This window comes from Sediminibacterium sp. FW305-C-61 (genome assembly GCF_058231065.1).
On sequence record NZ_JBIQXR010000003.1, the window covers coordinates 288,358 to 346,028 of the forward strand.

General features: G+C 40.0%; 56 protein-coding genes, 2 tRNA genes, 1 pseudogene and 1 riboswitch (2 of these 60 only partly in view). Of the genes and pseudogenes, 43 read left to right on the plus strand and 16 right to left on the minus strand.

Translation table 11 applies throughout. The features are described 5' to 3' along the window. Nucleotides 1-1,118 carry the 3' portion of an alkaline phosphatase family protein gene (locus ACH30E_RS10195; RefSeq protein ID WP_490824737.1) on the plus strand. Its footprint begins 397 nt before the window's first position, so only the last 1,118 of its 1,515 coding nucleotides appear in the window; its start codon lies off the left edge, out of view; it ends in the stop codon at nt 1,116-1,118. Between the two features lie 69 nt (nt 1,119-1,187). Here ACH30E_RS10195 and ACH30E_RS10200 read toward each other — a convergent pair whose 3' ends face one another. Beyond that, entirely contained in the window at nt 1,188-2,234 is a 1,047-nt protein-coding gene (locus ACH30E_RS10200; protein WP_294995558.1) for an NAD(P)-dependent alcohol dehydrogenase, read from the minus strand. Between the two features lie 374 nt (nt 2,235-2,608). Further along, on the minus strand, nt 2,609-3,466 hold the full coding sequence (locus ACH30E_RS10205; protein ID WP_490824738.1) for a dienelactone hydrolase family protein: 858 nt from the start codon (nt 3,464-3,466) through the stop codon (nt 2,609-2,611). A gap of 11 nt (nt 3,467-3,477) precedes the next feature. Between ACH30E_RS10205 and ACH30E_RS10210 the strand changes: the two genes are divergently transcribed. Next, nucleotides 3,478-3,687 carry a hypothetical protein gene (locus ACH30E_RS10210; RefSeq protein WP_490847339.1) on the plus strand — a complete coding sequence of 70 codons (210 nt, stop codon included), beginning with the start codon at nt 3,478-3,480 and terminating at the stop codon, nt 3,685-3,687. Nucleotides 3,688-3,833: 146 nt separating this feature from the next. Here the strand turns inward: ACH30E_RS10210 and ACH30E_RS10215 are convergent, their stop codons facing one another. The 3 genes from ACH30E_RS10215 to ACH30E_RS10225 form a co-directional block, all read right to left on the minus strand. Continuing rightward, nucleotides 3,834-4,424, minus strand: coding sequence for a hypothetical protein (locus tag ACH30E_RS10215; RefSeq protein ID WP_490824739.1), 591 nt, complete (start codon nt 4,422-4,424; stop codon nt 3,834-3,836). Nucleotides 4,425-4,437: 13 nt separating this feature from the next. Beyond that, nucleotides 4,438-5,238, minus strand: coding sequence for a hypothetical protein (locus tag ACH30E_RS10220; protein ID WP_490824740.1), 801 nt, complete (start codon nt 5,236-5,238; stop codon nt 4,438-4,440). A gap of 146 nt (nt 5,239-5,384) precedes the next feature. Beyond that, the gene (locus ACH30E_RS10225; protein WP_294995547.1) at nt 5,385-5,696 is read right to left on the minus strand and encodes a hypothetical protein; all 312 of its coding nucleotides are present in this window, start codon (nt 5,694-5,696) and stop codon (nt 5,385-5,387) included. Between the two features lie 259 nt (nt 5,697-5,955). Between ACH30E_RS10225 and ACH30E_RS10230 the strand changes: the two genes are divergently transcribed. Next, nucleotides 5,956-6,354, plus strand: coding sequence for a hypothetical protein (locus ACH30E_RS10230; protein WP_294995545.1), 399 nt, complete (start codon nt 5,956-5,958; stop codon nt 6,352-6,354). A gap of 91 nt (nt 6,355-6,445) precedes the next feature. On the opposite strand, the gene gcvP is transcribed toward ACH30E_RS10230, so the two are convergent. Continuing rightward, nucleotides 6,446-9,316, minus strand: coding sequence for an aminomethyl-transferring glycine dehydrogenase (gene gcvP / locus ACH30E_RS10235; protein ID WP_490824741.1), 2,871 nt, complete (start codon nt 9,314-9,316; stop codon nt 6,446-6,448). A 163-nt stretch (nt 9,317-9,479) separates the two neighbouring features. Between gcvP and ACH30E_RS10240 the strand changes: the two genes are divergently transcribed. The 3 genes from ACH30E_RS10240 (at nt 9,480) to ACH30E_RS10250 (ending at nt 13,080) form a co-directional block, all read left to right on the plus strand. Further along, complete coding sequence (locus ACH30E_RS10240) at nt 9,480-10,277, plus strand: DUF3667 domain-containing protein (protein WP_490824742.1); 798 nt, start codon at nt 9,480-9,482, stop codon at nt 10,275-10,277. Nucleotides 10,278-10,320: 43 nt separating this feature from the next. Then, on the plus strand, nt 10,321-10,785 hold the full coding sequence (locus ACH30E_RS10245; RefSeq protein ID WP_294995537.1) for a YkgJ family cysteine cluster protein: 465 nt from the start codon (nt 10,321-10,323) through the stop codon (nt 10,783-10,785). Between the two features lie 69 nt (nt 10,786-10,854). Then, nucleotides 10,855-13,080, plus strand: coding sequence for a cation:proton antiporter (locus tag ACH30E_RS10250; RefSeq protein ID WP_294995534.1), 2,226 nt, complete (start codon nt 10,855-10,857; stop codon nt 13,078-13,080). Nucleotides 13,081-13,204: 124 nt separating this feature from the next. Here ACH30E_RS10250 and rsmG read toward each other — a convergent pair whose 3' ends face one another. Beyond that, a complete protein-coding gene (rsmG, locus tag ACH30E_RS10255) occupies nt 13,205-13,849 on the minus strand; it encodes a 16S rRNA (guanine(527)-N(7))-methyltransferase RsmG (RefSeq protein ID WP_294995531.1) in 645 nt (214 codons plus the stop codon). Next, complete coding sequence (locus ACH30E_RS10260; RefSeq protein ID WP_490824743.1) at nt 13,819-14,943, minus strand: glycosyltransferase; 1,125 nt, start codon at nt 14,941-14,943, stop codon at nt 13,819-13,821. Before ACH30E_RS10260 ends, rsmG begins: the two co-directional genes overlap by 31 nt. A 214-nt stretch (nt 14,944-15,157) precedes the next feature. On the opposite strand from ACH30E_RS10260, the gene tgt reads away from it, so the two are divergent. From tgt to ACH30E_RS10280, 4 genes are all read left to right on the plus strand, one after another. Continuing rightward, entirely contained in the window at nt 15,158-16,297 is a 1,140-nt protein-coding gene (gene tgt, locus ACH30E_RS10265; protein WP_490824744.1) for a tRNA guanosine(34) transglycosylase Tgt, read from the plus strand. 141 nt (nt 16,298-16,438) lie between these two features. Beyond that, entirely contained in the window at nt 16,439-17,530 is a 1,092-nt protein-coding gene (locus ACH30E_RS10270) for an LptF/LptG family permease (RefSeq protein ID WP_294995522.1), read from the plus strand. Nucleotides 17,531-17,671: 141 nt separating this feature from the next. Beyond that, on the plus strand, nt 17,672-18,994 hold the full coding sequence (locus tag ACH30E_RS10275) for a citrate (Si)-synthase, eukaryotic (protein ID WP_294995520.1): 1,323 nt from the start codon (nt 17,672-17,674) through the stop codon (nt 18,992-18,994). A 98-nt stretch (nt 18,995-19,092) separates the two neighbouring features. After that, nucleotides 19,093-19,632 (plus strand): hypothetical protein, encoded by a 540-nt coding sequence (locus ACH30E_RS10280; protein WP_490824745.1) that lies wholly within the window; start codon nt 19,093-19,095, stop codon nt 19,630-19,632. A 117-nt stretch (nt 19,633-19,749) separates the two neighbouring features. Here the strand turns inward: ACH30E_RS10280 and ACH30E_RS10285 are convergent, their stop codons facing one another. Beyond that, the gene (locus tag ACH30E_RS10285; RefSeq protein ID WP_490824746.1) at nt 19,750-21,435 is read right to left on the minus strand and encodes a serine hydrolase domain-containing protein; all 1,686 of its coding nucleotides are present in this window, start codon (nt 21,433-21,435) and stop codon (nt 19,750-19,752) included. Nucleotides 21,436-21,741: 306 nt separating this feature from the next. Between ACH30E_RS10285 and ACH30E_RS10290 the strand changes: the two genes are divergently transcribed. From ACH30E_RS10290 to ACH30E_RS10380, 19 genes and pseudogenes are all read left to right on the plus strand, one after another. After that, a tRNA-Ala gene (locus ACH30E_RS10290) sits at nt 21,742-21,815 on the plus strand. Between the two features lie 90 nt (nt 21,816-21,905). After that, nucleotides 21,906-21,978: pseudogene (locus ACH30E_RS10295) on the plus strand. Nucleotides 21,979-22,202: 224 nt separating this feature from the next. Next, entirely contained in the window at nt 22,203-22,682 is a 480-nt protein-coding gene (locus ACH30E_RS10300) for a DinB family protein (RefSeq protein ID WP_490824747.1), read from the plus strand. A gap of 129 nt (nt 22,683-22,811) precedes the next feature. Continuing rightward, nucleotides 22,812-23,390, plus strand: coding sequence for a Crp/Fnr family transcriptional regulator (locus tag ACH30E_RS10305; protein ID WP_294996934.1), 579 nt, complete (start codon nt 22,812-22,814; stop codon nt 23,388-23,390). 98 nt (nt 23,391-23,488) lie between these two features. Next, complete coding sequence (locus tag ACH30E_RS10310; protein WP_490824748.1) at nt 23,489-24,076, plus strand: flavodoxin family protein; 588 nt, start codon at nt 23,489-23,491, stop codon at nt 24,074-24,076. A gap of 4 nt (nt 24,077-24,080) precedes the next feature. Further along, the gene (locus tag ACH30E_RS10315; protein WP_490824749.1) at nt 24,081-24,536 is read left to right on the plus strand and encodes a DoxX family protein; all 456 of its coding nucleotides are present in this window, start codon (nt 24,081-24,083) and stop codon (nt 24,534-24,536) included. A gap of 207 nt (nt 24,537-24,743) precedes the next feature. Then, nucleotides 24,744-24,933, plus strand: a riboswitch (cobalamin riboswitch). Nucleotides 24,934-25,046: 113 nt separating this feature from the next. Beyond that, nucleotides 25,047-26,018 carry a ribonucleoside-diphosphate reductase small subunit gene (locus ACH30E_RS10320; RefSeq protein WP_490824750.1) on the plus strand — a complete coding sequence of 324 codons (972 nt, stop codon included), beginning with the start codon at nt 25,047-25,049 and terminating at the stop codon, nt 26,016-26,018. A gap of 33 nt (nt 26,019-26,051) precedes the next feature. Next, nucleotides 26,052-28,427, plus strand: coding sequence for a ribonucleoside-diphosphate reductase subunit alpha (locus ACH30E_RS10325; RefSeq protein ID WP_490824751.1), 2,376 nt, complete (start codon nt 26,052-26,054; stop codon nt 28,425-28,427). Nucleotides 28,428-28,442: 15 nt separating this feature from the next. Further along, on the plus strand, nt 28,443-28,901 hold the full coding sequence (locus tag ACH30E_RS10330) for a hypothetical protein (RefSeq protein WP_490824752.1): 459 nt from the start codon (nt 28,443-28,445) through the stop codon (nt 28,899-28,901). A gap of 178 nt (nt 28,902-29,079) precedes the next feature. Continuing rightward, a complete protein-coding gene (locus ACH30E_RS10335; protein WP_490824753.1) occupies nt 29,080-30,222 on the plus strand; it encodes a hypothetical protein in 1,143 nt (380 codons plus the stop codon). 65 nt (nt 30,223-30,287) lie between these two features. Beyond that, complete coding sequence (locus ACH30E_RS10340; protein WP_490824754.1) at nt 30,288-31,136, plus strand: hypothetical protein; 849 nt, start codon at nt 30,288-30,290, stop codon at nt 31,134-31,136. Between the two features lie 118 nt (nt 31,137-31,254). Then, on the plus strand, nt 31,255-31,797 hold the full coding sequence (locus tag ACH30E_RS10345) for an RNA polymerase sigma factor (protein WP_490824755.1): 543 nt from the start codon (nt 31,255-31,257) through the stop codon (nt 31,795-31,797). Further along, nucleotides 31,790-32,419 carry a hypothetical protein gene (locus ACH30E_RS10350; RefSeq protein WP_490824756.1) on the plus strand — a complete coding sequence of 210 codons (630 nt, stop codon included), beginning with the start codon at nt 31,790-31,792 and terminating at the stop codon, nt 32,417-32,419. The genes ACH30E_RS10345 and ACH30E_RS10350 overlap by 8 nt, the downstream gene beginning before the upstream one ends. A gap of 271 nt (nt 32,420-32,690) precedes the next feature. Further along, entirely contained in the window at nt 32,691-32,936 is a 246-nt protein-coding gene (locus tag ACH30E_RS10355; protein ID WP_490824871.1) for a type II toxin-antitoxin system RelE/ParE family toxin, read from the plus strand. Continuing rightward, nucleotides 32,908-33,207: a helix-turn-helix domain-containing protein gene (locus ACH30E_RS10360; protein WP_490824757.1), complete on the plus strand. Its 300-nt coding sequence runs from the start codon at nt 32,908-32,910 to the stop codon at nt 33,205-33,207. The genes ACH30E_RS10355 and ACH30E_RS10360 overlap by 29 nt, the downstream gene beginning before the upstream one ends. A gap of 104 nt (nt 33,208-33,311) precedes the next feature. Further along, nucleotides 33,312-34,151: an endonuclease/exonuclease/phosphatase family protein gene (locus ACH30E_RS10365; protein WP_490824758.1), complete on the plus strand. Its 840-nt coding sequence runs from the start codon at nt 33,312-33,314 to the stop codon at nt 34,149-34,151. A gap of 97 nt (nt 34,152-34,248) precedes the next feature. Next, complete coding sequence (locus ACH30E_RS10370) at nt 34,249-35,169, plus strand: SPFH domain-containing protein (RefSeq protein WP_294996910.1); 921 nt, start codon at nt 34,249-34,251, stop codon at nt 35,167-35,169. A 337-nt stretch (nt 35,170-35,506) separates the two neighbouring features. Further along, on the plus strand, nt 35,507-36,190 hold the full coding sequence (locus ACH30E_RS10375) for a MotA/TolQ/ExbB proton channel family protein (RefSeq protein ID WP_294996908.1): 684 nt from the start codon (nt 35,507-35,509) through the stop codon (nt 36,188-36,190). A 23-nt stretch (nt 36,191-36,213) separates the two neighbouring features. After that, the gene (locus tag ACH30E_RS10380; protein WP_133474913.1) at nt 36,214-36,615 is read left to right on the plus strand and encodes an ExbD/TolR family protein; all 402 of its coding nucleotides are present in this window, start codon (nt 36,214-36,216) and stop codon (nt 36,613-36,615) included. 274 nt (nt 36,616-36,889) lie between these two features. On the opposite strand, the gene prmC is transcribed toward ACH30E_RS10380, so the two are convergent. After that, nucleotides 36,890-37,735 (minus strand): peptide chain release factor N(5)-glutamine methyltransferase, encoded by an 846-nt coding sequence (prmC, locus tag ACH30E_RS10385; RefSeq protein ID WP_490824759.1) that lies wholly within the window; start codon nt 37,733-37,735, stop codon nt 36,890-36,892. 42 nt (nt 37,736-37,777) lie between these two features. On the opposite strand from prmC, the gene ribD reads away from it, so the two are divergent. Genes ribD through ACH30E_RS10400 form a run of 3 tightly spaced genes read left to right on the plus strand, consistent with a single transcriptional unit; the run spans nt 37,778 to nt 40,337 of the window. After that, nucleotides 37,778-38,836 carry a bifunctional diaminohydroxyphosphoribosylaminopyrimidine deaminase/5-amino-6-(5-phosphoribosylamino)uracil reductase RibD gene (gene ribD / locus ACH30E_RS10390; protein ID WP_490824760.1) on the plus strand — a complete coding sequence of 353 codons (1,059 nt, stop codon included), beginning with the start codon at nt 37,778-37,780 and terminating at the stop codon, nt 38,834-38,836. Next, complete coding sequence (locus ACH30E_RS10395; RefSeq protein WP_490824761.1) at nt 38,833-39,723, plus strand: EamA family transporter; 891 nt, start codon at nt 38,833-38,835, stop codon at nt 39,721-39,723. Before ribD ends, ACH30E_RS10395 begins: the two co-directional genes overlap by 4 nt. Next, nucleotides 39,720-40,337 carry an IMPACT family protein gene (locus tag ACH30E_RS10400; protein WP_490824762.1) on the plus strand — a complete coding sequence of 206 codons (618 nt, stop codon included), beginning with the start codon at nt 39,720-39,722 and terminating at the stop codon, nt 40,335-40,337. The genes ACH30E_RS10395 and ACH30E_RS10400 overlap by 4 nt, the downstream gene beginning before the upstream one ends. On the opposite strand, the gene ACH30E_RS10405 is transcribed toward ACH30E_RS10400, so the two are convergent. The 3 genes from ACH30E_RS10405 to ACH30E_RS10415 all read right to left on the minus strand — a co-directional run bounded on the left by ACH30E_RS10405 (nt 40,321) and on the right by ACH30E_RS10415 (nt 43,016). Further along, a complete protein-coding gene (locus ACH30E_RS10405) occupies nt 40,321-40,980 on the minus strand; it encodes a YdcF family protein (protein ID WP_490824763.1) in 660 nt (219 codons plus the stop codon). The two genes, ACH30E_RS10400 and ACH30E_RS10405, sit on opposite strands and share 17 nt — an antisense overlap. 274 nt (nt 40,981-41,254) lie before the next feature. Next, the gene (locus tag ACH30E_RS10410) at nt 41,255-42,151 is read right to left on the minus strand and encodes a 3-hydroxybutyryl-CoA dehydrogenase (protein WP_490824764.1); all 897 of its coding nucleotides are present in this window, start codon (nt 42,149-42,151) and stop codon (nt 41,255-41,257) included. A 211-nt stretch (nt 42,152-42,362) separates the two neighbouring features. After that, nucleotides 42,363-43,016 carry a carboxypeptidase-like regulatory domain-containing protein gene (locus tag ACH30E_RS10415; protein WP_294996891.1) on the minus strand — a complete coding sequence of 218 codons (654 nt, stop codon included), beginning with the start codon at nt 43,014-43,016 and terminating at the stop codon, nt 42,363-42,365. Between the two features lie 228 nt (nt 43,017-43,244). Between ACH30E_RS10415 and ACH30E_RS10420 the strand changes: the two genes are divergently transcribed. From ACH30E_RS10420 to ACH30E_RS10440, 5 genes are all read left to right on the plus strand, one after another. After that, complete coding sequence (locus ACH30E_RS10420; protein ID WP_490824765.1) at nt 43,245-44,336, plus strand: Mrp/NBP35 family ATP-binding protein; 1,092 nt, start codon at nt 43,245-43,247, stop codon at nt 44,334-44,336. Nucleotides 44,337-44,419: 83 nt separating this feature from the next. Further along, complete coding sequence (locus tag ACH30E_RS10425; protein WP_490824766.1) at nt 44,420-45,046, plus strand: FMN-binding negative transcriptional regulator; 627 nt, start codon at nt 44,420-44,422, stop codon at nt 45,044-45,046. Nucleotides 45,047-45,111: 65 nt separating this feature from the next. Next, nucleotides 45,112-45,693 carry a fasciclin domain-containing protein gene (locus tag ACH30E_RS10430; RefSeq protein ID WP_490824767.1) on the plus strand — a complete coding sequence of 194 codons (582 nt, stop codon included), beginning with the start codon at nt 45,112-45,114 and terminating at the stop codon, nt 45,691-45,693. Nucleotides 45,694-46,087: 394 nt separating this feature from the next. Further along, the gene (gene cmk, locus ACH30E_RS10435; RefSeq protein WP_294996883.1) at nt 46,088-46,768 is read left to right on the plus strand and encodes a (d)CMP kinase; all 681 of its coding nucleotides are present in this window, start codon (nt 46,088-46,090) and stop codon (nt 46,766-46,768) included. A 401-nt stretch (nt 46,769-47,169) separates the two neighbouring features. Beyond that, nucleotides 47,170-48,759, plus strand: coding sequence for a hypothetical protein (locus ACH30E_RS10440; RefSeq protein WP_490824768.1), 1,590 nt, complete (start codon nt 47,170-47,172; stop codon nt 48,757-48,759). 92 nt (nt 48,760-48,851) lie between these two features. On the opposite strand, the gene ACH30E_RS10445 is transcribed toward ACH30E_RS10440, so the two are convergent. Next, a tRNA-Leu gene (locus tag ACH30E_RS10445) sits at nt 48,852-48,935 on the minus strand. Between the two features lie 956 nt (nt 48,936-49,891). Beyond that, on the minus strand, nt 49,892-50,875 hold the full coding sequence (locus tag ACH30E_RS10450; RefSeq protein ID WP_490824769.1) for a long-chain-fatty-acid--protein ligase: 984 nt from the start codon (nt 50,873-50,875) through the stop codon (nt 49,892-49,894). A 43-nt stretch (nt 50,876-50,918) separates the two neighbouring features. On the opposite strand from ACH30E_RS10450, the gene ACH30E_RS10455 reads away from it, so the two are divergent. From ACH30E_RS10455 to ACH30E_RS10475, 5 genes are all read left to right on the plus strand, one after another. Next, nucleotides 50,919-51,362: a hypothetical protein gene (locus ACH30E_RS10455; protein WP_294994242.1), complete on the plus strand. Its 444-nt coding sequence runs from the start codon at nt 50,919-50,921 to the stop codon at nt 51,360-51,362. A gap of 18 nt (nt 51,363-51,380) precedes the next feature. Next, the gene (locus tag ACH30E_RS10460) at nt 51,381-52,316 is read left to right on the plus strand and encodes a UbiA prenyltransferase family protein (protein WP_490824770.1); all 936 of its coding nucleotides are present in this window, start codon (nt 51,381-51,383) and stop codon (nt 52,314-52,316) included. Between the two features lie 43 nt (nt 52,317-52,359). Further along, nucleotides 52,360-53,481: a M42 family metallopeptidase gene (locus ACH30E_RS10465; protein WP_294994236.1), complete on the plus strand. Its 1,122-nt coding sequence runs from the start codon at nt 52,360-52,362 to the stop codon at nt 53,479-53,481. Between the two features lie 127 nt (nt 53,482-53,608). Next, nucleotides 53,609-54,448 carry a type 1 glutamine amidotransferase gene (locus ACH30E_RS10470; protein WP_490824771.1) on the plus strand — a complete coding sequence of 280 codons (840 nt, stop codon included), beginning with the start codon at nt 53,609-53,611 and terminating at the stop codon, nt 54,446-54,448. 757 nt (nt 54,449-55,205) lie between these two features. Further along, complete coding sequence (locus ACH30E_RS10475) at nt 55,206-56,405, plus strand: ATP-grasp domain-containing protein (RefSeq protein ID WP_490824772.1); 1,200 nt, start codon at nt 55,206-55,208, stop codon at nt 56,403-56,405. Between the two features lie 303 nt (nt 56,406-56,708). Here ACH30E_RS10475 and ACH30E_RS10480 read toward each other — a convergent pair whose 3' ends face one another. Then, the gene (locus ACH30E_RS10480) at nt 56,709-57,185 is read right to left on the minus strand and encodes an RNA polymerase sigma factor (protein WP_490847340.1); all 477 of its coding nucleotides are present in this window, start codon (nt 57,183-57,185) and stop codon (nt 56,709-56,711) included. Between the two features lie 202 nt (nt 57,186-57,387). On the opposite strand from ACH30E_RS10480, the gene ACH30E_RS10485 reads away from it, so the two are divergent. Beyond that, nucleotides 57,388-57,671: the 5' end (the start) of an RNA polymerase sigma factor gene (locus ACH30E_RS10485; protein ID WP_490824774.1), read on the plus strand. Its footprint extends 307 nt past the window's final position; the window shows 284 of its 591 coding nt (coding positions 1-284); the start codon lies at nt 57,388-57,390; the stop codon falls past the right edge of the window.

The window sequence follows — 57,671 nt, forward strand, 5'->3', positions numbered from 1 at the left end:
AAAAAGCAGGGCAAAGGATGATGGTATTCAGTTCGGGATCAAGTGGACAAGCGCTGCTTCAAAACCATAAAGTTGGAAGAGGTGCGATTGTAAATACATCTATGATACTTCCGGCAGAATTTAAAGAGACGCTTGTTAAAGTATTGGGGCCAATTCCTGCCCATGGTAAGCCCAATAGTGCGCAACATAAATGGGTAACGGATGCATTGATTCAATTTGGATTTGCATCCGATGGACCTCTTGTTAATGCAATCTGGTTTTCTGACCCGGACGGTGCTGCGCATAGTGATGGAATAGGTTCACCAAATGCAAATGCTTCCATCAGATCTGTTGATGAACAGTTTGGAAGAATTATTAAGGCACTTGAAGAAAAAGGGATGAGTAAAAGAGTAAACATCATCATCTCTACGGATCATGGATTTGTAACAAAAAAGGGAAAATTAGGTATTGCAGATTTCTTGATACAAAAAGGCCTGAAGCAATCTAAAGAGTCTGACGATATTGTTGCAGCGGAAGGTGCTTTGTATATTAAACATAAGGATACTGCTCTCATTAGAAAAGTGGTAGAGGCATTACAACAAGAGAATTGGGTTGGGGCCATTTTTACAAAAGGAACTAAAAGGGGCGATCAGAAAGGTTGGGTGCCTGGAACTTTATCGTTCGAATCAATACACTGGAACCATCCCGAAAGAGCCGCTGATATACTGGTTGACGAAAACTGGAACGATGATAAAAACGAAGCAGGCTACGCAGGTGCAAGTTTTGCACGTGGGGTGGCCGGACACGGCGGGTTTAGTCCATATGAAGTTCATATTGCTTTACTCGCAAAAGGTCCGTCTTTTAAGGAGTTGTTTGAAAGTAACCTGCCAACTTCAAATGTTGATATTGCACCTACTGTATTATCTATCTATAAAATACCAGCACCTAAGACAATGGAAGGCAGAGCATTTAAAGAGTTGCTGAAACAAACGAAAGAAAGTGCCCCCAGTGTTAAACAAGAACGAGTTGAAACCAGTACACTCGTTGGGGGAATAAAGTATAAACTAATATTGGATATTAGTGTGGTTGAAAAAAACAGGTATATCAATTATGCCAAAACGGAAAGAGTTGCACAATAGATTAACAGGAGGAAAATAATTACAAAAAAACACCCCGATATATCGGGGTGTTTTTTTGTAAAGATGTATTTATTTCAGTGAGGCCAGATCAATCACAAATCTATAACGCACATCGGCTTTGATCATTCTTTCATAAGCTTCATTTATTTGTTCTATGGAGATTACTTCAACGTCTGAAACGATATTATGTTCTGCGCAGAAATCAAGCATTTCCTGTGTTTCTTTAATGCCGCCGATCATGGATCCCAAGATGCTTCTGCGTTTTGGAATCAGATCGAAAGCGGGTACTTTAGATGGAGATTCTGGAAGACCGACAATAATCATAACACCATTTGTTTTCAACAGGTTCAGGTAAGTTCCATATTCATGGTCTGCAGAAACGGTATTAAGGATAAAATCGAAAGAATTGGCCAGTTTTTTCATGGCTTCTTTATCGGTGATCAGGGCAAAATGATGAGCGCCTAATTTTTTTGCATCGGCTTCCTTAGATGGTGATGTGCTGAGCATGGTAACTTCTGCTCCGAAAGCAGCAGCAAACTTTACACCCATGTGTCCTAGTCCACCTAACCCTAATACGGCAACTTTGTGTCCTTTTTTAACGCCTACATAGCGCAGTGGTGAATAGGTGGTAATGCCAGCACAAAGCAATGGGGCTACACCAGCAAGTGGAAGTTTATCTGAAATATGCAGGGCGTAGTGTTCATCTACAACTATATTGGTAGAATAACCACCATAGGTAGGTGCGTTGGTAACTCTTTCCAGGCCATTATAAGTACCTACCATACCATCATCGCAATATTGTTCAAGATCATTTTTACAGTTTTCGCAAGTGCGACAGGAGTCAACAAAACAACCCACTCCAGCCAGGTCTCCTACTTTAAACTTGGTTACTTTATCGCCCACCTGAACTACTTTTCCAACTATTTCGTGTCCGGGAACCATTGGAAAAATTGCTTTGCCCCATTCTTCACGGGCCTGGTGAATATCGGAATGGCATACGCCACAATACAATATTTCAATATGGATATCTAAGGGTCCTGGGGTTCTTCTTTCCAATTCAAAAGGTGCAAGAGCAGCTTTCGGAGTATGTGCTGCATAGGCTTTGGTTGCTATCATGTTTAAATATTTGAACAAAGGTAACAGTTGTTCTGCCCTATTGTTTACAGGTTGATTTAAAAATTATAAATTCAAGGATCTATTCCAGTGCTGTTCTGGGAAATTTGGCCGCGAGCTGTAGGTGTCGCGTATGATGGAACACAGATTTTCATGATTTTCAGGATTTATCATGACAATCATGAAGATCCGTGTTCTATTAATAGCAGATAATGCATTTACGGCAACCAAATATTTCCTTAAGCAACTGACTTTAAATTTTCTATTTCGCAAGCAGTCTTCTAATTCCATTAAAAGCAAAAAGTCAAAAATAAGCACCCATCAAGGCATGTAGCTTGCAGCTTGCGGCTTGCAGCCTGAAACCAATTCCCTTGAAACTATTTCATATTTGCAGCCCAAAAAGCCAATGTACGTTGCCATGCCAGTTTAGCGGCTGGTTCATTATACCTTGCACCGGAAGTATCGTTATGGAAAGCGTGGTTAACACCTTCATAGATATATACTTCATATTTCACCTTATTTTTTTTCAGTGCTTCTTCATAGGCGGGTATCCCTGCATTGATCCGTTCATCTAATCCGCCATAATGTAATTGAAGGGCTGCTTTTATTTTAGGAACATCGGCGGCATCTGCTTGTCTGCCATAAAAGGCAACAGCAGCTTTAAGATCGGGTACGTTTACGGCTAATTGGTTAACCAAAGCACCGCCCCAGCAAAAACCAACGCATCCGGTGAGTCCGTTACAATCTTTACGGCTCTTTAAATAGTCGAACCCTTTGGCAAAATTGTTGAGGTTTTGTTTAGCATCGATTTTACTAAACAGTTCTCTTGCTTTATCCTGATCTGTGGGTGTGCCGCCTTCAGGTGCTAAAGCATCAGGGGCAATAACTACATAACCAGCTTTTGCAGCTCTTCTGGCTACATCACGTATATGGTCGTTGAGTCCTCTGTTTTCATGTATCACCATTATGCCGCCATATTTTCCCTCTTTTTTGGGTTTAGCGAGATAAGCTTTCATGGTAATACCATCTGCATCGTAGGTGATATCTTCTGTATATAAATCAATGTCTTGCTCAGGAATGGTAGCTGCTATAGCATAATTATTTTCAAGCATCGGTAAGATGGCTAAAGCTGCAGTAGTGCTACCTGCAAGAATAGCCAGTCTTTTCAAAAAGACTTCTCTGGGCAGAGGTTTATGCGTATACTCGTCGTAGAGGTTTATAATGGCTTGGTTCATACAGTTGTGTTTTGTATAAATATACCATTAAAGCTTTTGAGATGAAAGCCTTTTACCGGGTAAAAAAAGCTGTTTGCCGAGAGAGAAGAGCTGCTAGACGTTGCTGTCCGGGGAAAATTGGCTGCAAGCTGCAAGCCTTGATTGATGCTTATTCTAAGCTTTCTGCTTTTAATGGGATTAAAGGTGGGAGAAAATTTAAAGTGAGTTGCTTAAAGAAATAGTTGGTTGCCGAAAATGCACAATCTGCTATTAATAGAACACGGATACTCATGATTTTCAGGATCTATCAGGATAAATCCTGAAAATCATGAGGAACTGCGTTCCATCCAATGTGAGACTCGAAGCTCCTATTTTATGGCCCAAAAACCTACTGCACCAAACTTGCCATTTTAGCAATTGGGATAGTTGAAGCCATAGAGAGCAGTTCATTTTCGGAACTATTGGTAATTTTTAGGGTAAGTAAAGCGTTGCTCAATGGAATTTCCAGGGCATAGTTGTTTTGTTCGTCGTTTTCTTTAATGAGCTTTGCTTTGTAGTTACCTACTTTTACAATTTTAGTGTTAGGGTCGCTGCTAAAACCGGCCATTAGTGGTGAATTGATATAGGTATTGATGGTATTAAGCAGCGGCGAATTGATAACAATACTTAGTTCACCCTTTTTGGCGTACAATCCATATTTCTTTTCAATAGTAACACCGGCAAGGTGGTTACTGCCAAATACATTTTCTTCTTTAGGAACGGCCTGTAAGCTATCCATAGAAGCAGGAAACAGTTTTAATACTTCTTTGCCAATGGTTATGTCGAGGTCTTGCATCATTTGTAATAAAGCGAAATGAGCATCTTGTAATTCACCGGCTTTATAACTGTTTTGAGCAGTGGTGATATTTTTTTTGAAATCCTGTGCCATAGTAAAACTGCAAATGAGTGTAGTAGTCAGGATGATAAATGTTTTTTTCATGGTAATAAGTTGATTATTGTTCTCCCATTGTTTTTTTAATAGCATCTATATCGAATTGTTGCACGGCATCCATCATATCTTTTTCAGTAGCGAAGTTGATGCCTTTCCAGGTAACCATTCCGGATGTACCTAATTGCATTAATACGGTATAGCCCTCTCTTGCATCAAACTGAATAATGGCTTTATTGTTTTTGATCCTGATTTGTTTGGTGTTTTGTGTTTCGCCGTTCGATTGTGTAGCAGCGAAGCCAAAATACATATCAAGCATACCGGCATACATAGCATTATTTCCTACCAGCATCGAAAGTTGCTGATCATCTTTCTGGTAAACCCTTTGGATGGTAAGATTTGCCCAGCCATAACGGGTACTCATAACCCTGTCTTCCGTAGAGTCTTTTGGTAATCCGGCAACTGATTCAGGGAGAGACTGCAACAATTGTTTGCCTATTTGCAATTCAACACCAAGTAAAGCCTGTTGTATAGAAAAACGGGCTTCGCCGTATTGTTGTTTATTAAATGCCAGATCTGCATCTGTTATCTGCTGTAATACATCCGGTGGGGTGGTGTTTTTTAACCCTTCACCAGTATTATTTACAGGCTTTCCGTTTTTAGATGTAGATTGGTTAACAGTATTGTTACTGCCGCCGTTATTTGTTGAACCACCTGTTTTGTCGGCAATCTTTTTATCAATTGCTTCCTCCGCTTTCTTTTCAACTTTGTCTTTCAATTTTTTTAAAAAACCCTGTGCATTTACTTCCTGTTGAAATGCCAGCGATATGCAAAGCAACAGTGCAGTTAATAGTATTTGTTTCATGTTGTTATTTTCAGGAAGCAAAACTATAACCATGGTTATGCTATTGCAAACCACTCATGATTTCATTTGACCGATTGTATCATCGACAAGTGTTGAATTACAACTAGTTAGAAATTTTATCACATGAATATGTGAGTTGAGGGCCTTCAAAAAATATGTCTTTGTATATCCTTTCTGAAAGCATTCAGTTTCTGTTGTTCTTGGTAAATAATATGACTTGCTTCCAGTAATTTTTGCAAATGTTCATAAAGCACTAAAATGTTTTCGCGCTCACTTGTTTTCATTGTTTTATTATAACTACCAGAAACAGTGGCTTTCAGCCATTCCCATAATACCGATTTTAGTTCCGGTAAATGTGCAAAATCAAATAACTCTGTTAATACCTGTTGTGGATCAATAGGTTCATCTTGTGGTAATTCAGAAAAATTGGCGCTCTGATGATAGAATGCTTGTTCCATAAGTTTTGTTTAGAAATCTTTCAATACTTCTAACGCGAAGCGTTGCGGCAGATATAATACTTACGAAATCTTTAATTGCTAGCTATTGGCCTGTATTGGGGTGTTTCTGCGGTTTATAACAGGACAAATCAGGTATAAATACGTATTGCAGTATCTATTGTTTATCATTTTCTTCGTAAGGAATGAATACCACAAAAATACAGTTGTTTTTTCTATGGTATTCTATTCGTATTCGTTCATTTTCTAAACAATTATACACATGACAGTACCTGAAAGATTCTACCAGTTCATGGCATTTAAAAAGATCCGACCCCGATGGGTTGAAATGGAATGTGGTATATCAAATGGATATTTAGGCAAACAACGCAAGAATAACGGCTCATTTGGAGGAAATATTCTGCGGAAAATTGAAAAGCGCTTTCCTGAATTAAATATTACCTGGCTAATTTCCGGTGAAGGTGATATGATCACTACAAACTACCGCGGGTTAATTACAAAAACATTTAGTACAGTAGAGGAGGAGTCTTCCTCATACGGATTGGTTGTACAGGAAATAGTGCCACTCCTGAAACAACAAATCAGCAATATGGAGTCTGCCCTGCAGGATAAACAAAAACTAATCAACATACTGGAAAACCAGTTAAAACAACTGGAATGATTTAACCATTTAATTAAGCCCCATATTTCAACCCAAAAAAGAAAAGGCTTCCCGAACTGGGAAGCCTTTTCTTTTCAACTAGTTTGCTATATTATTCAGTCACATAAGAAGAAACTGGTTCGCAGGTACAAATCAAATTTCTATCACCATGTGTATTATTTACCCGCGCAACACTTGGCCAGAATTTTTGCTGTGTAACATAATAAAGCGGAAACGCCGCTTGCTGCCTGCTATATGCATGATTCCATTCATCGGCACAAACAACTGCCTGTGTATGCGGCGCATTCTTTAATGGGTTATCTGTTTTGTCCGCCTTGCCTTCCTCAATCGCTTTGATTTCTTCAAATATTGAAATCAACGCATCACAGAAACGATCTAATTCACCTTTATCTTCACTTTCAGTTGGCTCTATCATAATCGTACCCGGTACAGGGAAACTCATGGTAGGAGCATGAAAACCATAATCAATCAAACGTTTAGCAACATCTTCCGCCTCAATACCAACACTCTGCTTAAATGGACGTAAATCAACAATAAACTCATGCGCACATGTGCCATTGCTTCCTGTATAAAGTATTTTATAGTATTTCTCTAAACGCGCTTTCATGTAATTCGCATTCAGGATCGCATACTCTGTTGATTGTCTGATGCCTGTTTCACCAAGCATTTTAATATAACCATAACTGATCAACAAAATACTTGCCGAACCATACTGTGCGGCACTTACAGCCAGCGTAGCATTACCTAAAGCAGTATGTCCAGGTAAGTAAGGCGCCAGTTTATCATTTACACAAATAGGGCCCATGCCTGGACCGCCGCCACCGTGCGGAATAGCAAATGTTTTATGCAGGTTAAGGTGACAAACATCGGCACCAATCATACCCGGACTTGTTAAACCAACCTGAGCATTCATATTTGCACCGTCCATGTAAACAAGTCCACCATTATCGTGAATGATTTGACAAATATCCTTGATGGTTTCTTCAAACACACCATGGGTAGATGGATAGGTAACCATTAAAGCACCCAGGCTGTCTTTATATTGCTCAGCTTTCGCTTTTAAATCTGCTACATCAATATTACCTGCTTCATCACACTTAACTACCACAACTTTAAAGCCAGCCATTACAGCACTTGCAGGGTTTGTTCCGTGTGCACTTATCGGAATAAGTACAACATTTCTATGCGATTCATTTCTTGCTGCATGATAGGCGCGGATGGTCAACAATCCTGCATACTCACCCTGAGCACCACTGTTTGGCTGTAGACTACAAGCAGTAAATCCGGTAATTTTACAGAGGTAATCGTTCAACTCATCAATGATTTGCTGATAACCCTGTGTTTGTGAAGCAGGTGCGAATGGATGTAAACCGCCAAATTCAGGCCAGCTCACCGGAATCATTTCGGTTGCTGCATTCAGTTTCATGGTACAGCTACCTAAACTAATCATGCTGGTATTCAAGGAAAGATCCTTGTTTTCCAACTGTTTAATATAACGCATCATCTGACTTTCACTGCGGTGTGTATTAAATACCGGGTGAGTGAGGTAGGCAGAGCTGCGTATTAATTCTTTTTCAATCTGGTATTGGGTATCTGTAAGTTCTTTTTCTGAAACAGTTACCGATGTTTTACCGGTTACTTTTGCAAAAATTTCCAGTACAGTATTTACATCATCAACAGAAGTTGTTTCATCCAGACTGATGATGATGCTGTTTTGTTGATAGAAGAAATTAGAAGAAGCTGCTTCTGCTGCTTTTTTAACAGCTTCAAGATCCACTCCTGAAACAGAAAGTGTATCGAAATAGGTTTTGTTATCCTGACTGATGCCCATTTTTGCCAGACCGTTCGACATTGCTTTGGCAAGTAAGTGAACACGGGTAGCTATTTTTTGCAGACCTGCTGGACCATGAAATACAGCATACATGGCGGCCATATTTGCCAGTAAGGCCTGAGCCGTACATATATTAGAAGTGGCTTTTTCTCTTTTAATGTGCTGCTCCCTGGTTTGTAGAGCCATACGAAGTGCACGATTACCCTGTGCATCAATACTTACACCAATCAATCTGCCTGGAATACCTCTTTTGAAATCATCTTTTGTAGCGAAGAATGCAGCATGCGGGCCTCCGAAGCCCATTGGAACACCAAAACGTTGTGCACTGCCAATCGCAACATCCGCACCGAGTTCACCCGGAGGAGTTAAGAGGGTAAGCGCTAAAAGATCGGTGGCCATGATCACAAATCCTTCCGCAGCATGCACTTTATCAATAAAAGAACGGTAATTGGTTGCATTACCAATACTGTTCGGGTATTGAATCAATGCACCAAAATAACTGTTATCAATAACCGCAGTATTGAAATCGCCTACCACTACTTCAATGCCAATTGGCTCAGCACGGGTAACCAATACATCGATAGTTTGCTGGAAAGTATGCTGGTCAACAAATAATTTGGGTTTGGTGATTACATCTGTTTTATTCACATGATGGAAAATCATCGCCATTGCTTCCGCAGCAGCGGTGGCTTCATCAAGCAGGGAGGCATTTGAAATTGGCAGACCGGTTAAATCTGCAACCATGGTTTGGAAGTTTAATAAACTTTCCAACCTGCCCTGAGAAATTTCAGCCTGGTATGGCGTGTATTGGGTATACCATCCTGGATTTTCAAAAATATTCCTCAATATCACACTTGGCGTGATAGTGCCATAATAACCCTGACCGATATAGTTTTTGAAAACCTTGTTTTTGGAAGCAATCTTCTTTAACTCAGTTAAATACTTGAACTCACTGATAGCCGCCGGTATACCCAAAGGCTTTTTAATACGGATACTGTCAGGAACTGTTTTACTGATCAGTTCATCCAGTGAATTGGCGCCAATAACAGATAACATGTTTTGTGTATCGGATTCATTGGGTCCGATATGACGCATTTGAAACTCGGAAGATTGCTGTTCAAAAAGATTCATATTCTGGAAAGGATTAATATGGTAGTAGAAATCCGGCTTAATGCCCGGGATTTTAAACGCCGCAAAGGTAAGTTATCACAACGTGAAAAATCATCTTTTGTTTAAGCGGTTAATAAGCTGTGGATCAAATTATTTCAATATTTTTAAAATCATAATATTGCACATGGAATCAACGCATTGTGTTAACTGTGGCAAAACCCTTATGCCCGATTTTAAAGTTTGCCCGGAGTGTGGCCAAAAAGTTAGTATCCACCGTTTTACTATCCCCCATATTCTTCATGAACTCTTACACGCATTTACACATGCCGATAAAGGTGCGTTTCACTTGCTGAAAGAACTGGCTTGCAGACCAGGAGTCGTTTTACAGGAATATATTGTTGAAGGAAAGAGAAAAAAGTACTTTAATCCTTTCACATTATTATTGATCGTGCTTGGCTTTTCCGTATTCATGAATTCAATTTTCCATCCTTTTCAAAAAAACCAATACGTTACTAAGCAACAATTAGCAACGGCAAAGACAGCGGCTAAAAAAGCAACATACCAGCGTATAGTTGATATGCAAGAGAAAGTAAATGGTTTTATGGAGAAGCGTACCAATATTATGACCTTTATAACAGCCCCTTTAATGGCGCTTGGCTTCTGGCTGGTATTTAAGGGGAAAAGACTCAAATACGCCGAACACCTGGTTGCCTATCTGATACTTAACTGTATTCTTTCACTGATCAGCACGCTTACCTTTGTTCCTTTAATGAATATAGTACCACAGCACTTGATTTTCTTACTGGTAGGAGGTAATTTGGTGGTGCAGATTGTTTATACCAGTATTGCCTATGCAAAGCTCCTGCAATTAAAAGGTTTTGGTGAAATTATCATGGTAGCAGGTGCAAATATCCTTGGAATGATTTTCACAATGACATTGGTAATGGTTGTTACCATGGTTTACTTTCTGTTAACCTGGTAGGATGAGTCAGAACCATACTATTATCTTTGTATAAATTATTTGCATGGAGCAATGGGAAAAACTAAGTGCTGATCACCAAAAACAGTACAAGCAATTTCTGCAACGTGCAGATAAAAATAAAGTACTCAAGCAATTACCTGATCTGCATGAAAAAGCGTTTACCGAAGTAGATTGCCTAACCTGTGCCAATTGCTGTAAAAATTATTCACCAAGATTTAAAACCCCAGATATTAAACGCATCAGTAAATTGTTGCGTTTAAAAGAAAGTGTTTTCATTGACACTTACCTGGAACTGGATACTGAAGGAGATTATGTAAGCAAAACAAAACCCTGTCCTTTTCTCGGATCAGATAATTACTGCAGCATTTATGAAGATCGTCCATCCGACTGTAAAAGGTTTCCCTATACAGATGAAGATGTATTAATAAAACGCCCCGCAATCACCCTAAAAAATTCAAGTTTTTGTCCGGCAGTACATTTTGTACTCGAACATTTATTGAAGACATAGCAGGTTTCATTTTTTTTTGTATATTCTCGCCAATCCCTGGGGTTAATATTTGTTTCTAAAGCATGGACTATGGCACATTTACCGGTATTGATCAAAGATCTGGCACTGATTCTCGGTGCAGCGGCTGTTATTACCCTTTTTTTTAAAAAAATAAAGCAGCCAGTTGTACTTGGATATATCATTGCTGGTTTAATAGTAGGGCCTAATTTCAAATTATTTCCAACCATTGGTGATATAGACGGTATCAAGATTTGGGCAGAAATAGGCGTGGTCTTTTTATTATTCGCACTTGGTTTGGAATTCAGTTTTAAGAAGCTGGTTAAAGTTGGCGGCTCCGCAGCTATTACGGGTATCACAGAATTACTTTGTATGATGTTGCTGGGTTATGGCATGGGACAATTACTCGGATGGTCAACCATGGATAGTATGTTTCTCGGTGGTATTATTGCTATATCTTCTACCACTATTATATTCCGCGCTTTTGATGAACTTGGCTTGAAAACAAAGCAGTTTACCGGACTGGTATTAGGCGTCTTGGTTATTGAGGATCTTGTCGCCATCTTGCTAATGGTATTACTGTCAACGGTAGCGGTTAGTAAGCAATTTGAAGGAACCCAAATGTTTTTATCGATTGGTAAATTGCTTTTCTTCCTTTGTTTATGGTTCCTGATGGGTATTTTTTTATTGCCCACTTTTTTCAAAAGGATGCAAAAATGGCTTTCCAGTGAAACCCTGCTCATAGTTTCATTGGCACTTTGTTTAGGAATGGTGGTATTGGCCGACCAGGTTGGCTTTTCTGCAGCATTAGGGGCATTTATTATGGGTTCTATTTTAGCAGAAACCACGCAGGCGCATAAAATAGAACACCTGATTACTTCTGTAAAAGACTTATTCGGCGCTATTTTCTTTGTATCAGTTGGTATGCTGATTGACCCGAAAATTTTAATTGAGTATGCATTGCCCGTATTTGCGCTAACACTGGCAGTAATGTTAGGTAAAATTATTTTTGTAACCATCGGCGCCTTACTGGCTGGCCGGCCACTCAAACAGGCGGTACAGGCTGGTACAAGCATGTCGCAGATAGGTGAGTTTTCCTTTATTATTGCAACCCTTGGGGTTACACTGAATGTTACCAGTTCTTATCTGTATCCTATTGCAGTTGGGGTTTCGGTGATCACAACTTTTACTACCCCCTATACCATTAAACTGGCCGAACCACTGTACCAGTTTTTATTAAAAGCATTGCCCGGTAAATGGATCACGGCCCTGGAAAAATATAGTAGTAGTTCTCAAATCATCGAAAGCGAAAGCAACTGGAAACGACTTCTCCGTTTTTATATACAGATTATTATACTGAATGGTGTAATAATGATAGCCCTTTCATTGATGGTGGCTTATTTTCTGCAGCCTTTCTTATTAAAACTGATTGACGAACCTATAACGGTAAAAATAATTTCAGCACTGCTTGGCTTAATAGCAATGGCACCATTTATATGGGCACTCACGGTGAAAAAAATGAGCAAAAGTGCCTATGCCGCCTTATGGCTGGATAGAAAATATAGTCATGGTCCACTGGTGATGCTTGAAGTTGCAAGAAATGCCATCGCCGTAATACTTGTTGGATTTTTACTGAAACAATTATTTGGTTTTTGGATAACCATTGCTGGTACACTGTTAGTAATGCTTGTAATTGGTTTATTGTTCCGGCAAAGACTTCAAAAATTTTACCAGCGACTGGAAGATCGTTTCCTGCAAAACCTGCATGAGAAAGAATTATTGGAACAAAATAAAACTCAGAGCCATCTCTCCCCCTGGGATGCTCACCTTACGCATTATAAGATTAGTCCACATGCAGGTTATATTGGAAAAACACTGGAAGAATTACAGTGGCGGGAATCTTTTGGTATCAATGTGGCTTTTATAGAAAGGGGCAATAAAGTGATGTTCGCACCGGCGAGAACAGAGAAGATTTTCCCCTTCGACAATATTGGTGTTATCGGAACGGATCAGCAAATGCTTGAGTTTGGAAAAATCATGCTGCCTTTTTCGGAAGAAGTAGATGGTGAAAAAGAATTGGTAGAACTGGAAAAAATTGTCGTAGATGAGCATACCCGTTTAAAAGGATTAACCATCCGCGAATCGGGTATCAGGGAAAAAACAAATGGCCTTGTTGTGGGTATTGAACGCAAGGGTGAACGAATACTGAACCCATCTTCCTTTACCCAGCTAGAATGGGATGATATTGTATGGATCGTTGGAAACAGGAAGAAAATTCAGCAACTCTATCATCCATAAATATCCACAAATGCAGGATGGGACACGGATTATCATGATTTTCAAGATTTATCATGATAGATACTGAAAATCATGATAATCTGCGTTCTATTAATAACAGGTTGCGGATTTATGACTATCAATATTATTTAGCAACATGAAGAATAAATTTTTCCGCAAAATATTCTTCTGGAAAAATTTTATCTACTGGCATCATTCTTGGGCGAAGTCCACTTTCAAATATTTCCTGGGCAAGGTCGCCGCCTTTTAAACAGATTAAGCCATTGGCAATTTCTTGCTGGTGGCCTTTTTTTAATAGAGGCCCGGCCCATTGCCAAAGATCTTTTAGTGGAGCTACTGCGCGTGAGACTGCAAAATCGAATTTCCTGTTTTTTATATCTTCGGCCCTTGAGTGTTGAGTGGTAATATTTTTTATGCCGGCACCTTCTGCTACGGCATTAACTACTTTCAGTTTTTTTGCAATGCTATCAACTAGGTGAAACTTTACTTCAGGAAAGAAAATTGCCAGAGGAACTCCTGGAAACCCACCTCCACAGCCTATATCGATTACTTGTGTGCCAGGCTGAAAATCGGCTATGGCAGCTATGCTTAATGAGTGAAGTACATGATGCAGGTAAATGCTTTCGATGTCTTTTCTTGAAATAACATTGATCTGGGCATTCCACTCTTTATACAAACCCTCTAGCGCCTCAAACTGTTTTATTTGTTGTGGGGTAAAATCACTGAAATATTTCAGAACTAATCCCAGTTTTTGCGGGGTGCTTTCCATATTGCGGGTACTGTAAAAATGAAATAAAAGAACATCCAGATATCAAAGAAAAGAAACCAGGGCCATAAATCCTTTTCATTTAATTTTTTCATGGCCTTATAATATACAATTGCCTGAAGCAGAAAACGTACCCCAAACACCGCAAGGGCCATCCACCAGTTATAAAAGATAATGCTGACAGCTAATAATGGATATACCCAAAACAAGGAGAATGAGTACAATCCCAGTAAAAATTTATGTGAGCCTTTGTAGTAGTTACTGGTGGTATAATGACGGTATTTCTGTGTCATCCAATCCGACCATCTTGTTTTAGGTTCACTAAGTGTATGGGCATCATGATCTATACAAATACTGGTGTTATCTGGACGGGCAACCTGGTTAATAAAAAGGTCATCATCGCCACTCGGAATCTGGTTGATCGATGAAAAACCTTTATTGCGTAAAAAGACATCCTTTTTATAACTCAGGTTTCTGCCTACACCCATATAAGGTATACCTGCAATGGCATAAGACAAATACTGAACAGCTGTATGAAAGGTTTCAAAACGAATCAGTTTATTCAACAAGCCGGGTTTCTTATGATAAGCTCCATAACCGAGTACAATCTCCGTACCATCGGTATAGCATTCCTGCATACGTTGGATCCAATGTTCGGAAGCTGGCACGCAATCGGCATCAGTTAATAGTAAAATTTCATGACGCGCACTTTTGATACCCATTGACAAGGGGAATTTTTTACCACTAATCATTTTTGCTTCCTGCGTGAGTTCAATGTAATTGATGTTTTTAAACATTTTTTTGAACTCATCAACCAGGTATTTGGTATCGTCGGTAGAATTATCGTTTACTAATACCACTTCATGTGTTGTCTGATACTGCTGAACCAAAACTCCCGGAAGTGTTTTCACTAGGTTATGCGCTTCATCTCTTGCGCAGATAACAACTGATACCGCATGTTCAATAGAAGTTTCTTTCGGGGGTGTTTTAAAGAAGGCCAGTCTTTGAAAAAAATACAGGTAGTAAAACAATTGAATGCCTATAATCGCACAAAAGGCATAAAAACAAATATCCCAGAGCAGAGTTGGTATAGTCATTCCGCAAAAATAGGGCTTGAACCTGCTATGTTTGAGTGAACTGTGGAGATGTGGAAAAGTCTGGGGGGTGAAAGACGGGGAGTGCGACAGTCCGAAAGTCCGAAAGTCCGGAAGTCCGAGAGACAGAGGTTGAGAGTGTATCATCTGGACTAATACTCCATCTTTCCAACTTCCGGACTCACGGACTTTCCGACTTAACCTCTACTTTTGCCCAATGGCTTCACTCAAATTTGAATTGGAAACTACAGCGACTGGCAGCAGGGCCAGGGCGGGTAAGATAACTACGGATCATGGAGAAATTCAGACACCTATTTTTATGCCCGTTGGCACGGTGGGAACGGTAAAGGCGGTTACCCAACAGCAACTGAAAGATGATGTGGAAGCGCAAATTATTTTAGGCAATACCTATCATTTATACCTGAGACCAGGGATTGAAGTGCTTGAAGCAGCGGGTGGGTTGCATCGTTTTAATGGGTGGGACAGACCTATCCTGACAGACAGCGGCGGGTATCAGGTGTTTTCTCTGGCTGCTAATCGGAAAATAAAAGAAGAAGGTGTATTGTTTCAATCGCATATTGATGGAAGCAAACACATGTTCTCTCCGGAATCTGTGATGGATATTCAACGTAGTATTGGTGCCGATATCATCATGGCATTCGATGAATGCCCTCCATACCCCAGCGAATACGGGTATGCTAAAACAAGTATGGAACTTACTCATCGCTGGTTGGATCGGTGTATTCAAAGATTGGCTGAAACACCTGATAAATATGGGTATACACAAAATCTGTTTCCTATAGTTCAGGGGAGTACTTATAAAGACCTCCGGAAAGCATCCTGCGAATATGTGGCATCAAAAGGTGCGGTGGGAAATGCCATTGGAGGATTAAGTGTAGGTGAGCCGGAAGACATGATGTATGAGTTTACAGAACTATGTACGGAATACCTTCCTATCGATAAACCACGTTACCTGATGGGTGTAGGCACACCCTGGAATATACTGGAATGTATAGACAGAGGTATTGATATGTTCGACTGTGTTATGCCTACCCGTAATGGAAGAAATGGGATGATCTTTACGACAGATGGAGTAGTGAATATCAAAAATAAAAAATGGGCCACTGATTTTTCTCCGATAGACCCTGGTTTGGATAATGAAATGAGTCAGTATTACACCAAAGCTTACCTCCGCCACCTTTTTGCGGCAGATGAAATACTGGGTATGCAACTGGCAAGTATCCAAAACCTATCATTCTACCTCTGGCTCGTAGGCGAAGCCCGCCAACATATCCTGTCCGGCGATTTTAGCTCATGGAAAACAGCAATGGCTGAGCGTGTGAAAAGAAGACTTTAGTATTGCAGAGAGTAGATCGCTGATGTCTGATCGCTGATCTCTGATTTGGGATATATGTTAATATTGAGCAAAACAAAACAAATCAGACATCAGAAATCAGCGATCAGACATTAGCCTGTATCTTTGACCGGATAAGCCGCTATGAAAAAATTAGACTGGTACATACTAAAGAAATTTTTAACCACTTTCTTTTTTTCCATTTTCCTGTTTGCGGTTATTGCTATTGTGGTGGATGTTAGTGAGAAGACGGATGATTTTGTTAGGTCCGGGTTGTCACTGAAAGAAATAATCACACAATATTACTATGGCTTTGTACCCCATATCATTGCCTTGCTCCTGCCTTTATTTGTGTTTATAGCCGTTATATTTTTCACCTCGAAAATGGCTGGAAGAAGTGAAATTATTGCTATTCTGGCAAGCGGAACCAGTTACCAACGATGGTTAAGACCTTATTGGATTGGTGGTGTATTATTAGCAGGATTATTATGGTTTGCCAACCAGTATGTAGTACCAAGGGCAAACCAGATCAGGGGAACTTTTGAGGCCAATTATATTGACAAGAATAACAGTTACAATGCCCTGCTTAGCTCTAGTAACTATATTTATTTGAGGGTTGACTCATTTACCTATGCGGGTATATATGCCTATGATACTTTAACTAAAAGGGGAGGTCCATATTTTTCCTATACCATTCGTAAGAATAAAGTAGTGCAAAATATGCGGGCCGACCAGATTATATGGGATACCACAACCCGCAAATGGAAGATGGAATCTATTATAGAACGTAATATTTCAGACCAGGGAGAAATTGTGGCGATGGTGCAGGAGAAACAAATGAACTTTAATTTCAAACCCCTTGACCTTAGTCGTGATAAATACACCAAAGACAAATTAACAACCCCTGAATTAGACCGTTTTATTGCCCTGGAAGAATTGAGGGGGTCAGAGGGATTGAATAGTCTCAAAGTAGAAAGATACAGACGTGATGCAACCTGTGTAACAGTGCTGCTTTTAACCCTTATTGGTGCTATTGTAGCGGGAAGGAAAGTAAGGGGAGGGAGTGGGGTACATTTGGCTGTGGGTTTTGTTACGGCGGCATTGTTCATCCTGACGGATAGATTTTCTACCATATTTTCTACAAAAGGTGATCTGCCCCCGCTTTTGGCCGCCTGGATACCCAATTTAATCTTCGTTTTTGTAGTGGTTTATCTCTATCGAAAGGCTCCTAAATGATTTTAACGGAGTTTACACAACCTTCATCGTTTTAGTTTTGTTGTACAAGGCAACTTGTGTTACCTTTAGCGGCCTGAAAAGCACCCGGAGCACGACTTTTAATCTCTTTTATAACGAACGCCATAGCTAAAATTTTACGAAATGGGAATCATCAAAGAAAGGTTCAAGCAAAAAGCTGATATTGCTAATGCTGAGATCAAAGACATTCTTAAAACACACGGAAATAAAAAGATCGGAGAAGTTACCCTTTCTCAGGCCTATCAGGGAATGAGGGGTATTACCGGACTGGTAACTGAAACCAGTTTACTGGATGCACAGGAAGGTATCCGCTTTAGGGGTTATTCTATTCCGGAATTACAACAACTTTTACCAAAAGCACCTGGTGGTGGAGAGCCTCTTCCTGAAGGTTTGTTTTACCTGATGCTGGTAGGTGAAATGCCTACGGAAGAAGATGCAAATCATATCACCAGTGTATGGCAGCGTCGCAGTCATGTGCCGAACCATGTGTTCCATACAATAGATGCTTTGCCGCTGAATACGCATCCTATGACCATGTTTGTAACGGGAGTAATGGCCCTTCAAACAGAGAGTAATTTTGCAAAAGAATATGCAAAAGGCATCAACAAAAAGGAATACTGGAACCCGATATATGATGATGCAATGGATCTTATTGCACGTTTGCCACGCATCGCAGCTTATATCTATCGCCGTAAATACAAGAACAACGAACATATTCATCCTAACGGATTATTAGACTGGGCCGGAAACCTGGCACACATGATGGGCTATAACGACGAAAGTTTTAAAGAACTGATGCGTTTATATATGACCATACATGCAGACCATGAAGGCGGTAATGTATCAGCACATACTACCCATCTGGTAGGCTCAGCATTAAGCGATCCTTACCTCAGTTATGCTGCAGGTATGAATGGACTTGCAGGCCCCTTACACGGCCTCGCCAACCAGGAAGTAATCAAGTGGATTTTTGAAATGCAGGAACAACTGGGTACGGATGATCCTAGCAAAGAACAGATAGCAGATTATGTACAGAAAACTCTTGCATCCGGAAAAGTAGTACCTGGGTATGGTCATGCAGTGTTGCGTAAAACAGACCCACGTTTTACTGCACAAATGGAATTTGGTAAAAAGCATATGGCCGATGATAAACTGGTAAATACTGTTTGGAAAGTTTATGAAACTGTTCCACCAATCCTGGAATCACTGGGTAAGGTAAAAAATCCATGGCCGAATGTAGATGCCCATAGTGGAGCTTTACTGGTGCATTATGGGTTGGTAGAATATGAATTCTATACCGTATTGTTTGCAGTGAGCCGTGCATTGGGTGTTTTGTCGAGTCTTTGTTGGGACAGAGCCCTCGGTCTTCCAATTGAACGTCCGAAATCTGTTACAACAGAAGCTGTTAAACAATGGCTGGAAGGAAATGGAGAAATCTGGGAATAGTAAGGTCTTTAATTATCATAAGTGGTCCGGCGAAAAATGCCGGACCACTTTTTTTTATGCCATGCTTGTCTTAATTTGGGTAACCGAACCCTTAACTTATGGCCACATCTACCACCAAAAAAGCAGCAGTAAAAAAAGCAGCAGTAAAAAAAGTTGCAAAGAAAGCGGTGAAGAAAGCTGCTACTAAAACAGCAACAAAGAAAGCCGCTCCCGAAAAAAAGAAAAAAGAAATCAAGATCAAGTATTCGGATAAGTCTGCCGGTCAGCCAGAACTTGTTCCCATTTTCGAACAAATAAAAGCAATGCTTTTGCCCTATGTAAAAGGCAGTTTGCAATTAGTAGGTGGAAATGGTGGTATGTTATGCCTGGTAAGCCAAAAGCCCGTAGAAATATACGGTAGAAAAAGAGATGAACTTTGGTTTGCTGGTATCCTGGTTCAAAAGGGATATGTTGGTTTTTATTACATGCCGGTATATGCGCAACCTGAATTGAAGCAGGTGTTTAAACCGGAGCTACTTAAATGTTTAAAAGGGAAAAGTTGTTTTCATATTAAAAAGAATGATCCGGTTATTATGAAACAAATTAAAGAATCGCTGAAAGTTGGTTATACGATGTATAAAGAGAGGGGATGGTTGTAGGGAAATTCAGCATTTTCGACATTATCAGTATAGATATACCTAAGACAATTTATGCAATTTAGTATGTTGTAAAAAGAGCTTTGAAAAGCAAGCTCTTTTTCTTTTGAACTATTGCTGTTATTTAGCCTTGAATAACATTCCTGATACGCCATCATTACTAACTTCTATTGCAATAATTTTTTTTTGCCTATTGCGCACCAGTTTGATCTTTTTGAAATTCCTGTTATTCGATGTTAATAAGGAGGAATTGATGGGTGTTAGTTCAAATTCTCCCAATCTTGTATGAAAAGCGTACAGTTTCCCCTGCCTTGCCGAAAAACTGAAAAGACTAGCCAGCTCATCACTGAAAAAATTACCAGTAAACATCTCAGGGGTAGTCTGCTGATATTTAACAAATTCTATTGTCCTCTGCTTATTAATAACCATTTTCAGTATGGCATTATTTGAGCTGCTATTTTCAAAGAAAACACTTACATCTTCTTTGTCAGCCAGCATTTTGAACTCATTTGCTGATACCGGAACAAGCCTGGATGTTGCACCTCCGGGTCTGATATATACAAGTGTATCATTCACAAGTTTTATCTCACGGTCGTACCATTCATCGGGATGCCAGTATTTGCCACAAAAAATAGCAAGTTGTTCTTTAGACAGCGAAATAAATTTACTTGAGTTATGGGTAAATACTGGTTTCTGTGGCGATTTAGGGTTATTCTGGTACAAATCGCTCAAAAAAATATCTGCGAGTGAAATAGCCAAAGTACTTGCATTAAAAGGTGTAGCATTTGAAAGAACAGCTACCGAGGCATTGTATTTCGGAAAGCGTGCAAGATGACTTCTGAATCCGGCATCGGAGCCGCTATGATCAAACCATTCAAGACCATGTAAGGTAAAGCCTGTAAATTGACCCAGGGCGGATTCTGAAATACTACCATCATTCAGTTTTGCCCGTTGGTTCAAAAGTTCAACCACTTTCTTAAATGAGTTATCCGGTGCATTTAGAAAACTTGCCCATTTGCTCAAATCAAATGCAGTAGTAAATAAACTGGTTGGCCCAACAATTGAATAGTTGAGTACACTTTTTTTATACTGAGTCCCTGATTTATAATATGAATAAGCTCTTTGTTTTACCAGTTTTTCAAAATCATCGTAGAAGAACGAATGATCCATGCCGAGTTTTGTGAAAATATTATCCTGTGTAAATTTTGAAAATGAAATGCCGGTAACTCTTTCTACTACTTCAGCCAGTAAAGTAAAACCAGTATTACAATACATGAATTTTTCGCCGGGCATAAAATTCAAACTTTGCTGACGGTATACAAGTGAGAGTATTTGTGTTTTTGTGATAACATCATCCAGCCTCCAGCCGCCCATTTCTAGCAGGCGCCATTGTTCACGCAGTCCGCTGGTATGGGTAGCCAGGTGTCGCAACGTGATTGTTTTGGGATACATGGGAAGTTCCGGAATATACTTACGGATATCATCATCCAATGAAACCAGTCCTTTCTCCTGAAGTAACAGAATGCAAAAGGCTGTGAATTGTTTTGAAAGGGATGCTGCATGAAATGGGGTAATATCTGATACAGGTATATCGTATTCAAGATTGGCAAGGCCTTTAGACTTGTGATAAACTATTTGCCCTTCTTTAACTACCGCTACAGATATGCCTGGTGTTTTATCGTTCCAGGCTGCAAGAATACTATCGGCCTTTTTTTGTTTCAGTAATAATTCATCACTTTTTTGTGAAAAAATAGTTATAGGAGTTAATGCAAAACACAATACTATACACCGGCGAATAAATAACATATAAAGGTTTATTAACCTATCGCTTTTTTGAATTAGATGTTACAGAAAATTCCAGAAACTTCTTGAACTCACAGAATCACTTCAGTGTATCAATCAGTTAGCCAGTATTAATGATTTAACCGATAATGGTTTAAAACTGAATGACCATCTGAATACGCAGGTATATTATTCCATTACAGAGTATAAAATAGCGGTTTTTTTTAGTTGCCAGATCAGGTTTTGGGATGGCTTTTAAGATTTTGGGTTATTTCAAAAACTAAAATTTTGCAAGAATATGACCAGCCCATACATTTGCATTCCTATAATGGGGAATTAGCTCAGTTGGCTAGAGCGCTTGCATGGCATGCAAGAGGCCACCGGTTCGAATCCGGTATTCTCCACTTGTCCACCGTCCGCGTGTCGCTGAAGCTTTAGCGAAGGTGGACTAAAGCTCCAAGAGGCTACAAATTTTGTAGCCTCTTTTCTTTTTTGAATTATCTGAGTTGTTAGAGCGTCCCGATGGTACCATCAGGAAGGCCACCGGTTCGAATCCGGTATTCTCCACTTGTCCACCGTCCGCGTGTCGCTGAAGCTTTAGCGGAGGCACAAGCTTTAGCGAAGGTGGACTAAAGTCCAAGAGGCTACAAATTTTGTAGCCTTTTTTCTTTCATTGAATTATCTGAGTTGTCAGATTGCCCCTTCATATTGTCTATTTTACATACCCCTCTTAACATATTTAGACAATACATTTGTACCTGGAACTGATCATAATCTAAAAAGTAAATCAAATGAATATCAACCAAACAATCTTAAAAATGATTTTCGACAGGTGGTATGGTAGCCTGAAAAACTGGAATGATGCACTTAATGCAATTAGTGATGAACAATTGCAACAAGAAATCGCGCCAGGTAAAAACAGAGGTATTTACCTATTAGGGCACATGATTGCAGTACATGATGATATGCTGACCCTATTAGACTTAGGAGATAAATTATATCCCGCTTTGCGGGAACCATTCCTTAGTTCTCCCGATAAAGCAATTGCTGATATACCCTCAGCACAGGAACTAAGGGCTTATTGGACCAACCAATGCGAAGTGTTGAAGCAAAAAATGGATAGCGTAGCCCCTGAAGAATGGTTTGAAAAACATACAGCAGTTTCTGCAGAGGATTTCAGTAAAGAACCTCATCGTAATAAATTAAATATCATTTTAACCAGAACAACCCATCTTACCTACCATACCGGGCAATTATTGATGCTGAAGTAAATTAACCAAAGTATTAGCTGGCAGAATTGTTAGTGGTGCTTTATATTCAATTTGAAAATCAAAGAGGCTGACTTAATACAGCCTCTTTTTTGTTTCATTTATTACATTTGGTTATCAAACCTATCTTACATGAAGGATAACTTTATTCAAAGTTTGCAGCAACATGTAACTTTAACCGAACAGGAGCTGGCGGTTATTGAAGAACTGTTCAATACCAGGAAGTACAGAAAACGACAATATATATTGCAGGAAGGAGAAGTAATGCGTTTCGATAGTTTTGTGTTAAGTGGACTTACCCGCTTGTATGAAGTGGATGAAAAAGGACATGAGCATATCGTAATGTTTGGGCCTGAAGGTTGGTGGGTAGGTGATTTGTACAGTTTTTTTGCTGAAACGCCTTCCAGATTCAATATTGATTGTTTGGAAGACACAGAAGTGATGCAAATTTCAAAAGAAAACCTGGAGACGCTATATAGCAGGGTTCCTAAGATGGAAAGACATTTTCGAATTTTATTACAAAATGCCTATATCGCTTCTACCGCACGCGTAACTTCTTCCCTGATCAAATCTGCTACGGAACGGTATGCTGAATTTATAGAACGTTATCCGGATATCGAACAACGTGTGCCAGATCATCAAATAGCTTCTTATTTAGGTATTACACCACAAAGTCTTAGTCGTATTCGCGCTGGCAGAAAAGAAAGCTAGCCTGGCCAATTATTACCATACGGTAATGCTTTTTTTTAACCTTTGTGATTGTTGGTCGCCACGCCGGTAAACAATTTTGTACACTAAAAAGGTACAAAATGAATCGACTAATCATCAGTGTTATTTATCACAGTCAAAGTGGCCATACTAAACAGTTGGCAGCATTTCTTGCGAAACAACTCGAAACGAATTATACAACAGTACACCTGATGGATGCTCAGGCAGCAACGAATAATTTCGAGTTACTGCATACCTCCCATCTTATTGTTTTTGGCTGTCCAACCTATTTTGGAAATATTCCGGCTGCATTCAAAAAATTTATGGAAGCAACAGGCAGCTTCTGGTATAAACAAAGTTGGAAAGATAAACTTGCAGCAGCATTCACGATATCCTCAACAACCAATGGCGATAAGCTAAATACACTGAATTCTCTTTTTCTGTTTGCAGCCCAGCATAGCATGCATTGGATAAGTCTGGGTGTACTACCCAGATACATTAATGATATACAAACGGATGGACAAAACAGGATGGGCGCTTATATTGGCCTGATGGCACAATCCGAAAATGCCATGGATAAAGTTTTGCCATTACATCCTGGTGATCAGCTAACAGCTGAATTATTTGCTGCAAGACTGCTAAACGTAGCCACACAATTCAATCAAATAAATCTTCAACCTAAAAATTAGCAATATGAAAACATGGTTTTTTCGCACAAACAATTCTTATGCTCCCATAGTGGCCAGAATATTTCTTGCCTGGACATTATTTCCGCACGGTGCACAGAAATTACTGGGGTGGTATGGTGGTTTTGGATTTACAAACAGTATGAAATATTTTACAGAATCCGTCGGACTTCCACCTGTCATAGGTTTTCTGGTTATCATTATTGAATGCTTCGGGCCTTTATTTATTTTATTTGGTTTAGCAACCCGGTTTTGGAGTTTTGCTATTGCAACAGTGATGTTTGGAATAATCGTTACTAATTTCCATACATACTTTTTTATGAACTGGTTTGGTACACAACCACAGGAAGGGTATGAATTTTTTCTACTTGCCATCGGTATAGCACTTTCGTTGGTTATATCTGGGGGAGGAAGATTTTCAGCTGATGCTGTAATCATGCAGAATAAAAGTAAAGCAACATAATAACTAGCGATATTCAGGTTATCAGTAACCCGAAAAACTATTGTAATCAAAATATGCCGGAAATCATCCGGCATATTTTTTTGTAAAGATTAGCGTGTACGATTGAATAATTATCGTAAAACAAGCTATGGATGAATCACTTCGGGCATTGCAGAGGTTTTCAACATTCCGTGTATAAGAGTTACCCTCGTTTTAACTATTGCATACTACTTTACATCCGGATTTGGTTCCCGCTCTGCGGGATTAAAAGGGAATCCCGTGAAAATCGGGAACTATCCCCGTAGCTGTTAGCTTCATTAACCTGTTTCATCTACAAGTCACTGTTCCGATATAACGGCACGGGAAGGCAGACAACAGGGAAGTAAGTCAGAAGACCTGCCAACATCAAATTTAATTAGTAACGTAAGCTTTCGGAGGAAAAGCCGGTACTGAAATGACTGTTGCACATTGTGTACTTTTTTTCAGCTATCAGTATTTGCACTGCCGTGAGCATACACAAAAAAGTATGCTATGGAACCTAACAATGAAATTCTCCTAAGGGAGAACAAGGATCGTTTTGTGATCCTACCGATTAACTATCCCGTTATCTGGGAGCATTACAAAAGACATGAAGCCAGCTTCTGGACAGCAGAGGAAATAGACCTGAGTAACGACCTGAAAGACTGGGCATCATTAAATGACGGAGAGCGACATTTTATAAGTCATGTACTCGCTTTTTTTGCAGCAAGTGATGGTATAGTAAATGAAAATCTTGCAGTAAACTTCATGAGTGAAGTGCAATTGCCTGAAGCCCGGTGTTTCTATGGTTTCCAGATAATGATGGAAAATATTCATAGCGAAACCTATGCGTTGCTGATCGATACCTATATCAAAGACCCGATTGAAAAGGATAAACTATTTCATGCTATTGAAACAATACCTGCCGTTAAAAAGAAGGCAGAATGGGCTCTCCGTTGGATTGAGAATGGAAACTTTGCAGAAAGGCTGGTAGCATTTGCAGCAGTGGAAGGTATTTTCTTTAGCGGAAGTTTTTGTTCCATTTTCTGGCTTAAAAAACGTGGACTAATGCCAGGATTAACTTTTAGTAATGAATTGATTAGTCGCGATGAAGGTCTGCACTGCGAGTTTGCCTGTTTATTGTATGGTATGCTTCAAAAAAAATTATCGCAGGAAGAAGTGTATGCAATCATTACAGATGCAGTAAGTATCGAAAAACAATTTATTACAGAAGCATTACCTGTTAACCTTATTGGTATGAATGCGCAGCTAATGCAACAATATATTGAGTTTGTCGCCGATCGCTGGTTGCATGAGCTGGGCTATCAGAAAAAATACCATACCAGTAATCCATTCGACTTTATGGAAATGATTTCATTGCAGGGTAAAACCAATTTCTTCGAAAAACGGGTTGGTGATTATCAGAAAGCAGGGGTAATGGGAAATAAAGACACACAAGTGTTTTCTACTGAAGAAGATTTTTAAAAAGAATAAAATAATAACGCTAAATAGCTTTTTATGTATGTAATAAAACGAAACGGCAAACGTGAATCCGTAAAATTTGATAAGGTAACAGCACGTATTGAAAAATTATCATACAGCCTTAGTCCAATGGTTAACGTGATTGACGTAGCAAAAAAAACCATTGAAGGAATTTATGAAGGTGTTGCTACCACAGATCTTGATAACCTTGCAGCAGAAACTGCTGCTTCATTAACCATAACACATCCCGACTATGCAATACTGGCATCGCGTATAGCGGTTAGTAACCTTCATAAGAGTACAATTAAATCGTTTTCTGGAACCATGCGAAAACTGCACCAGTATACTGATGCTACAACCGGAAAGAAACTGCCACTGATTGCTGATGATATAATGCAGGTTATTGAAGACAATGCGGATTTACTGGATAGTACAATTATTTATGACCGTGATTATGCATTCGATTATTTCGGATTTAAAACACTTGAAAAGTCCTATTTACTACGCATCAATGGGAAAGTGGCTGAACGCCCGCAACATATGTATATGAGGGTTGCCGTAGGCATTCACAAGCAAAATATAGATGAGGTTATTAAAACATATCACCTGATGAGTGAGCGTTGGTTTACACACGCAACGCCAACTCTTTTTAATGCCGGTACCCCAAAGCCACAAATGAGCAGTTGTTTTTTACTAACGATGAAAGACGACAGCATAGATGGTATTTATGATACTTTAAAGCAAACGGCAAAAATTTCGCAGAGTGCAGGTGGTATTGGATTGGCCATCCATAATATCAGGGCAACAGGTAGTTATATTGGTGGAACGAATGGAACAAGTAATGGTATTATACCGATGCTTCGGGTTTTTAACGATACAGCACGATATGTAGACCAGGGGGGTGGCAAAAGAAAGGGTGCATTTGCTATTTACCTGGAACCATGGCATGCAGATATTTTTGAATTTCTCGATCTGCGTAAGAATCATGGTAAAGAAGAACTACGGGCAAGGGATCTTTTCTTCGCACTTTGGATATCAGATCTATTTATGAAACGGGTAGAAGCAAATGAAGACTGGAGCCTGTTTTGTCCGAATGAAGCACCTGGGTTAAGTGAGTGTTGGGGTACTGAATTCGATGCGCTATATACAGCTTACGAGCAGCAGGGTAAGGCACGAAAAACAGTAAAAGCCCAGGACCTGTGGTTTAAAATACTGGAATCGCAGATTGAAACAGGCACACCCTATATGTTGTATAAAGATGCTGCCAATAGCAAAAGCAACCAGCAAAACCTGGGTACCATAAAAAGCAGTAATCTCTGTACAGAAATACTGGAATATACCTCTCCGGAAGAAGTGGCCGTATGTAACCTTGCTTCACTGGCGCTTCCGCGTTTTGTATCAGAGGGTAAATTTGATCACGAGAAATTATATGAAGTAACCTATCAGGTTACTAAGAACCTGAACGCGGTGATCGATGGAAATTATTATCCTGTTCCAGAAGCGGAATATTCTAACAAAAAACATCGTCCCATTGGAATTGGTGTGCAGGGGCTGGCAGATGTTTTTATAATGTTACGACTTCCATTTGAAAGTGAGCTGGCACGATTACTGAACAAGAATATTTTTGAGACCATTTATTTTGCTGCCATGACAGCAAGTAAAGATCTGGCAAAGGAACAGGGCGCCTACGAAAGCTTTAGCGGATCGCCACTCTCAAAAGGCATATTCCAGTTTGATATGTGGAATGTACAGCCCAGCGACAGGTGGAACTGGGAAAACCTGCGTGCAGAAGTAATGCAATCTGGTGTTCGAAATTCCTTGCTGGTAGCGCCAATGCCAACAGCGTCAACTTCACAGATATTTGGTAATAATGAGTGCTTTGAGCCATATACATCAAATATTTATACGCGTCGTGTTTTAAGCGGGGAATTTATTATTGTAAATAAGCACCTGCTCAAAGACCTTGTACAATTGGGTTTGTGGAATAATACCATGAAGCAAAAAATTATAGCAGCTAACGGGTCTATTCAGCAGATACCAGAAATTCCCGCAGATATAAAAGAGTTGTACAAAACAGTTTGGGAAATAAAACAACGCAGTATTATTGATATGGCTGCCGATCGCGGAGCTTACATTTGCCAGTCTCAATCACTAAATGTTTTCGTAGATACACCCACTATTTCCAAACTCACATCCATGCATTTTTATGGATGGAAAAAGGGACTTAAAACCGGCATGTATTATCTGCGGACTCAGGCAGCAACTCAGGCTGTACAGTTTACGGTAGAGCAACAAATGAATATTGTAACACAAGCAGCAGAGGTGAAAGCAGTGCAAGAACAAATTGATCCCGTTCAGTCGCAAGGTGGCAGTTGTTCTATGCAGGATGGATGTATCAGTTGTGGATCATAATCAAAAATAAATACGATGAAACAGATGGTCTTATTATTGTTGCTGGTAGTAGTTGGTTCGCTATCCTATGGTAATCAATTTGATGGAGAGAAACTGAAAAGATCCTGGTGTGACACAATCCCGGTTATAATACCTGCTAAATTTGAAGATGATTATGGTATCAGGTATGTCATCAATGACCAGATTTGGATACAGGAACCATCAACTAAGTACCATATTTTGCGATGGAACAAAGATCAGCAATACCTAATTGCAAAAAATGATCATCAGAATAAATCCGATGCAGGTCTGTATACCCGTATAGATTATATGCGATTCTCTGGTATGGCCCCATATACCTGGGGATTTTGTCTGAGTGTATACAAGGCGGCAACTGATTCAATAGCTGAATTCGGGCCTAATAATACAGATCGGGTAAATCCAAAGAAAGGGTGCAATGGTTTTCCGTTTTCCAGGATGAAACTGGTACAATAAACGCAGTTTAAATACTCTTTTGGCGAAAAGTGCAGCAAAAGCTGCACTTTTTTTATGGAGGAAAATGGGGCTCTCTATCTATAAATGTTAAGATATTGTTAATGCGACAATTGATACCCAACGCTTTTTAATTGTATGAGGGTATTCATATTGTAACAAGCAAACAAAACAAAATAGCATGAAAAACAAACTGATCAACGGAAGCTGGTTAATACTTGTGGTGATAACTTTATTAGCTTCTTGTTCAAAAAAAGAAATACCTGTACCTGTTAATCAAGGGCCTGTTAATAATCCTGTTCCGAATACGCCTCAACCAGGAGGTGGACAGAACCAACCTCTTCGATTAACAATTAAGGTACAGGCTGTAATTAAGATTGGAGATATTATATACGACAGTATACCCGCCAGTTTTACACTCACCAGTTATGATAGTGCTAACCAACCACACATGTTAATGGTTAGACTAAAACCAGGAGTTAATGAAGTTAATATTCCGGCAAACCATATCAGGTATAGATTGGCTGTAAAAGAATGGAACCAGACTGATGAGATGACGCTAGACAGGAACAATATTCAGGAAGATGTAATCTATACCCTTGGTGGAAGCAGGGCAGCAAAAAAGTTGCAATATGAAGTGAACGCTGTTTTGGTAAATGGAACCTATCGTGCAGATAGTAAAACCCTCTACCAATACGATGTACAAGGTAGACTGGTCAAAGTAACACTACTTAAAAAGAGAAGCAATGGAGATATTTATACTGCCTTAACGGAAGACTTATTTTACCAGGGAGGAAAAGTAGTTGAAGCCTCCAGAAAAGAAGAAACCGGTATTGAAGTAAGTAAACTTTATATCAGTTATGACCAGCAAGGTAAGATCCATTCAATGAAACAAGATAAAGCCGGGTCAACTACAGATGCAACAGTTAGCTATAATATTACAGATGCAGGCGTCGAAACTTTGCTGAAACATGTTGGTAGTCAAAGTTCGGTAGACCATTTTATACTGATGAAAAAGGGCAATCAGATCAAACGTTCATCAGTTGCTTCTAATAATATTAATGAGTGGTCTGAGTATGGATATGATACAAATATTAATCCATATATTCATATCAACTGGCCCGATATGCTTATGTCGCGCAACTCAAAGAATAACGTTAGCTGGACCGGTAAATCCTATTTTTCAGGGAATCTTACACTTGATCCGGTGGAATATAATTATACCTATGATGCAGAAGGCTACCCTGTAAGTCTGGTAAAAGTGTTCAGATCCGCACAAACAGGCAGTATTTTAAATACAACAAAAACCACTTATCATTATTAATTACCCATGAACAGTGAAGCAGTTCAATGTTCATCTCAGCAGGAATAATTTCGCAAACTAAAAAAATGAAAGCAATAATAACCATAGCAGTAAGCCTCATTACACTGGCATCCTGCACAGCAGTAAAAGTAGCTGTACCTGAGCAATTTGGTTCACAGGCAACAGCCATGAAAGTAAAAGGCATCAATGGCTGGAAATTTAATGAACAACTGAGTTTTGGTACTTACGTTACCTCCTCGGTTAAGAGAGGATGGGATTTCTCTAATGGCAGCCGCTTTAGTCGCTTCAGTTTAAAACCAGAAGATATATTGTTGAGTGGGTTTAATATTCATTCAGACCGAGAAAAGTACAATGAAAAAAATCGCTTTCAATATTCTATCCAGGATGCGAGCCTTGTAACAGAAGTGCTGGCGCAGGAAAGCTTTTCTGAAAATCAGATTGTGTACAAATCCAATATCGCCTGGTTGAATGAAATTAAGCGGACCGATAAATACCAATATGCATTCTCAGCAACCATTGTGCCCCTCAATTTTAATAAGGGAGAAGTATGGACACTCACCATGGTGAATGAGTTTGATGCAAAGACCACCAAACAAAAATTATTTGAACGTCCACAGACAAAAGACATCGGATTCGTGACCAATGGAACGGAGAAGATAGAAATTAAACCATTGATGCTCTCTAAACATGTAAACGCATCTGGTAAAGAAGGTAAATTGGTTGGTGGACCAATACTCACCGGTTATGAATTGCGTTGGGATGACGGACTGGTAGGCGTGGTCGACATACTAGATCATAAAATATGGATCGTAAATGACCTTGATCCAAAAGAAAAAATGGTACTCTCCGCAGTGGCCTCAGCAATATTATTGAAACGAAAACAGGATGTTTATAGTGAATGGAGTAATGGGTAGTAGTCCATGGTCCATAGTCCATAGTCCATAGTCCATGGTGAAGAAACTTTTTTAACTAAAACCTAATACCTAATACCTAACACCTAACATCTAGCCCCTACAGCCGAAACAACATTGAATGACAACAACAGGTTACGATACAACTTTAATGGTGCAGGAATGCATAGCGAACAAGCGGTCGGCGCAGGAAGCGTTGTATCGGGAGTTCTATGCCTTCGCCATGAAAGTAGCCTTGCGTTATTCGCGTGATGAATTTGATTCAGCAGATATATTGAGTAGTGCATTTGTACGGGTGTTTAAGTATATCCATCAATTCGATCCCGCAAAAGGTTCGCTGCATGCATGGATAAAAAGAATTGTTGTAAACGAGGGATTAGATCACATTAAATCACGCGAACGTTTTAGTGAAAATGTTGAGTTGGAAACCATCGAAGAGCCTGCAATCGATAATAAAGTGTTGCAAAAAATGGGTGCCGATGAAGTTATGAAACTGGTACAAAAGCTACCTCCTGCTACACATGCTGTTTTTGTGTTGTATGTGGTAGAAGGGTTTACCCATAAAGAAATAGCCGATCAGTTACAGATTAGCGAGGGTACATCGAAATGGCATTTGAGTGAAGCCAGAAAAAAATTACAACAAGCATTATTAAACCATGAATAATTTAACCACATACGAGCAACTGATTGCAGATAAACTGCAACAACTGCCTGTTCCTGATATGGCAGATGCCATCTGGGCAAGAATAGAGCAGCGCCTCAATGTGGAGATGCCGCTTGAAGATGGCGGCAACAATACCGGAAGCAGTTCACTTCCTGGTTTTCAGTTCCCCGGAAAAGGCATTGTTTTCCTTTTCCTGGCAGCGTTAGTGAGTGTACTCTTTTACCTCAACTATCGCCCAACAAAACAGGGTCAAAAAAATCATACCCCTTCAAACACGAATATCATCAGTATCCCAGTTCAGGACATTTACAAAACCCCGGAAGAAAAATCCGCCGTGCAACCTGCTGAAAGCATGTATACCGACAAAGCAGATCTGCCCATCCAGTATAGCAAGGGCGATAGCTTTGATACGCAAATTCCTGCCTCGTCTACCGAACCAATCAGCATTATCAATGAAAAAGCTACTTTACCTAAGTCTGCACCGGTAATAACCATCGGCCAATCCATCATACCAAAAAATTTATCACCCATTCAGGATTCCGGTGCTAAAAAAGGGAGAGGGGTAAAAGGAATTGGAACGGATGATTACAGGATTGTACCGGTTAAGAAAGATAGTTTATAAAATATTCGAGCTTTGAAATAATGCTAATATGGTTTAGCTAAAAATCCTAAATCGAATGATTTGTGTTAATTCCACTGATTAGCTTTATAGGCTACAATTGGAGGCAAGAATAAATTAGTTAAAGTTGCACTTTAGTGAAACTTTATTAACTTTGCATGGTGAATGAAAAACTTAAACACCGGAACATCATTTTTTATAAAGAATATTTTCAGCATTTTTTGAAAAACAACGTAAAAAGGTAAAAGATAAAATAATCTGGACTTTTGAGTTAATTGAAGAATTGAAAAGGGTGCCTGAAACATATTTAAAACATTTGGAAACCACAGAAGGTCTTTACGAGATAAGAGTTCAACAGGGTAGCGATATTTTCAGAATCTTTTGTTTTTTCGATGAAGGGCAACTTGTAGTTATAACCAGTGGATTTCAAAAAAAAGAACAAAAGACTCCCAAAAAGGAAATTGAAAAAGCGTTAAAAATTAAAAAAGAATATGAAAAAGAAAAACACATCAACGCTTGAACAGTTTAAGGAAAAGAATTATGGAAAACGGGGTACTTCGAAACGTGAAGAACTTGAATCAGGCTATGATAATTTTAAAATTGGGGCGCTTATTCTTGAGGCAAGACTTGAAAAGGGACTGACTCAGGAAGAACTAGCTTTGAAAGTAGGTACCACAAAATCTTATATCTCTAAAATTGAAAATGATATCAAAGAAGTAAGGATATCTACACTTCAACGAATTGTTGAACTTGGATTAGGTGGACATTTGCAATTGAGCATTAAACTCTAAGAATGATGTTAGCAGATCAAACAATCTTTATGATTGTTTGATAGTATCATTTGATACTATCAAAGTATTTAAAAAAAGAATACCTTTCTCTCATATTAACGATTATGAAAATAAAATCATTCTTCGCAATCATTTTCCTCCTGCAAGTTTTTACCACTCAGGCACAGACACTTAATGTGGGTACTTTTAATGTGAGACTGGAAACTTCCAGAGATACCGGAAACCTTTGGACCGACAGGAAAGTTTATGTAGCCAGTTTGATTCGTTTTCATGGCTTTGATATATTCGGTACCCAAGAAGGATTTAAAAACCAGTTAGATGATATACAGTTGCAACTGCCAGAATACGAGCGCTACGGTATTGGCAGAGATGATGGAAAGGAAAAAGGAGAACATTCGGCTATATTCTATAAAAAAGACCGCTTTGATTTTATTAAAGGAGGTGATTTCTGGCTTTCAGAAACACCAGAGAAACCAGGCTTTGGCTGGGACGCACGCATCAACCGCATTTGCTCCTGGGTAATGCTGAAAGAAAAGAAATCGAAGAAAACTTTTTATTGCTTTAATGTGCATTACGACCACCAGGGTATGGTAGCGAGAAGAGAAAGCAGTAAATTATTATTGGATAAAATTAAAACCATCGCAGGGAATGCTCCGGTAATTTTAACCGGCGATTTTAATGGCAATCATAGCAGCGAATGGTACCAGCTTATTGCCAATTCAACTACTTTACGCGATACCTACCGCGAAGTGAAATATCCTTATGTTAATAATGGAAGCTTTCAAAACTTCGGTAGAAATTTTACCAAAGCAGATATTATTGATCATATTTTCATCAGCAGCCAGTTTTCCGTAAAAAGATGGGGGGTGCTTACCGATTCCTATAATGGAAAATTCCCCTCAGACCACTTTCCCGTTCTGGCCGAGCTTTCCTTTTCGAAATAATTCACCGTTTTTAATGTAATAAATAGGCTGAGGAACCTACTAATTAGTAAATTAGGGTAGTGCATCTATTGTGCATTACAAATTAAAACAATCAGCCATGAACTTTCTTGCCAGCTATGGATGGATATTAGTTGTTGTATTATTGTTCCTGCTATCACTTGTAACCGTGAACCAGGGAACCATTGCCGTAATTACCATGTTTGGTAAATACCGTAGGATATTGCGCCCGGGTCTTAACTTCAAAATACCGGTACTTGAACAGGTGTTCAAAACTGTGAGTATTCAAAACCGTTCTGTCGAATTGGAGTTCCAGGCAGTTACCATCGACCAGGCCAATGTGAATTTTAAAAGTATGCTGCTTTATTCTGTGATTAACCAGGATGAGGAATCAATTAAAAATGTTGCATTCAAATTCATCAGCGACAGAGACCTGATGCAGGCATTGATCAGAACAGTAGAAGGTAGTATTCGTTCCTTTGTGGCCACAAAGCGCCAGGCTGAAATACTACTGCTCCGTAGAGAAATAGTGGAATTCGTAAAAGAACAAATCGATATCTCCTTAGAAAGCTGGGGTTACCATTTGCAGGATCTGCAAATCAATGATATCACTTTCGATGCACGTATCATGGAAAGTATGAGCAAAGTGGTGGCTAGTAATAACCTCAAAGCAGCCGCAGAAAACGAAGGACAAGCATTACTCATTACAAAAACAAAAGCAGCAGAAGCTGAAGGTAATGCCATCAAAATAGCCGCTGAAGCAGAAAGAGAAGCTGCCAGACTTCGTGGACAGGGCGTAGCATTATTCCGCGAAGAAGTGGCACGTGGTATGAGTCAGGCAGCAGAACAAATGAAACAAGCCAATCTCGATACCAATGTTATTCTATTCAGTATGTGGACAGAAGCCGTGAAAAACTTCGCAGAATACGGCAAAGGCAATGTCATCTTCCTCGATGGCAGCGCCCAAGGCATGGACAGAACGATGCAACAGATTATGGCGATGATGAAAACCAAAAGCTGATGGCAGATGGCAGATGTCAGATGTCAGATTTTTGATCTTTAAGTTTTTGATCTTTGATTCTTTGGTTTCTGGTTATTGGAAGCTTTCGAATTAAAAAGGATCAACAATCACAAATCAGTAATCTACTTTCCCAAATCAAAGATCAAAGAATCAAAAATCTGACATCTGACATCTGCCATCTGCGATCTGCCATTGTTAACGCCTCGTGAAAATCCGGGCACTGGTGTCACTTATGTGCAAAAGCTTTCATAAAAAGCTTGCTTGGGGTAATTTTATTCACATGCACGTCTTTCTTTTGCGTTAGGGTCTAATTTTAACCTAACCCAAATTACCCGGTATGTTTCAATTACTGCAGTCAGACACTTTACAACAGGTAGCAGGTAGTGTTGCCGCAACAGCAGAAAAAATATCTATGTGGAGCCTCCTTCAAAAAGGTGGCTGGATCATGTATCCCTTGTATGCCTTGCTTGTAGCGGCCATTTTTGTATTTGTGGAAAGACTGATGGCTATCCGCAAAGCATCGAGAATAGAGCCGAATTTTATGAATATTATCCGCGATAATATTATGTCTGGCAATGTACAGGCCGCAAGAAACCTGGCTCGCAACACCAATAACCCAGTTGCGAGGATGATTGATAAAGGTATTCAACGAATCGGAAAGCCCCTGGATGCAATAGAAAAGAGCATGGAGAATGTAGGTAAGCTCGAAATGTACACAATGGAAAGAAACCTGAATATACTTTCTCTTATAGCCGGTATTGCCCCTATGTTCGGGTTCCTGGGTACCATTGTTGGTATGGTGCAGTTGTTTTATGGGATCGCTTCAACAGGTGAATACACACTTAATACCATCGCCGGAGGTATCTATACCAAAATGATTACCTCAGCAACCGGTTTAATTATTGGTCTGATTGCCTATGTAGGTCATAATTTCCTGAGTACACAAATCGATAAAACGGCCAATAAAATGGAAGCAGCCAGTGCTGAATTCATTGATATACTCCAGGAACCTACCCGTTAATCTTACCTATCTAAACAGATAATATGAATATCAGAAAGCGATTAAGAACCCATCCGGAAATGCATACAGGTGCTTTGAACGACATCCTGTTCATTCTCTTATTGTTCTTTCTGATCGTTTCTACACTTGCAAACCCCAATGTTATCAAGGTTTCCAACCCCAAAGCAAAAAGCGATACACGCGCAAAACAAACAGTGGTGGTTACCGTTGATAAGGACCAAAACCTCTACATAGGCTCTCAGCGCACAACACTGGAACAACTGGAACCTGAATTAAAAGCATTCCTTTCAAAAGAAACAGAAAAGCCATCAGTAGTTATTAATGGCGACAGTACTTCCCATTTAGGCACAGCCATCAAAGTAATGCAGATCATCAAAAAACTAGGAGCAACGCCGGTAATGGCGGTAGATAATTCGGGGCAATAGGGGGGAGGGCTGCAAGCCGCAAGCTGCAGGCTGCAAGCTTTGATGGAACACTGATCTTCATGATTTTCAAGATCTATCATGATAAATCATGAAAATCATGATGATCCGTGTTCTATTAATAGCAGATAGTGCATTTACGGCAACCAAATTTTTCTTTAAGCAACTGACTTTAAATTTTCTAATTCGCAAGCCCCCCACTTTATTTCCATTAAATGCAGAAAGCCCATAACAAGCACCAATCTAAGCTTGTAGCCTGCAGCCTGTAGCTTGCAGCTCAAAAAGTTACCATCACCATCCTATCATTCTCATGCAAGTCTTTTCTGAGTCTTGTTTGATATCCGTATGATTCAAATAGTTGGCATACTTCCTTGCCTAATACCTGGTTTATCTCAAGAAATATTTTGCCTTTTTTGCTGAGGTGTTGCTTTCCGAATGCTGCAATTTTTTTGTAGAATATCAAGGCATCATCATCTGGTACAAATAATGCTAAATGAGGTTCGTGATTCACTACATGCTTCGCCATGGAATTTTGTTCCGATTGTTTGATATAGGGGGGATTACTTACAATGATATCGTAATTGGATAAAGTAGACCAGTTAGCTTCATCAAGAAAGTCTACCTGTTTAAATGTAATGCCTGCATCAAGTTCATGGGCATTTTGATGGGCAATACTGAGGGCTTCGTCACTTACATCGATCGCTTCAACCTGCCAGAGGGGGAATTCCTTTTTTAATACGATGGGTATACATCCCGATCCTGTTCCTATATCAATTACCCGTTGCGGCTCTGAATTAGCCACTGCTTTGATCCATTCAATTAGTTCTTCTGTTTCTGGCCGGGGAATCAGTGTATGTTCATTTACTGAGAACCTAAGTCCGGCAAACCATGCTTCACCCAATACATACTGAACCGGTTTACCTTCAGACAAGGCACTTGTAAATGCAGTAAATTGCGCTTTTTGTGTGTCGCTCAATAATTGCTGTTTAGCAATAGCTCTTTCGGTACGGTTCATGCCTGTCAGGTGTTCCAGCACCATATTACAAATCTGTGCTGCCTCCCTGCTGTCGTACAGTGATTGAAGGGTGTTCTGCAAAAGGTCTTTGGCCTCAGAAACTGTCATGCTGCAATGTTAAGCAGCATTTGGCTATTTTTGTCTATTCAGATGACCGATCTTCACGAAGTATATATGCATCGCTGTATTGCCCTTGCCCAACTGGGTGCAGGCTTTGTTGCACCCAATCCGATGGTAGGTGCGGTGCTTGTGTATGAGAACAGGATCATTGGCGAAGGCTGGCATAAGCAATATGGTGGTCCGCATGCAGAAGTAAATTGTTTGCAAAATGTAGCAGAAGCCGATCGCCATCTTATTCCCTTATCTACTTTATACGTTTCTCTCGAGCCCTGTGCTCATTTTGGTAAAACACCTCCCTGTACAAACCTGATACTTGAAAACAAGATTAAAAGGGTAGTGGTAGGATGCAGGGATCCATTTGAAGCAGTTAATGGAAAAGGCATAGAACAATTGCGCAAAGCAGGGGTGGAAGTGATTGTTCCAGTGCTTGAAGAAGCTTGTACTAAACTCAATAAACGATTTTTCAGTTTTCATTTATTGAAGCGACCCTATGTTCTGTTGAAATGGGCACAAACTGCCGATGGTTTCATGGCGGCAGCTTCTGAAAAAAGACTTTTAATCACTCATTCAGATACCAACCGGATTGTACACCAATGGCGTGCAGAAGAAGCGGCAATACTGGTTGGAACAGCCACTGCTGCAAAAGATGATCCGGAACTGAATAACCGATATTGGTATGGTCTCGATCCAATGCGTATGGTTATCGACCGACAACTCAAATTGAGATCGGATTTAAAGCTATTTAAGGATGACAATCCGGTGATTGTTTTCAATGAAATAAAAGAAGAAAAGGTTAACCAGATTCATTATGTAAAACTGAATACAGATAAATCCTGGGTGTCACAAATACTGACATATTGTTATGAACATAAACTACAAAGTATTTTAGTAGAGGGCGGAGCTTCCTTATTACAGTCTTTCCTGGAAGAAGATATTTGGGATGAAATACGTACCATTACCAATCAGGCATTAACAATAGGAGAGGGTCTGAAAGCACCTGAAATAGAAGAATTAACCTCAAATGAATTTATACGCATGGGCAACGATGAAATAAGGTTTTATCACAATGATCAATCGCTTACATTATGATCGCGTACCTGATTGGCAGTATTGTATTAACAAGCTATCTTACTTTATCCTTCAAAGCTTGTGAGAAGTTCCGGGTGAATGTATTCCAGGCGATTGTGTTCAATTATATCACCTGTGTTATAACAGGTTCTTTTGTAAACGGCTCCTTTCCAGTTCATGCAGCAAACATTGCTATGCCCTGGTTTAAATGGGCCTGTATTATGGGGGCAATGTTTGTAAGTATCTTCAATGTGGTTGCACTTACGGCACAGAAAAACGGCGTGGCTGTTGCATCTGTTGCCAATAAACTGTCGCTGATCATACCGGTTATTTTATCTGTTTATCTGTATAACGAAACCGTTGCCGGCTGGAAAGCTGCTGGCGTAATACTCGCTTTGATCGCAGTGGTATTTACCTGTTATGCAGAAAAGAAAAAAGATGCAAATAAGCCAGGTCTGGATTTGATGGTATATATATGGCCACTCATTTTATTTTTGAGTAGTGGATTGCTTGATGCGCTGATTAACCATGTTCAGATTACTTATATAAATGAGGCAAACAATAATGATTACCTGGTGAGCTCCTTCTTCTCAGCAGCCACCATCGGGTCATCAATTTTATGCATTCAGTATATCAGGAAGAAACAAGTATTTCAATGGAAGAACCTGTTGGCCGGTGTGATGATTGGGATACCCAATTACTTTTCTATCTGGTGCCTCATGCATTACCTGAAAGAAAGTCCCTGGCAAACAAGTTCCAGCATACCGGTAAACAATATGGGGATTGTTTTATTCAGTGCAGTAGTTGCATGGGTATTATTCAAAGAACGTTTATCAAAGATTAACTGGTTGGGCGTAGCATTGTCATTACTGGCAATTTACCTGATCGCATTTGGAGATCAATTATGACAACACAAGACTATTACCAAACCATTGATAAACCTGGCTTTGCAGAGTTTAAGGACCGCGGAAGCCGTTTCATGGCTTATGCATTTCCCATATCAGGGGTGGATGATTTTAAACAACAAATGCAAGTCCTGAAGAAAGAACATCCCAAAGCAGTACACCATTGTTTTGCATACCGCATAGGAATTGATGGCAATTTGTTCAGGGTGGGTGATGATGGAGAACCTGCTGGTTCTGCTGGTAGACCTATACTTGGTCAAATAGACAGCAAAGAACTTACCGATCTGGGAATAATAGTGGTTCGTTATTTTGGTGGTACATTGCTTGGCGTACCCGGATTAATCAATGCCTATAAATCGGCCGCAGCAATGGCATTGCAGCTTGTACCAGTTATTCAAAAACCAATTGAAGTATTATACGACCTGCAGTTCGATTATACAAGAATGAATGAAGTGATGGTATTGGTTAAGCAGTATAACTGCTCGGTTTTATTACAGGAAATGCAATTGTTTTGTCATCTCCGCATTGGAATACCAAAAGCAAGACTTGAAGATATCCTCTACAAACTAAAAGAGTTGCATACGGTAGAAGTAACAAAAACTAAGCTTTCCCGGTAAGTTTATACGCTAGCAGACCAATTATTTCTTTTAGTAAGTCCGACCAGTCTTTCAGCAGTTTGGCATCAGGCATAAACACATCATCCGGTGAAAATTTATCATGCACCACTCTGAAATTTGCAGGAAATGCTTCAAATGAAATTCCCGCTTTTTTAAATACTGCTGCTGATCTGCGGATATGTTGTGCAGAGGTAATCAGGAGAAAAGGGCCTTTTAGGTTGAGCGAGTCTATTATTTTTTTACTGAAAATTGCATTCTCATAAGTATTCCTGGAGGCAGGTTCTATAATGATGTCCTTTTCAGGAATGGCATTGTCGAGGAATGCTTTTTTAAGGAATACAGCTTCAGCAGGATAATCATACAACAAAGAACCACTTCCTCCGGTAACCAATATCTTTTTAATTTTTCCGGTATGGTATAAATTAGCTGTTTGTATGAATCTGTCTGATGCAGTACCAAAATATCCTTCATCTGCATGATCAAATTGAATCATTCCTGTTAAGAGTATTCCAACATCAAATGTATCCTGTGCATTAAGCACAGTTTTAGCAGGCTGCCAGGCCAGATTAGCTTGTTTGTAGAGCCATGGGTTGGTAAACACCAGTGTTATTACAATGGTAATAATGATTAATCGCCTTTTCAATATCGCTGATTTAGCAAAAGCAATCCATACCAATAACAACATCACCCAAGTAAATGGAATCAGCAGAAAGTATAATAATTTCGATAGAATGAAAAACATAGGGGATGAAAATAAGAAATAAGAAATAAGAAATAAGGAATAAGAAATAAGAAATGATTTTTTTATAATACCCAACACTAAAACCTAGTACCTAGTACTAGTACCTAAAACCTAAAACCTAATACCTAATACCTAATTCCTTATTTCTTATTCCTTATTTCTTATTTCTTATTCCTTATTTCCTAAACCTCTCACTTACAACCAGCTCCTTGCTTCCCTGGCTGTAGGTATAGAAGCCTTCTCCTGATTTTACACCAAGTTTGCCGGCGGTTACCATATTTACGAGTAATGGGCAAGGGGCGTATTTCGGATTGCCGAATCCTTCGTGTAGAACCTGTAAAATACTCAGGCAAACATCAAGTCCAATAAAATCTGCCAGTTGCAGTGGGCCCATTGGGTGAGCCATGCCTAGTTTCATGATGGTGTCGATGGCTTCCACATCGGCAATGCCTTCATACAAACTACAGATGGCTTCATTGATCATGGGCATCAGTATTTTGTTGGCGATGAAACCGGGATAATCATTTACTACACAGGGTACTTTACCCAGTGTTTTACTAAGTGCTACAATTATATCACTTACTTCTTTACTGGTGCCATAGCCATTGATTATTTCTACCAGTTTCATTACCGGAACCGGATTCATGAAATGCATGCCGATTACTTTTTCAGGTCTGTTGGTAGCAGCGGCAATTTTAGTGATAGAAATAGACGAAGTATTAGAAGCAAGTATAGCATGCGCAGGTGCAGCAGCATCCAGTTGTTTAAAGATGTTTAATTTAAGTGCCACATTTTCAGTAGCAGCTTCAACAACAAGGTCGGCATCAGCCACACCTTTTGCAATATCGGTTTCAGTTTTTAGCAGTGATAAGGCAGATGCTTTCTGATCCTCTGTAAGTACGCCTTTGCTAACCTGTCTGTCGAGGTTCTTAGCAATCGTTTGTAAAGCTTTCTCCAGTTGAGCGGCATTCAGGTCTATGAGTTGAACAGTAAAACCACTTTGAGCAAATACATGTGCAATACCATTACCCATGGTGCCTGCACCAATTACACTTACATTTTTTATAGACATAATCAATCGTTTAGAAACGCAAAGGTAAACCCGGCGGGACTTATTCCGGAAAAATTAAAAAAGGTTAGTAATTGGAAGATAGGGGTTAGGTGTTAGGCGTTAGGTGTTAGTATTAGGGGTGCTGGGTACTAGGTAGGATGTTTAAAGACTAACACGCTCCCGACACCTAAGACCTAACACCTAAAACCTAATGCCTAATAGCTAACAGCCGCTAATTCTTCCGCTTAAAATCACCTCTTTTCCATGCTTTAATGAAATCAGCCCAGGCAGCGGGGTTCAGGATATTCATGGGAGGTAGCTGGCCAGAATAATAGTATTTATTGGCTTGTTGGCGTAATTGGTAGTTGATGGCTTCTCTTCCATCAGCAGGTAAACTATTGATCAATATTCTGCGTTGGGCTTCGTCGGTATTTTTACGGGCTATTTCGTAAGAGTCGTCCGGTATTTTATTATTCACAAAATCACGCTCAAATTGTTCCCTTGTGGGTCTTGGTTTTAAGATAGTTGCGGGGAGATAGGCCGTATCACTAACCAGTAACTGGATAACACTGTATTGATTATCAGTCAGGTTTAATGGTATTTCTATGCTCCTGTTTTTAAAGCCGATACAGGAAAAAGTAATTCTATCGCCTTTGAGCACTGCAATGGAGAAAACACCATCCGGATTGGTAATGGTACCCCTTCCTTTTCCTTCCACAATAATGCTGGCAGATGGAATGGCGCGAAGACTATCAGCAGTCATCACCACACCATATAATTGTATTACAGAATCCCTATATGCATTCGGAGTTTGCTGCGCAGTGGCTTTATAACTGGCTATTAATCCGACAATACAACAAAAAGAAATGCGTAGCAATACTTTCATCCGTTCATTTTTATTGTTTTTTGGTCAGATATAACGCTGAATTGATGCTGATCCTTATGAGGATAATCTTGCATGAGCGTTTCTTCTTTACAAAAATACAAAGGGTTTTCCCAAAATCGACAACAACTGGCTTTTCATATTGCTGAAAACAACATGAATTCTGACAAAGTAAGGCAGCGAGCGGTTAACTTTGCATCCTCATTGATTTTTTTAACAAAAACTTGCGTGATGACCGAAGCTGCAATTCTGAATGCCCTGAGTAATGTACAAGAGCCAGATTTAGGAAAGGATTTAGTAACACTGAATATGGTGAAAGATATTCAGATAAATGATAATAATGTAAGTTTCACCATTGTACTCACCACACCTGCCTGCCCCATGAAAGATATGATGCGCACGGCCAGTGAAAATGCCGTTAAATTATTGGTGAATAAAGAGGCAAATGTTACCGTGAATTTCACTTCAAATACATCAACTACCCGAAAAGATAACCAGCAGGTTTTATCTGGTGTTAAAAATATCATTGCAGTAGTAAGTGGTAAAGGTGGTGTTGGAAAAAGTACCGTTTCCGCCAACCTCGCACTTGCATTGGCAGAAGGTGGCGCAACTGTTGGATTGATGGACGCAGATATTTATGGTCCAAGTGTACCCATTATGTTTGGTGTTAGGGGAGAAAGACCTATGATGAAAGAGGTGAATGGAAAGGGCATGATTGTACCTCTTGAAAAGTATGGGATTAAATTAATGAGTATCGGACTGCTGGTTGATGAAAAAAATGCAGTGGTATGGCGCGGCCCAATGGCTAGCAGTGCCATCAGACAATTTGTTACTGATGTAGATTGGGGCGAACTTGATTATCTCGTAATTGATATGCCTCCCGGTACCGGTGATATTCATCTTACCCTCATGCAAACTGTACCCGTTACAGGCGTGGTAATAGTTACTACTCCGCAAAATGTAGCATTGGCCGATGCCAAAAAAGGTATCGCTATGTTTGGACAGGCACAGATCAATGTACCTATTATTGGTCTTGTTGAAAATATGGCCTATTTCACTCCGGCCGAACTGCCGGATAATAAATACTACCTCTTTGGAAAAGATGGTGGTAAAAACCTCGCGGAAGAATATGATCTTCCTTTCCTTGGACAAATTCCTTTGGTGCAAAATATCCGTGAAGGGGGCGATGCAGGCATTCCAGCCATGGCCGGTACAGATGAACTGAGCAAGGCAGCATTGCGTGGTTTTGCGGCCAATGCGGTGAGAAATATTGCCATCCGCAATGCCAGCATACCGCAAACAAAGCCGGTTCAGGTAATGTAATAAACGGATACATGAATTTGGTATAAACGGTGCTTTGATAATGCCTTACTTTAATAGCTTTGGCATCTTAAAAATTCAAGCAGATGTACCATCTTCCTACTTACCAGGAAAAAGACCATGCACGTATTGTAGCATTTATGCGGGAATATCCATTTGCAACATTAATGGGTGTTTCTTCAGAGCAACAACCTGTTGCTACGCAAATACCCATATTGGTAAAGGAAAGAGATGGGCAACTATTTCTGACTGGTCATATAATGAAACAAACAGACCATCACAAAGCTTTTCTGGAAAATAGTCAGGCATTGGTTTTGTTTAATGGACCTCATACTTATGTAAGTGCCAGTTGGTATGAAAATAAGCAGCAGGCTTCTACCTGGAACTATATGACCGTTCATGCCAGAGGTGTTATGCATTATCTGCCGGATGAAGCCTTGCCGGCAATACTGGATGAACTCACTGCTCATTTTGAAAACAATCCCAATTCGCCATCACTTTACAAGGAATTACCAGCAGAATATCTCCAAAGACTCATGAAAGCTATTGTTGCTTTTGAGATTAAAGTTGAAAAAGCCGATGCCATTTTTAAGCTGAGTCAGAACAGGGATGAAAAAAGTTTCGGACAAATCATTCAAAAGCTGCAAACCGGTGACTGCGACGCACAAAAAGTTGCGGAAGAAATGAAGAAAATACAGCCATCCCTATTTTAAGGTATTTTAGGTTTTAAACAGGCTCTTATACTGGGAAAAAACTATTTTAGTAAAAAGCCAGTATCATGAGAAAGCTATTCCTGCTATTAATCGTCGCCTGTTATTTCATAAATGCAGATGCCCAATTAGTTGGACTTGTTGGTGGGAGGGAAGTGAGAACCGCTAATCCAAAAGACGGAGGATCCGCGGGTATGTCGCCCTCGAAAAATATCGTTGAAAATATTGCGGCATCAGGAAGCAATACCAATTTTTTAATGTTGTTACAGTCTGGTGGACTAACGGAAAAGTTATCCGGACCAGGGCCTTACACCGTTTTTATGCCATCTTCAGATGCTTTTGCAAAAATTCCCTCAGCTAGTATTAGCTCGCTCACAGAAACGGAGAATAAAAAGAAGCTTACAGACTTACTGAATTTCCACATCGTTGCGGGCCGTTTGGATGCTGCAAGTCTTTCAGCGATGGTAAAAGATGCCGACGGAACAGCCACGCTTACAACACTTGCAGGAATACCGCTTACCGTTACCAAAAAAGGTAAAAAGTTGGTTATATCAGATGGTAAAAATTTAAAAGCAACCATTCAATCTGCAGATATTGAGCAGTCGAATGGGATAATTCATGTGATTGATAAGGTATTGATGGCGCAATAATATGGATTCTATCCGGACTTAAATTTAGCTTCTAGCTGCTAGTCTTGTCTTGGGCGAGATGGTGCTTATTATAGACTTTCTGCTATAAATGGAATAAATGTGTAGGCACGCGTATGATGGAACACAGATCTTCATGATTTTCAGGATTTATCATGATAGATCTTGAAAATCATGAAGATCTGTGTTCTATTAATAGCAGGTAGTGCATTTACCGCAACCAAATATTCCTATAAGCAACTAACTTTAGGTTTCCCCCCTTTTTTTAATTCCAATATAGCAGAAAGCTTAAAATAAGCACCCATCAAGGCTTGTAGCTTGCAGCTTGCAGCCTGTGACTTGCAACTGCTTTTCTATTTGAAACTCCGCCAATTTATTGCAACTTTGCCGCTAGGGTATGAAAAAAATTATTATCACATTAGATGGCTTTTCTTCCTGCGGTAAAAGCACATTGGCAAGGCAGCTTGCTAAAGAACTGAATTATGTGTTTATCGACAGTGGTGCAATGTATAGAGCCATCACTTTGTATTTTATCAGGCAGCATATTGACTGCAATAATACTGAACAGGTGAAGCAGGCATTGTCTGAAATAAACCTCTCATTTGAATACAATCCGCGTACCGGACAGAGTGATATGTATTTGAATGATGAAGATGTAGAGTTGCTTATTCGTGAGATGGTAGTGAGTGAAAGGGTAAGTGAAGTGGCCGCTTTGAAAGAAGTACGGGAATTCGGTGTTGCGCAGCAGCAATTGATGGGTACCAAAAAGGGGATCGTGATGGATGGACGTGATATCGGAACCACCGTATTTCCCAATGCTGAACTGAAAATATTCGTTACCGCCGACCCCGCTGTTAGGGTAGAAAGGAGGTTCAAGGAGCTCTACGAGAAAAATCCGGCCATAACCATTGAGGAAGTGAAGCGAAACCTGGAAATGAGGGATTATGTGGATAGCAACCGGGAGTTTAGTCCACTCAGACAAGCCGAAGATGCCGTGGTATTAGATAATAGTGAGCTTACCCGCGAGGAACAACTTGAAATCGCCCTGAAATGGGCCAGGGAAAAAATAGGACCATAGTCCATGGTCCATAAGTCCATGGTCTATCGTCTGTGGAATATTGTCTATAGTATAAGGTCTATGGTCTATGGTCCACGGTCCTCGGACTTCGGACTTCGGACTTCAGACTTCGCTCCTCGCTCCATTTCCCCAAAATTCCCTATATTGCAAAAAAAAGGGTCCCTCCGTGGAAACGGAACGACCTCTACGATTGCTTGCCATACGAAAACTCTTTGGGGATTTTATTCCCGGTATTTTGAACGCTTTATGCGTTGATTGCGATTGTTTGTCTTTTCTCTTCGATTGCCTTGCCGTATGAAATACGATTGCTTATCTGATGTAAAAGTAACATGAAGAATAAATGTAAAAAAGACAAGTTTAACCTTGTTTTTTTACGTTAAAAATGGTTTTTCTTGTCTGGAATGCCCGATTTTATTGGGTTTCCGGTTAAAATTGATATGATGCCCAACCGTTCGCAGGATCCTTTGTTTCAGCTTATAAAGTCGCTCCAGAAATCGGAAAAACGACATTTCAAACTATATATCAAACGAAATTCGGCCAAAGACGACCTTAAAATCATCCAGCTTTTTGATGCGCTGGAGAAAATGGTTGAGTTTGATGAAAAAATACTCCTCAAAAAACTGGCAGGAATTGAAAAGCCACAGTTGGCGAATCTGAAGACCCATTTATACAAACAACTGCTTTCGAGCCTCCGCTTGCTGAAAAGTGCCGAGAGTATTGATATGCAGTTGCATGAACAGCTCGATTATGCCCGTATTCTGTACAATAAGGGTTTATACCACCAGAGCCTTAAAATACTCGATCGGGCAAAAGATATGGCCCATCAGTATCACCAGGATAGTTTTTTGATACAGATCATTTCCCTCGAAAAGAAAATAGAAACCTTGCATATTACCCGCAGTATGCAGGATAGGGCAGAACAACTGACCCTTGAAGCGAACCAGGTAAATGAAAAACGACGGGTAATTACCCAGTTATCAAACCTGGCTTTGCAATTGTATAGTTGGTACGTGAAAAATGGACATGCAAGAAATGAAGCAGAAGAAAAAGGTATCAAAGAGTTTTTTAAATCACAGTTGCCACCAGATGTATGGCAGATGGATGGCTTCTATGAAAAACTGTACCTCTACCAAAGCTATTGCTGGTATGCATTTATTCGCCAGGATTTCCTGATGTATTATCGCTACAGCGAACAATGGCTAAATCTCTTTGAGAAAGAACCGGCTATGATTGAAGTTGAGACAGGGCATTACATCAAAGGACTACACAATTTGCTGAATGCACATTTTGATCTTCGCAATTATAAAAAGTTCAGAGAAACACTGGCAAAATTTGAGTCATTCGCCGATACCGATTTACCCAACCAGCACGATATTTTCCGGGTACATAGTTTTATCTATATCACTAGTGCAAAACTTAATCAGCACCTAATGCAGGGAAGTTTCGCTGAAGGACTAAAACTGGTTCCTCAGATTGAAGCGCAGATTGCGGAGAATATGCTGTTTATAGATCAGCATCGGATATTGGTGTTTAACTATAAAATTGCCACACTGTATTTTGGTAGTGGCGATTATGATACCTGTATCGATTATTTGCGACGTATCATCAACGATCATGTAGACCTCCGCAACGATTTACAATGTTATGCCCGTCTGCTGCACCTTATTGCACACTATGAATTAGGAAATGCTGAACTGATTGAAACTTCTCTGATAAAATCTGTCTATCGCTTTATGGCCAAAATGGAGAACCTGACGGTGGTAGAAGAAGAAATGTTCCGATTCCTTCGTAACTCCTTCCAGATGCCGGCTAAAGAAGTAAAAACAGCCCTGAAAGATTTTCTGAAAAAGATAAAACACTACGAAAAGAGTCGCTTCGAAACCAGGGCCTTCGCTTACCTCGATGTGATTTCATGGGTAGAAAGTAAAGTCTATGGAAAATCGATGAGTACGATTATTCATGATAAATACCTGGGGAGTAAGAGGCGTTAGGGGCTATTAGCCTTTAGCTTTTAGCAATTAGCTTTTTGTGTTTTGACCTAATACCTAGCACCTAATACCTAACACCAAAAAGCTAAAAAAAGTGCCCAGGACTGGATTCGAACCAGCACACCCGTGAAGGCGCTGCGACCTGAACACAGTGCGTCTACCAATTTCGCCACCTGGGCAGTGGAAAGGATGTCCGCCAAAGGCGAACTATCTGATTCAGGGCTGCAAATATAATAGCGACGCCGCTATCTGCCAAAGTAAATTTTAGTTGGGAAATATAGAGGTGAGAGATATGGCTGCCAGGGGAGAATACAGCTGTTAGTCATTAGCTTTTAGCCACGAGTTGGATGTCGCGCGTAGGATAGGACACAGATTTTCATGATTTATCATGATAGATTATGAAAATCTGTGTCCTATTAATATCAGGCATTGCGTTAGCAGCAATCAAATATTTTATTGAGCAGCTCATTTTAAATTATCACATTCGCAGGCCCCTATTTTTCCCCTTAAAAGCGTATAACAAGCACAAATCAAGGCCCGCAGCTTGCGGCCAATCAGCTCAATTTTTCAGTACAAAACACGAAATTCTAATTCGCTCATTATCAATGATTTACTCGTACCATCAACACATCATCAACACATCAACAACACACCACAACACGAATTAGTGTTTTGAAGTGTTGGAGTAATGTTAGTGTCGTATAGATATATTGAGGATGACGTTAGCAAAACCCTATTATATAGCCGTATCTGTTAACTACAATAAAATCATTATCGTCCTCTATGCGGGAATGTGTAACCCCTCCGGGGTAAGAAGTGCAACGGAATATTTCTTTAGCAGGTGTTTTACAAAATTAATTCGGTTCCCACCTATTTATTCTATTAATGGGATAAAAGAGGAGGAGATAATTTAAAATCAGCTTGTTGAAGAAATATTAGATTGCTGTAAATGCATTGTCTCTTATCGAACACGGATTTTCATGATTTTCAAGATCTATCATGATAAATCCTGAAAATCATGAAAATCTGTGTCCCATCATACACGTGCCTGCACATTTATTCTATTTAAAGTTGAAAGCCTAAAATAACTGTCAATCAAGGCTAGAAGCTAGAAGCCAGCAGCTAGCAGCTCAACTCAAACCACCATCAAACTACACCCCCTTATATCACTATTATCCAATCTTCCCCATACTTCAAAGGAGCCGTCTGGATATACCATACCCAGATCTTCGGTGGCAATAAAGGCACAACTGTAGATATTGGCCAGGTCTATCACCTGTATCACACCTCTGCCAGTAGTAGCTGAACTAAGTGGGTCTTCTTCATCACGCACAAATACTTTCATCCAGGGTGGACAGGCAAACAATCCATTCCCTTTGGAATAGGCCTGGCTTAATAATTCTGTCATGCCATATTCGGAATGAATCTGGTTTATGCCCAGTTGTTTTTGAAGTATCTCATGCACTTCCACCCTGGTCATTTCCTGTCGCCTTCCTTTCATACCACCGGTTTCCATCACAACCGTATGCTTCAGTTGCTGCGGATAATGCTCCGCAAAATCAAGCAGGGCGAATGTTACACCTAATAATAAAGTTTTTTGTCCCCTCAGCTCCAGCATCTTTAGTGTTTCATTCAACTCAGCATGATTATACAGGTAAAACCCGCTATGTTCATGTTCACTTAATGCGATCAGTTCATCTGCCATCATTACCAGCGAAGAATGCTGTCGCTCAAGATAGGCAGGTAATAAAGCCAGTATGCACCAGTCTTTCACCGAACCATAAAACAGCTCAAAAGCCTGGAGAAAACTTTTCCGGTATATTTCTAAATCGGGCACCCAGTGCCTGCTGTTGATTGTTTGTGTGGTGCCGCTGCTTTCAAAATAATGTGAAGCCGGCACACCGGTAAGAATGGTTTCCTGCTTAAAAAAAGATACAGGCAACGCCGGAATGTTCATGGGTGTCTGAATAGTAGCCGGTGATTTCCCGATCATATCACACCATTTGCGATAAACAGGGTTCTGCCGGTACTGGTATTGGTACAATTCCATACAGGTTGCATCGAAACTATCTGCCGAAACAGAGAAAATATTGTTAACATCAAAAGGCAACCCACCCATGTATTGTAATGTTTTAACTAAATTTGATAAGAAAGTAGAACGAATGAAGGCAAAATTATTGATATTCAGCGCAATTATACTCGGTATTACCGCTTGCAAAAAAGATACTTATACTACCCGTCCACAGTTGACGTTTAAAAGCGTAAACGGGAAAACATTTGGTAGTAACTCGGCTATCATTTTTTCCATTGAATTTACCGACAAAGAAGGCGATCTGCAAGACAGTATCTGGGTTCAGAAAATTACCCGGGTGAATGGTTGTGCCAGCTTCGGCGACCGCGCCAAAATACCCAATTTCACCGCTACCAGCAACCTGAAAGGAGTTTTTGAAATTGGCTACAGTACCGGTTTTGTACCAGGAAGCAATTATACCGTTTTACCGTCCTGCTCTAAAACCGACACCTGTTATTTCCGTTTCTGGACAAGAGATAAAGCCAAAAATGTGAGCGACACTGTTGTTTCTCCTGATATCATCATCGTGAAATAGACGGTATGCTAACGGGGCATGACTGTCCAAAATGTGTGGTTATTGAAAATAACGGAGCGATTTTTTCAGCATTTCTTTTTTGGCAACTATTTCTATGGCTGCTGCGTGGTGGCACTTGCCATTGAAGCAAACCTGCAACAAGGGTTCCCACTAAACAATCTATTATTCTATATTCTTCTTTTCTCCTCCACAGTACTGTATTATACTTATGCCTACCTCAGAGAAAACCCCAGTGTAAGTAATCTTCGAAGTGAATGGTATAATGCCAACAAAAAAAAGATACGGTATTCACAAATCATACTTACCATAACCTGCCTTACGATTGGTATCTACCAACTCTTCCAATGGCAATCACAACTGCTTAAGATCAATCCATGGGAGTGGCTACTGCTCGCAAGCTTCCCCATACTTGCTATCTGGTACTACGGCGATCATCTCCCCTTTATCAAAAAATCGAGTCTACGTTCCAAAGGATGGATAAAACCCTTTGTGATTGGATTTATTTGGGCAGGCGTTGTTACCATTTACCCTTCTTTTTTTGCGGCACTGGAAAAGAACCAATCTTATGAGCCTGCCTTCTTTTCCTTCCTCCTATTTGTAAAAAATGGCATGTATATAACGATGTTATGTATACTGTTCGATATCAAAGACTATGCAACAGACCATAACCTTCAGCTTAAGACATTTGTAGTGCGGTATGGACTTCGGAAAACGCTTTTTTATATCATTATGCCGCTCACTATTGTTGGACTGGCAACCTTATTAACCTATGGCATTTCAAACGGATTTCCCCCGCTGCGGATAGCAGTTAACACCATTCCCTTTTTAATGTTGATAATTGTCACCTATTATATGCACCGTCGTAAAAGCATTCTCTATTATCTTGCAATCATCGACGGCATGATGCTGTTAAAGGCCCTCTGTGGCATTGCAGGTAGTTTTATTGCTGCATAAACAGAGGGATAAACCCTTTCTACTCATTCTAAAAAAAGATAGTATGGCTAAGTCAAAGAGCACAACCAAGGCGAAATCGAAATCAATCCTTACCGAAAAATCGCTCAGTTTCTTAAAAAATTATATCAATACACCTTCTCCCGTTGGTTTTGAAAGCGGTGGACAGAAAGTGTGGATGGAATATATTAAACCATATACCGACAGTTTTTTCTCTGATCCTTATGGTACTGCTGTTGGCGTAATTAACCCAACTGCCCCCTTCAAAGTAGTGATAGAGGCACATGCAGATGAAATTAGCTGGTTTGTAAATTATATCAACGAACAAGGACTTATCTACCTGAAAAGAAATGGTGGCGTAGATCACCAGATTGCACCAGCCATGCGTGTTTGGATTCATGGTAAAAAAGGACCAGTAAAAGCAGTATTCGGATGGCCCGCTATTCATACCCGTTTAAGTAATCCTGAAGCAAAAGAGCCTCAACCTAAAGTGGATAATCTTTGTCTGGATTGCGGCGCAAGAAGCAGAAAAGAAGTGGAAGCTTTAGGTATCCATATCGGCGCCGTCGTTACTTACCAGGAAGGCTTTGATGAACTGGCCAATGATTTCTATATCGGTCGTGCATTCGATAACCGCATTGGTGGATTTATGATTGCGGAAGTAGCCAGACTGATTAAAGAAAATAAAAAGCAGTTGCCTTTTGCATTATATGTTGTGAATGCCGTGCAGGAAGAAATTGGTTTAAGAGGTGCTGAAATGATTGCCCGCCGTATTAAACCCGATGTAGCTTTCATCACCGATGTTACCCACGATACAAGCACACCCATGATCAGCAAAATCATTGAAGGAGATATTCAATGTGGTAAAGGTCCATCGTTAGCTTATGCCCCCGCCATTCACAATAAACTCCTGAAGCTGGTAGAAGATGTTGCAGAGAAAAACAAAATACCGGTTCAGTTCAGAACCCTCAGCAGAAGCACCGGCACCGACACCGACAGCTTTGCCTATGCAAATGATGGATGTCCATCGGTACTCATCTCTATACCATTGAGATATATGCACACCACCGTAGAAATGCTGCATAAATCTGATATAGAAGAAACGATAAAATTGATGTACCAGAGTTTACTGGCTTTGACACCGAAAACGAATCTCAGCTACCTCTGAGGGGATAGCAGATGTCAGATGTCAGAAGGCAGATTTGAAATTTGGAATGTTAGAGAATTTTAACACGCCCAGAATAAAACAAATCTGCCATCTGCCATCTGCCATCTGACATTATCCAAAGATTCTTATGTTTGCCCCCCAAATGCATCTTAACCCTAAAAATATCCGCATCGCTGTACTTGATCTCTATGAGGGTCATGCTAACCAGGGTATGCGTTGTATCAGTGAAATTGTGCACCAATGGTGCGAGGAGAGGGGGATTGAATTGTATTATGAAACATTTGATGTGAGGCAAGAACTGGCTGTGCCAGATCTTTCATTTGATGTGTATATTTCAAGTGGCGGTCCTGGTTCACCGTTGGAAACAGAAGGCAGTGAATGGGAAGCGGCTTACTTTACATGGTTGAATAATATTGAATCCTGGAATCATAGCGCTCAAGACGCAGATAAAAAGCATGTATTCTTTATTTGTCACAGTTTTCAATTAGTATGCAGGCATTACAAAATTGGTAATGTTTGCAAACGAAAATCAACCGCATTTGGGGTTTTTCCCGTTCATATGCTGGATGCGGGAAATACCGAACCAGTATTTGATGGATTAAAAGATCCTTTTTATACCGTTGATAGTCGCGATTACCAGGTAATAGAACCCGATATTCATAAACTGCATCAAATGGGGGCAAGTATACTTGCCATCGAAAAAAACAGACCACATGTGCCCTATGAAAGGGCAGTAATGGCCATACGCTTCAACGATCACTTCATCGGAACACAATTTCACCCCGAAGCCGATGCAACGGGCATGCACATGTACCTCACGCGCGACGACAAAAAACAAACCGTCATAGAAAACCATGGAGAAGCCAAATGGCAAAGCATGGTCGACCAACTCCAGGACCCAGGGAAAATCCTGTATACTTATCAGACGGTGTTGCCTAATTTTTTGATGCTGGCTGTGGGGGGCTAGGTGCTGGGTGCTGGGTACTGGGTATTAGGTGTTAGGTATTAGGTGTTAGGTTTTAGGTGTTAGGGATTAGCCGTTAGTTTCTATACTCTAATGGATACCATCCTATTTTTAGTAGAATACATCCGGGTGTAACTTATAGTTCTTTCGTCGCAATTTCCGATCTACGATCGGAATGCTCCTCAGGATGACAAATGCAAGTTGGGAGAACTTGCTGATGTGATTGGCAAAGCCAATCATAACAGCTTTATTATCCTCTTTGATCGTCATCCTGAGGAGCATTCCGGCCTTAAGCCGGAAATTGCGACGAAGGACCTACTAAAATTTAAACATTTAAAAATCTTCTTTACCAGACCGTAAAACCTAACACCTAATAGCAGTTAGCACCTAAACTCTAATGGATACCATCCTATTTTCAGTAGAATACTTCCGGGTGTAACATATAGTTCCTTCGTCGCAATTTCCGATCTACGATCGGAATGCTCCTCAGGATGACAAATGCAAGTTGGGAGAACTTGCTGTTGTGATTGGCTTTGCCAATCACAACAGCTTTATTATCCTCTTTGATCGTCATCCTGAGGAGCATTCCGGCCATAAGCCGGAAATTGCGACGAAGGACCTACTAAAATTTAAACACTTAAAAATCTTCTTTACCAGACCATAAAGCCTAACACCTAGCACCCAGCACCTCCCCCCCTCATAATTACCTTCTCCGTATCAAAAGGTTTTTATATTTTCAAAGACCTAACATGATGTATATATGGTACCAGCGATTAGAAAAGCGTTTAATGAACAATTCAGTGTTGAAAAATACCAGGATTATTTAAATGACCTGAACAGTCTTTTTCCGGGAGCAATTGAATTCAGGGTGGCAGAAACACCTGTATTCATCGATAAGGCATTTAAAGAAAAAATACTGGCTGCCTGTGAAAGTATTGTGGATGTAATTACGCAATTCAACTTCAACACACTCACTTCTCATGCCATACCGGAGAATGTACGCGTACCCAATGAAAATGCACATACCCATTTTATTGCTTTCGATTTTGGCATCTGTGAAAATGAAAAAGGGGAATATGAACCACAGCTTATTGAAATGCAGGGTTTCCCAACATTGTTTGGATACCAGGTTTGGCAGGATGAAGTTACCCGCCGACACTTTCCTGTTCCGGATGGATACAGTACCTACCTCAGCGGCTTTACAAAAGACAGTTATACAAAACTTTTAAGAGAAATTCTTTTAGGAACGCATGAAGCTGAAAACGTCATTCTGCTGGAAATCCTACCTCATCAGCAAAAAACCAAAATCGATTTTTATTGTACCAGTATGTACACCGGTATTCCGGTTGTTTGCTTGACCGAATTAATACAAGAAGGCAAACAGTTATTCTACCAGGATGCATCAGGAAAAAAAATACAGGTTAAACGCATCTACAACCGCATCATCTTCGATGATCTCCAACAACAATCAGCAGCAATACAGGATAAAGGAAAATTATTGTTGGAAGAACTGGATGTAGAATGGGTGCCACATCCGAACTGGTTTTACCGTATCAGTAAATACACATTGCCTTTTATAGATCATCCTTATGTGCCTAAAACATGGTTTCTGAGCGAATTACAAGAAATACCTGCCGACCTGGATCAATATGTTTTAAAACCATTGTTTTCTTTCGCCGGACAAGGAGTAATCATCGATGTTACAAAAGAGGATATTGAAAAAGTAAAAGACCCGGAGAACTGGATACTGCAGCGTAAAGTAAAATATGCCGATATCATTCAAACCCCCGATGATCCTGCTAAAGCGGAGATACGTATTTTTTATTTCTGGAAAGAAGGTGATGCCAGACCCATTGCCACTAATAACCTTGCAAGACTAAGCAAAGGTAAAATGATTGGCGTGCGATATAATAAGGATAAAGAGTGGGTGGGTGGAAGTCTTGTTTATTTTGAAGAATAATGGAACACAGATTTTCATGATCTTCATGATCCATCAAGATCATGATAAACACAGATCATCAAGATCCAACATGAAAAATCATGACAATCATGATAATCTGTGTTCTATTAATAACAGGTAGTGATTTAACAACAATCAAATATTTATTAAGCCAGCCCATCTTAAATTATCTAATTCGCAGTTCCCCCTCATTTATTCCATTAAAAGCAGTAAACATACAATAACGACCATCTTACCCCAGGCGAGACTAACAGCTAAATGCTAATGGCTAACACCTAACACCTAACACCTAACCCCTAACCCCTACGCCACCATCCTCCCTAATCTCTCCCTCACTCTCTTCCTCGAAACCTGCAACTGTTTCTTCACCGTTTTAGCAGAAGACCCAAACAGCAAAGCCAGTTCATCTTTTTTATAGCCAGCGATATCAGAGAGAATGTATACTTCTTTTTCGCGGAGGGGTAAGCTTTGTATGGCCTGGTTGTGTAGTATGGTTAATTCACGGAAGTAAACGGTTTCTTCGGTGGTGTTTGAAATGAATGCATCAATAGAAATAGTTTCCTTTTTTTTACGCAACAAAGAAATGCACCTATGATACACTGCCGTGCGCAGATAAGCTTCTGCATGTTCCATAAACTGAGGGGAAAGTTGCTTCTCAAGTAGTCGGAGAAAAATATCGTGTACTATGTCCTGGGCAAAAAAAGCATCCTGTAAATAGGAGGTTGCTATGCGTTGCATGGGCAGGTGCCAGCGGTCGTAGATATCGGTCCAGTTGGTCATGAGGTAAAGTGCTTGGTCGTGAAACAATCTGCTGCAAACATTTACAGGCATGGATTTACCGCTTCGCAAGGTTTTCAGTTTTGCGAAATTTTTTGTATATTGTTGATGCAGCGTCTGTTATATTTGTTTGTCTAACAGGCGTTAGTATGATACTGTCGTTTAACTTTTTCGTTTGGGTGACAGTCATTTCTTTTTTAACCCCATGACCCCCGACACTGAAGAAATATTATCCCGTTTAAAAGCCGGCGATATGCAGGCTTACCGTAATCTCTTCGACCGGTACTATGTTCATTTGTGCAAGCAGGCCGCACTGAAATTGGGGGGTGATATGGAAACGGCGGAAGACATTGTACAACAGGTTTTTATAGACTTCTGGACCAAAGAGCGCTACAAAAACATAGACCAGTCGCTCTCTGCCTATCTCAGTCGCATGGTATTATACCAGTGTGTAAGTTTTATTCGTTCCGATGTATCGCGCCGCCATCA

Excerpts from the sequence above, each read along its gene's own strand:
- ACH30E_RS10220 (WP_490824740.1), bottom strand. The coding sequence starts at position 5,238 with ATGAAACAAATACTATTAACTGCACTGTTGCTTTGCATATCGCTGGCA.
- ACH30E_RS10250 (WP_294995534.1), top strand. The coding sequence starts at position 10,855 with ATGGCACATTTACCGGTATTGATCAAAGATCTGGCACTGATTCTCGGT.
- ACH30E_RS10455 (WP_294994242.1), top strand. The coding sequence starts at position 50,919 with ATGAAGGCAAAATTATTGATATTCAGCGCAATTATACTCGGTATTACC.
- prmC (WP_490824759.1), bottom strand. The coding sequence starts at position 37,735 with ATGACAGTTTCTGAGGCCAAAGACCTTTTGCAGAACACCCTTCAATCA.
- ACH30E_RS10415 (WP_294996891.1), bottom strand. The coding sequence starts at position 43,016 with ATGAAAGTATTGCTACGCATTTCTTTTTGTTGTATTGTCGGATTAATA.
- ACH30E_RS10460 (WP_490824770.1), top strand. The coding sequence starts at position 51,381 with ATGACTGTCCAAAATGTGTGGTTATTGAAAATAACGGAGCGATTTTTT.
- ACH30E_RS10330 (WP_490824752.1), top strand. The coding sequence starts at position 28,443 with ATGAAACAGATGGTCTTATTATTGTTGCTGGTAGTAGTTGGTTCGCTA.
- ACH30E_RS10320 (WP_490824750.1), top strand. The coding sequence starts at position 25,047 with ATGGAACCTAACAATGAAATTCTCCTAAGGGAGAACAAGGATCGTTTT.
- ACH30E_RS10315 (WP_490824749.1), top strand. The coding sequence starts at position 24,081 with ATGAAAACATGGTTTTTTCGCACAAACAATTCTTATGCTCCCATAGTG.
- ACH30E_RS10425 (WP_490824766.1), top strand. The coding sequence starts at position 44,420 with ATGTACCATCTTCCTACTTACCAGGAAAAAGACCATGCACGTATTGTA.
- ACH30E_RS10420 (WP_490824765.1), top strand. The coding sequence starts at position 43,245 with ATGACCGAAGCTGCAATTCTGAATGCCCTGAGTAATGTACAAGAGCCA.
- ACH30E_RS10475 (WP_490824772.1), top strand. The coding sequence starts at position 55,206 with ATGGTACCAGCGATTAGAAAAGCGTTTAATGAACAATTCAGTGTTGAA.
- ACH30E_RS10380 (WP_133474913.1), top strand. The coding sequence starts at position 36,214 with ATGAATATCAGAAAGCGATTAAGAACCCATCCGGAAATGCATACAGGT.
- ACH30E_RS10325 (WP_490824751.1), top strand. The coding sequence starts at position 26,052 with ATGTATGTAATAAAACGAAACGGCAAACGTGAATCCGTAAAATTTGAT.
- ACH30E_RS10345 (WP_490824755.1), top strand. The coding sequence starts at position 31,255 with ATGACAACAACAGGTTACGATACAACTTTAATGGTGCAGGAATGCATA.
- ACH30E_RS10225 (WP_294995547.1), bottom strand. The coding sequence starts at position 5,696 with ATGGAACAAGCATTCTATCATCAGAGCGCCAATTTTTCTGAATTACCA.
- ACH30E_RS10350 (WP_490824756.1), top strand. The coding sequence starts at position 31,790 with ATGAATAATTTAACCACATACGAGCAACTGATTGCAGATAAACTGCAA.
- ACH30E_RS10280 (WP_490824745.1), top strand. The coding sequence starts at position 19,093 with ATGGCCACATCTACCACCAAAAAAGCAGCAGTAAAAAAAGCAGCAGTA.
- ribD (WP_490824760.1), top strand. The coding sequence starts at position 37,778 with ATGACCGATCTTCACGAAGTATATATGCATCGCTGTATTGCCCTTGCC.
- ACH30E_RS10440 (WP_490824768.1), top strand. The coding sequence starts at position 47,170 with ATGCCCGATTTTATTGGGTTTCCGGTTAAAATTGATATGATGCCCAAC.
- ACH30E_RS10205 (WP_490824738.1), bottom strand. The coding sequence starts at position 3,466 with ATGAACCAAGCCATTATAAACCTCTACGACGAGTATACGCATAAACCT.
- ACH30E_RS10365 (WP_490824758.1), top strand. The coding sequence starts at position 33,312 with ATGAAAATAAAATCATTCTTCGCAATCATTTTCCTCCTGCAAGTTTTT.
- ACH30E_RS10470 (WP_490824771.1), top strand. The coding sequence starts at position 53,609 with ATGTTTGCCCCCCAAATGCATCTTAACCCTAAAAATATCCGCATCGCT.
- ACH30E_RS10410 (WP_490824764.1), bottom strand. The coding sequence starts at position 42,151 with ATGTCTATAAAAAATGTAAGTGTAATTGGTGCAGGCACCATGGGTAAT.
- ACH30E_RS10450 (WP_490824769.1), bottom strand. The coding sequence starts at position 50,875 with ATGGGTGGGTTGCCTTTTGATGTTAACAATATTTTCTCTGTTTCGGCA.
- cmk (WP_294996883.1), top strand. The coding sequence starts at position 46,088 with ATGAAAAAAATTATTATCACATTAGATGGCTTTTCTTCCTGCGGTAAA.
- ACH30E_RS10215 (WP_490824739.1), bottom strand. The coding sequence starts at position 4,424 with ATGAAAAAAACATTTATCATCCTGACTACTACACTCATTTGCAGTTTT.
- ACH30E_RS10465 (WP_294994236.1), top strand. The coding sequence starts at position 52,360 with ATGGCTAAGTCAAAGAGCACAACCAAGGCGAAATCGAAATCAATCCTT.
- ACH30E_RS10200 (WP_294995558.1), bottom strand. The coding sequence starts at position 2,234 with ATGATAGCAACCAAAGCCTATGCAGCACATACTCCGAAAGCTGCTCTT.
- ACH30E_RS10305 (WP_294996934.1), top strand. The coding sequence starts at position 22,812 with ATGAAGGATAACTTTATTCAAAGTTTGCAGCAACATGTAACTTTAACC.
- ACH30E_RS10395 (WP_490824761.1), top strand. The coding sequence starts at position 38,833 with ATGATCGCGTACCTGATTGGCAGTATTGTATTAACAAGCTATCTTACT.
- ACH30E_RS10400 (WP_490824762.1), top strand. The coding sequence starts at position 39,720 with ATGACAACACAAGACTATTACCAAACCATTGATAAACCTGGCTTTGCA.
- ACH30E_RS10335 (WP_490824753.1), top strand. The coding sequence starts at position 29,080 with ATGAAAAACAAACTGATCAACGGAAGCTGGTTAATACTTGTGGTGATA.
- ACH30E_RS10370 (WP_294996910.1), top strand. The coding sequence starts at position 34,249 with ATGAACTTTCTTGCCAGCTATGGATGGATATTAGTTGTTGTATTATTG.
- ACH30E_RS10300 (WP_490824747.1), top strand. The coding sequence starts at position 22,203 with ATGAATATCAACCAAACAATCTTAAAAATGATTTTCGACAGGTGGTAT.
- ACH30E_RS10270 (WP_294995522.1), top strand. The coding sequence starts at position 16,439 with ATGAAAAAATTAGACTGGTACATACTAAAGAAATTTTTAACCACTTTC.
- tgt (WP_490824744.1), top strand. The coding sequence starts at position 15,158 with ATGGCTTCACTCAAATTTGAATTGGAAACTACAGCGACTGGCAGCAGG.
- ACH30E_RS10340 (WP_490824754.1), top strand. The coding sequence starts at position 30,288 with ATGAAAGCAATAATAACCATAGCAGTAAGCCTCATTACACTGGCATCC.
- ACH30E_RS10360 (WP_490824757.1), top strand. The coding sequence starts at position 32,908 with ATGAAAAAGAAAAACACATCAACGCTTGAACAGTTTAAGGAAAAGAAT.
- ACH30E_RS10480 (WP_490847340.1), bottom strand. The coding sequence starts at position 57,185 with ATGACCAACTGGACCGATATCTACGACCGCTGGCACCTGCCCATGCAA.
- ACH30E_RS10430 (WP_490824767.1), top strand. The coding sequence starts at position 45,112 with ATGAGAAAGCTATTCCTGCTATTAATCGTCGCCTGTTATTTCATAAAT.
- ACH30E_RS10245 (WP_294995537.1), top strand. The coding sequence starts at position 10,321 with ATGGAGCAATGGGAAAAACTAAGTGCTGATCACCAAAAACAGTACAAG.
- rsmG (WP_294995531.1), bottom strand. The coding sequence starts at position 13,849 with ATGGAAAGCACCCCGCAAAAACTGGGATTAGTTCTGAAATATTTCAGT.
- ACH30E_RS10375 (WP_294996908.1), top strand. The coding sequence starts at position 35,507 with ATGTTTCAATTACTGCAGTCAGACACTTTACAACAGGTAGCAGGTAGT.
- gcvP (WP_490824741.1), bottom strand. The coding sequence starts at position 9,316 with ATGAATCTTTTTGAACAGCAATCTTCCGAGTTTCAAATGCGTCATATC.
- ACH30E_RS10275 (WP_294995520.1), top strand. The coding sequence starts at position 17,672 with ATGGGAATCATCAAAGAAAGGTTCAAGCAAAAAGCTGATATTGCTAAT.
- ACH30E_RS10260 (WP_490824743.1), bottom strand. The coding sequence starts at position 14,943 with ATGACTATACCAACTCTGCTCTGGGATATTTGTTTTTATGCCTTTTGT.
- ACH30E_RS10230 (WP_294995545.1), top strand. The coding sequence starts at position 5,956 with ATGACAGTACCTGAAAGATTCTACCAGTTCATGGCATTTAAAAAGATC.
- ACH30E_RS10310 (WP_490824748.1), top strand. The coding sequence starts at position 23,489 with ATGAATCGACTAATCATCAGTGTTATTTATCACAGTCAAAGTGGCCAT.
- ACH30E_RS10240 (WP_490824742.1), top strand. The coding sequence starts at position 9,480 with ATGGAATCAACGCATTGTGTTAACTGTGGCAAAACCCTTATGCCCGAT.
- ACH30E_RS10285 (WP_490824746.1), bottom strand. The coding sequence starts at position 21,435 with ATGTTATTTATTCGCCGGTGTATAGTATTGTGTTTTGCATTAACTCCT.